We start from the raw sequence: 54,840 nt of genomic DNA, 5'->3' as shown, positions 1-54,840 counted from the left end.
TTTAGTGATGCTATAAATATATTACGAAGTATATGCAAAGATTTGCGATGTTTAAATCCTCCCTTAATGAGTAATTCCTTAAACCTAGTTGCGATCTCACTTATGTTAATTTTATTGTCACGAAATTTAAGTTTACTTTTTTGAAATAGATATGTACGTCTTGTGTCTTTTCCTTTAGATAAAAAATAGTTTTGATGGGCTTGCATTATAGATTTAAATTCAGATTTACTAATGACTACTTCTCTAATACAGATATTGCTACGCTTTTTAGCTACATTAACGCGAATAGAATAAAATACTTCACCATTACTACACGTCTCTTTATATATATCAGTAAGTTTTACATTTTGTATCTCAACACCTCTACAACCAGTAATTGAGAGTAAGTGTACAAACCATCCAGATATTGGGTCTTGTTCTTTAAATCTCTCTATAGCGCGTTTTACAAGTCTAATTGTCTTGTCATTTAGATAAAATCTTAAAGGTGGGGATAATTTTTTAGTATGTCTAGTTTTGCTTTTACTTTTAATTAAAGTTAATTCTTCACTTAAGCGTTGATTTTGCATTTCTAATTCTTTAATTTTTAAGTTAAGATTGCAGTTAATTAAATGTTTTCCTTTCATGTAATTTCAAAGTTAACTAAACATATTAAAAATAGATAAAATTAGTTATAAAAATATTAGCAAATACTTACACGTAGAGTCAATTTTTAAAGGTTTCCATTGCATGGAAAATATGGTGTGTAGAATGCTTGTAATTTAGAGAAAAGTTGTTTTAAGGAGAAGCAGCAATAAATATCTAGAATACTTCTTGCTATCTTTAACAAATACTTATAATTTTACTTTCCATATCCTTTATTTGCCTACTCAGTATCTTTCAATTTTGCAATGATGGGTTATTTGGTACAAAATTTAAATTCTCTATTTCTCTTAACCTCAAGTTAACAAAATGTTTACTTTTTACTTTTACTTAATCCCTTTACTTTTTTCTTTCTTAACTTTTATCTTTTAGCGACATGTTTCTTAAATCTTTCTCTCTTAAATATCCTTATCTTAACTTGCTAGTTGTGAGGGGATATATTTAACCCCCTACGCCTGTTTGACAAGTGCTTACTATTGACTTTTGAAATTTATCTAGTGTTTCAGCATTTATTGTATTTCTTGTATTTTCGTCTACGAAATATTCTCTTATTCTATTACTAAAAGCGTTTTCACTAGCTTCATTTCCATTACATTTCTTAAGTTCAGTATTTATATGATCTAATATAGCCTTTAGTTTTGCATCGTCTTTTAATTCAATCAAGGTTATTGCTACATTGTTCATAATATACTGTATATCCTGTGGAAAAGCACTTTTTAAGAAATTAAAAGCTTGCATTCGTTTATTATCATTTTTTAGCTTTATTTTTATTGTTCTTTCTCCTATTTCTTCTCCTATGAGACCAGCCACATGATTGCTTGGGTTAAGTAATTCCTCTTTAAGATATTCAAATATCTCTTCATTGGTTTTTTCCCTGGAACATATTTCGGATAAAACACCGCGAAAAAACGTACTTATTTGAATATTGTTGTATGTGTTGTTGCATTGGTTTTGAGATTGGCAAGCAATAGTATTGCTTACAAGTTGATTGATGGTTAAATTGTTTAATTTTGGAGGTTTTTTGTCTTTTAAGAAATCATAGACTATAATAAACAAATTAGCTAATTCTTTCTTTTTTGATATGTCTATTAATCGGAGCCAATTTAAGAAGTTTGAACTTTTCTTTACTTCAGGGTTACTATCTATCTTAAAATATGGATCGAGCTCCAGTATTTTATCAAATCCATTTATAAGAACATCGAATTTTTCCTTTTCATTATCAGTTAAAGTAATTACTTCTTTTGGTTTTTCTTCACTATTTCGCTCTGCTTTGTTACCTTCTTGTAGATTAGTAAGATGATCATTTTTAGGATTATTAGTAAATACTGTATGTTTTGGTACCATACTTAGTTTGTGTCCACCACAACAACATAATAGTAGTAAGCTACAAAGTATTGTTAATTTTATATATTTATTCATATAAATATTCTCCTTATTAATTTAATTATTATTATAATAATATATTATTTTAATATTGTTTATATTTTTATAATCTTATTACTTATGTTCCATAGTTTATGTTAAAATAATAATTTTTTATTTGTTTTGTTTTCTTTGCATTATTTAAATTGGAATCTTTAACCTTTTTCCATTGTCTTACATTCTTATTATTAAATCTAGCTTTACTTTGTTTTTTACTTATCTCGGATTTGTTATTTACACAACCATTTGATTTTTTAAATTCATCAAAATTATAATTGTCAATTTCAAATGTGTTTTGTATAGCAATTTTAAGTCTATCTTTACCCTCTTCTAGATCATTATTGTTTTTGCATGTTTCAATTTCACTTTGTATGTGATTAAGTACTTGCTTTATTTCAGATTCGTCAAAATTTAAGAACTTGTCAAAATCACTCTTATTTTTTAATGATTTTTTAAAGAATTCTAGTCCTTTCCTTTGACCTTCATTTAGCTTTTCTTTTAATAGTTCTTCAGGTGTTTTTTCTTCTTCTGTTATCTCTCTTTTGCTTCTACCTCTACTTTTGACATCTTTATCAAAATCAAACCAGTCACAACTATTAATTAGTAGTAAAGCAAGTAAAGTAAATAAAATAAAGTTACTTTTTTTCATATTATCTCTCCTTATAATTAATATTAAAACATTATAGTGAAGTTCTTGAAATGACTTGTAAGCATATTATTTTGATATAAGGTTTATGTTAAAATTAGTTAACAAAAATTAACTTGTTTTAATTTAAACTATGGTTAAAGAAGTATGAGTAGAATAAAGAAATCATTAGATGATTATGTTGTTTATTTTAATGAAGGGAAGCTTAATGACGCAGATATTGCAAAAGAGATGGGGGTCAGTCGTGTTAATGTAGGAAAGATGAGACGCAAATGGGAAGAGATTAAAGATAACCCTGAGTATATTAATGGTACTGCTAAGCTTACTATTTGTGAAGATACTTTAAATAATATATTATTTCATGCATCACAAAGTACAGCCCAGGCGCGTGATCTTAAAAGTCAGTTTAGTATGGCTAAAAGTATGTTGGGACTAGAATTTATAAATTCATTTAGTCGTTATTTAGAGTTAGAACTTAAAACTCATAATTACAAAATAGAAGAACTCGAGTCTCAAATTAGCAATCTTTATAAGAAGACTTTAAGTAAAAAAGTTGCACATTCAGAAGAAGAGAGTCGTGAGCTTGAAGAGTTAAAACTTAAACTCGATGAGCTTAAAAGGGAGAGAGAACTTAAGAAAATGTCACTATGTTACAAGACAATGCTAAAGCTTAAAGCTACTGATACAGATGTGCGCTCTAAATTACAAATTTAAAGGATATGGTAATGGATATATATAAGCTGCCTATATTTAAAGAAATGCAGCGAGAGTACAAGCGTGATTTTGGTATTGATATAATGGATTTTATTAAGCCTAAAGCATTGGAGGTTGATTTTAAAGGGTTTGAAAGTAAATATTTAACTTCAAAACAACTTAAAGTAGTACGTAATATCGAGAAGAATAATCAAAGTAAAATAATCCTCTCAGGTGGGATTGCTAGCGGTAAAACATTTCTAGCATGTTATCTATTCTTAAAAATACTGCTTACAAATAGGAATGTGTATAAAAGAAATACTAATAATTTTATAATAGGAAATTCCCAAAAATCATTAGAAGTTAATGTTATGAGTGAGTTAGAAGATATTGCTAGTATGCTTAAAATACCCTTTAGGCCAAAATTTTCTAATACATCATATTTTGAAATAGACTCACTAAAAGTTAATCTGTATGGTGGTGATAGGGCAAGTGATTTTGAGCGGTTTAGAGGCTCTAATTCAGCGCTTATTTACGTTAATGAAGCAACTACACTGCATAAAGAAACATTAATAGAATGTTTAAAAAGGCTTAGAGTAGGAATGCAGGCAATTATATTTGATACCAATCCTGACAGCCCGGAGCATTTCTTTAAGCTTGATTATATTGATAATACAAAAATTTACTCTACATATAACTTTACAACATATGATAATGAATTAATACCCGAGGAATTTATTAAAACCCAAGAAGAGATTTACAGGGACATTCCAACATATAAAGCAAGGGTTCTACTTGGAGAATGGGTCCCGTCCTGTGATGCGATATTTACTAATGTTAATCTTACAAGTAAGCATGAATTTATATCCCCAATAGCATATTTAGATCCTGCATACAGTATAGGAGGAGATAATACAGCCCTTTGTGTTTTGGAGCGAGTAGATCAAAGTTATTATGCGTTTATTTTTCAAGAAAAGTTACCAGTAGGTGATCCTAAGATGTTAAATACAATTAAAATTATACTTACAAATCTTAATGTACACAAACTATATGTTGAAGATAGGGATAACGTTTCTGGTCATGGGAATGTGACTAAAACGTTTCTTAAACTTAGGTCGGGTATGAGTCATAAGTTTAAAATTGCTCCAATTAAACCTATAAGTAATAAATTTACTAGAATTGCTACGTTAATAGAGCCATTTGCAACATCTAAACTTAGTATTATGGATTATTCAAGTAAGTCAGCTGTATCTGATATTTATAAGTACAAAGGAGATGGTAAGAGTGATGATGATTCATTAGATAGCCTGTCAGCATCATATATGTTATTGACTCTAAGTATGCGTACTCTTAAAGCTCATTTTACTAAAATAAGGTTCCTATAATACTTAAAATATTATATAATAATTACATAAGGAGTGTTTTTATGGGACTTGCGCAGCCTGTTATTACTCAGCAAATGGTTATAGCTGAACTTACCAAGGCCGGTATTAAAAGAGATATTGCTATTGACCTGTCTTATAGGTATTATAAAAATGAACTGACTTATAAAGACATTGAATTCTTAAAAGAAAACTTCGATATAAAACTTGAAAAGGTTGAAGCTCTCTTACAATCTGAGATTCAAAGGGTTGAGACAACCTTAAAATCTGATATTAGAGATCTTGACAATAAAATTGATAACGTTGAGAATAATCTTAACACCAAGATTGATACTAAATTCAATGAACTTGACAATAAGATTGACAATGTTAGAAGTGAATTAAAATCTGATATTAGAGATCTTGACAATAAAATTGATAACGTTGAGAATAATCTTAACACCAAGATTGATACTAAATTCAATGAACTTAACAATAAGATTGACAATGTTAGAAGTGAATTAAAATCTGATATTAAGGATCTTGATAATAAATTTGATACCAAATTTAATGAACTCGATAAAAAAATAGATACCGTTGAGAGTAACTTTAACCTTAAGCTTGAAAAAGTTGAAGCTCTCTTACAATCTGAGATTAAATCTGTCAAAACCGAACTTGATAATAAGATTGATACCAAATTCAATGTACTCGATAATAAACTAAAACTTCATGGTTGGATGTTTGGTACTCTTATTACCCTTAATATAGGAATATTCTTAGCATTAATGTCATTATTAGTAAAGTAAATTTATTTACCTATTCCTTTATTTAATTGACCTTCTTTAAATTATCTTTTTTTAGTCATTTTTTACAAAAATTATTTAAATTTTGTTAGAAATAATTAGTTTTTGTCAATTGTTGCGTTATATTTTCTCCATATGCTTAATTGATGGTGAAAGGTTAAAGAAGCCATGGTTTTAAATAGCAATATAAACGCAAAAGACTTATATAAATATTCAATATTTTTTAGAAACTACATTTCAAATGTAGCAGAAGATACTCTTAAGAATGGAATCACCTTAAATAGTATTAATACTGTTATTAATATTAATGATGCTTTAGAAGCCTTAAAAATAGAGTTAAAGACAGCATTATTGCAGTGCCTAATTAGTTACCGTTTTAATGGTGTTGGATACATTTTAGTTAAAACTGCTGACGCTTTAGAAGATTTACACTTAAGCGTGAACCGAGAACTTCCTACTGGATTTATGTATCTTGACTATAACAGCGTTCGCGATGAGGGGCCTGACTTTACTTATATAACATACAATTTCAAAGTAAATACAGATGAGAAGGTATCTTATAGAGAAGTAAAGATTCATAAGAGTAGGGTAATCATACACTCTAATTATGATTATATACTTAAAGCCTACAGTCCATGTTATACGCAAAGTTTTTTGCTTAATATATATCTTTTTGAAGAAATATATAAAGAAATAGAGCGGCGAATAGGGCAACATAACTTTTTATTCTACAAAGATGAATCATTAGCAACATTACAAGATGCCTTAAGTGATGCTACAAACTCATTAGAGCTTTTAACTAAAGGTGTTAATTATAAGCCAAGCATATTTTCTAACCTGTTTAAAAGAAATGTAGATGAAGAGAAGAGTCATATAAGCGCACTTAAGAGTGTAAATAGAGATTTAGAGCGAGAGCTCTCTAAACTTATATCTAACATAAATAATAATGGTATTTTTTACAGTGGAACACCAGATGCGTCACTTGAAGTTATTAAGTATGACTTAACCTATTTAAAGGAAGCATTAGCCTTAGTAAAGGCAAAGATTGGTGCTGACACAAAAGAGCCATTAACTAGAAGTTTTAATGAACAAACCAAGGGGCTTGGGAATGATGGTAAAGGTGATAGGTCTAATTATTATGACTTTTTAAAAAGTGTTCAAGAAGAGTTAGAGATTAGTTGTAATAGTAAACTTGTTAAACATTATCATTTAGACATGAGATTTAATTCACTTTATGTACTAACTGAAGAAGAAAAGTATGAGAGTGATATGCGACTTATAGAATTAGCCCTTAAATATAAGGAATTGGAGTTAAGTAAAACATTAAGCACAAGAGAACTTAATGTTTTAAAGCATAAATTATTTTTTTATGAAGGTTAATAAGGAGATTTTATGAATCAAAACATACAAGAAAATATAGATAGCACACAAAATGATGGCTTAGCTAAGAGTGTAGAGGATAACTTGGAGGGTAGCAATGGTATTACTTTAAGTTTAAAAGAATATAAGGAATATGAAGAATATAAAGCGTACAAAGCAGCAAAAGAATCTGAAGATAAGAATTTAAGTATTAATGAGATGATATCAAAAGAGCTTGCTGATTCACAAGTGCGCTTGGAAGAAGAAAATAGATTACTCAGTGAAGCTACTCGTATTAATGAGATTGATACTTTAGCACGTAAACATTTAAGTTCACATTTCAATAAAGAGACACTTCTTGCTAGGGGATACTCACTGAAAGATATAATACAAGCACAACGTAGGGAACTTGTTAGGAAATATGTACCGGTTGATGATATTCAAGCTATTGCTAATGTAAGGGAAGTACAACATTTAGATGGAAAAGTACTTGAACAACTTGTAAACCTTGCTAAATCAAATATAAGAAAAAGAACTCGCTCTACTACTAGTTCCAGTCCAAAAGGGGAGATTAAACTTGACTTAATAAATGAGGATATATCCATATTAAATTCTAACTTTAGTCCCCAAAACTTTGATGAATTTAGTATTTCTATTGCAAATGGTTATAAAGACATGAGACATGAGTTTTATAAGCTTAAAAGTCAAAAAGCTGCTTAAAGGAGATAAGTATATATGTCACAGACTATAACACAGATTAGAGAAGAATACTTAAAGAAAGTAGAAGAAATACAAGACCTAATGAAGAACCCAAATAGAGATGCTGGTCTATTTCATGTAGATATAGGTTTTAAAGATAAAGGAATACACTTTGCAAATCAAGGTGGGACTATATCCAGCAGTGTTGATAGGTTAGAAAATCATCCAATTAAGGGATATCCATACAAGAGAGGAGTAAAGTTATCTTTTGAGGATGGTTATGAACCTTGTGTTGAGGCTGGGGGTGGTTCTGACCTTTATGGAATATGCATTGATATTGATGAGTTTACTGGGACCGCAACAGTAATTCCTATTACAAATAATTTTACTGGATATTTAGTAGTAAAGAAGAGTAGTCAATCTTCAATTACACCAGGTGTCAAAGTTAAATTTGATACTAATGGAGAGATTGAAAATGACAGCGGTTCAGGTTCTCGTGTTATTAATGGTATTGCCTTATCAAAGGCATTTAAAATTAATGAAAACCTGTACATAGCACTTGTAAGTATATTTGGGAATCGAGGGATTAATTAATGGTGAGTAGAGAAGATCATCAAGATCCAAACTTAATACCAAATGTTAAGCATGAATCGGTTGATTCTGATATTTATTCTCAAATGGATGATACTGAAGTTATCCAGGTTTTAAAACAACAACTAGAACAAGAACAAGAAGCATCCATGCAAGATGATTCTACAAAAGTTAGGCGAAGAGGTAAGAGACATGCAGCAGTACTAGAGACAGACCAAGGTAAGACACTTAAAGAATATTTGTTAAAATTGCGAAAATACTCTAAAAGTTTTGATGATGAGTCACCTGTTTTTAAAGCCAAGACTGGATTTAGAGATAAAAATTTAACATTTGATGCTATATGTCAATCTGTATCAAGTAGCACAGATAAATTAGAAGAATACCCATCTTTAGGATTTCCATACAAACGTGCTGTTAAATTAAAAATTGAAACAAGTAAATCTGATGAAGTGCAAGTAGAAGTTTCTGATGGCAAGAATATGTATGGAATATGCATTGATATAGATGAGAATACTAATGTGGCAACGGTAATACCAATAACTGATAATTTTGAGGGTTACGTTGTATCTGGAAGCTCAAGTGGGATTGCAATAGGTGATAGATTAGATTTCAATTCAAATGGAGAAGTGATTAAAGCGTCCAGTACCTCATCAGTTTCAATTAACGCAATTGCACTAAGTAACATATTTACATTACACCTTACTGATGAGAATGATAAGCGAGGGCAAGAAGATTATAAATTGTATTTAGTAAAGATATCTCTTTATGGTAATAAGGCAATTTCTTAAAATAGGAGGATTACAGTGTCAAGTGTAACTGAGTTAGTAAATAAATATGAAGAACAAGCTAAAAAACTAAAAAAGCTAATGAAGAATCCTAGCAATGATGGTTGTGTCTTTAGTAACACTACTGATTTTAGAGATAAGAATTTACATTTTAGTAATTCTGGCGGGACTCTAACTAGTAAGCATGACAAGTTAGAGAATTACTTCTTTAAAGGCTATCCATACAAAAGAGGAGTAAAACGTGTTGTAGATCCACACTATGAACCACATGTTGAAGCTGGAGGTGAGGATGACCTTTATGGAATATGCATAGATGTTGATGAATTTACTAGTACCGCAACAGTAATTCCTATTACAAATAGATTTCAAGGGTATCTTGTAGCTAAAGATAATTCTATTAAGGAAAAAGATAAGCTTAAATTTAACTCAAATGGACAGGTTGAAAAGAATACTTCAAGTAATAACAAAATTAATGCAGTAGCATTGTCAAATTCAATCGAAATTGATAGTACGGATAACCTTTACATAGTACATGTGGCTGTTTATGGTAATAAAGGTAAGCCAAGTTAATAAATTAAAGGAGTTTAAAAATGTCAGAATTATATGACCAAAACTATTATGCTAAAGAAATAGCAAATGTATTCCCGGAGATAAAGACACCAGTATTTTACAAATGGTTTTCAAATGAACAAATCGAAGATGTCAATTTAACGATAGGATACTTAAAAACAATAAAATGGGATGCGTTTCTTGATGCAAATCCTACAACATTAGTAAATGAAGTTAATACTATTGCAACGATAGGATTTAAATCAGAATCAATCAAGCTTAATTACCTTAGCTTACAGTACAGGTTTAGACATTTAAAGCAAACCGCTGAGAAGTTTTATAAAAATAATGATTATGCAGGTGATGTAAATAATAATTTACTCCCCTTTAGAGAAGCATATAAGCTTGCAAGCAATGAAATTATTAAACTTATTGACCATTTTATCTTAACAGGTGCTGTTTCAATCCAGAGAGATGGAAAGAATGAAAAACGCATGCTTCCTAATATGTACGGACTTCTTAATATGCCAAAACAAGTTAAAGAAGAAGTTGAGGCTTCAAATAAAGATAAAATGGATAAGATATTTGAAAAGATTGAGTCAGGACTTGCAAAATTAGAGCTAGGAGATGAATTCTCAACACCATTTATGGTATTAGTTGATCCACAAACCAGTTTGAAACTTATCAAACCATATGCAATAACAAATACGTCCTCATCATCTAACACCTATTCTTCTAATGATTCATGGGAAGACTTCCTTATTAAGACCATAAAGGCTGTTAATAATAGAAGAGAAGTATATATACAGACAAGTAACTTACTTCAAAATCAGATACTAATTTATCCATTAAATGCAGAGCTTATTAAATTTAAACCAAGTAAATACATGTTGCCAATTCCAAATGAACAAATTGATAAGGATTCAACTACTATTGCACATTCATACCTTGATTTTGTGCTTGGTGGTCTCTTAGCAACAGCAAATACTATTTTAAGAGTTGATATTAAGGCATAAAGTTAATAATTATTAGGAGAGGAGAAGATATGTCAGGCGAGCTTCAAACACTTCACAGTAAAGTCTTAAGTTTACTTAACTTAAATGAAGACATATTATCATTTACACAGTTTGAAACTTACACAGAATTACTTGAGATGATAATAATTACTGAAAGCATTGATGCTCGTATGCTTAGCTCCTCAAGTCTGATATTACTGCTTTGTTACTATATAGGCTGCAAGCTAAGTCAAGCAGGAGTAATACGTGAATTTGGCCTTGAGAGGATTAAAAATGAAAAGCTAAATGAGCTTGAAATTTCATATCATCCTGCTAGTAATGAGGCTAATACTAATTTAAGTTTTTGTAGACAGTTTGAATCGCTACTTGGTGCTCTAAAAAGCCAAACAAACATGCCCTCTTGTTGTATAGGATTTATAAAGTGATTAGTAACGTTAGAAATGGGTTTTCAAGACTAGCATCAAGAGTAATCTCTTATTTTCAAAATGAAGAGAATTTCAAACTTCACAAAGGTAATTACTCTAAGTGCGAGGAGTTAGCTTCTCATGAGATAACTTATGATAAGGGTAAGTTTAGCAAGTTTACAGGAGTACTCTTTAGTATCAAAGCTGACACGCTTGCAAGCTTGCCTAATATTAATATTTATGATGTTAAGTCACTTCATAAACTCTATACTACCTCTAGTCTAGAGTTTGAACTTAAAGATAGAATTTCAGCTCAAAGTACATTTTATGAAATTTTAAGTATCGACTCTAGTATTGGCTATCTTACTATGATTTTGAAGGAAGTAGAATGGAAGTAGAGATTGGTTGGTTTGATAAACGCAATGCTAAAATTGCAAGTCTTCATCAGATGGGTAGTAGCAAATTGCCTATAAGGTCACATCTTTATTCTGTAGCTGAGGCTTATGAATTTAGAGAGTATATAAATACACCTTATATAAGAACCTGTTTTCTTAAAAGTCCAAAAAAAGGCATGCAAGCAATAGGAGAAGCATTTATTACTTATTACACAAATTATGTCATGTCAAAAAAGGTAAAACCCGCACTATCTAGCAAGACAATTGACTTTAAGAGAGATAAAGGTTCGCATCATCCAGAAGTTACTCTAGTTGATACTGAAGAGATGATAAATTCTATTAGCTATAGGATAAATGAGTGATATTAAGTACAAAAGACATACATAAAAGCTTAATCTCATATTTTAAAAATTTTAAAGAACGTACTTCTAAACTAGCTCTAAATTTAGATTTAATCAATACATACAATCATCCATACATGTCTAAATACACTCTTGAGTGTGCAAACATTATTGCAATTAAATTTGAAAATATGGATGACTTAACATTAGGCTCAAGAGCTGGTGCATTTTATAAGAATGTAAATGAGTTTGTCCTGAATTTTCAAATATTCATCTTAAGTCAGGTTATAAGCTCTAAAGAAAGAGATGCTTATTACACAATGTTTCAAATCTATAGTCTACTTAGTGATTTTATTTATGAGAATACTCATAAGGTAACGCTGCAAAGTGAAGATGAGCGGTACTTAACTGAACTTAATTTTTATATTTATCCTACAACAAATATGCAAAATAGTGGACTTGTTAAAATTGATTCTAATTATAGCAATGCTGCATATTGTTGCAATCAAGCTTTTAAAGCCAGTGTGCAAGTAATCGAACAACTAATTAAGGAGGAGAAGTAAATGCCACAAGATACAATTAGTGTGAATTTGGTACATTCTAAATTAGATATAAACTATGTAAATTACTACACACCTTTACTTGTGTACAAATGTTCCAAAATTAAAGTTAACACCACAACACCTAAGATTAAGATATTAAACTTAAATATAAATACCTTTGAGAGACAAATTGACGCACTTGAGAAGGAAGGTAGTAATAGTGATGATGAATTTGGTAAAGAGAAGGAATACTTAAAGGAAGCAATCCAAGCATTCTTCTCAGCAGGTGATTCTGGACTTAAATCAGCTAAACTACTCATATATAAAGAAGGCACTGAAGCAAAAGCAATAAAATCAGAGCTTAAAGACAATAGATATACATTTATTGTACTTATAAACACTTACGTAAATAACAGTGGTGGTGGTGATGGGCTTGCACTTTACAAAGATGATTATACACATTTTAAAGACGATAAGCACTTTTTTGTATTTGCAACAAAAGAATCTGAAGTAAAAGAGTTGTTTAAAAATGGTGCGAATTCTAAATCTAAAATTATTGTTATCCACTCACAAGGTGATGCACATCTTCACTTAAGATTTATATCTAAATACTTACATGAAGCTAGCATATTTCAAGCTGCTAATCCTTATGGACTCAAATTTAGCAGCTTGGAGCCTATTACTGATAATGATACAATTTCTAAACTTAGGAACGCGAATATTAATTTTTATGCACTGCTTAATGAGACTGGTCTTGATGGTGTTAAAGCTTTTAAAGAAGGAGTCACACTTGAAGGTGCTCCAATTGATGAAATTTTCACTTATCATTATATCAAATATGAACTTACATCACAGCTTATTAGAGTATGGAATTTTAATAACAGACAAAATAGTAAATTATCAGAATTGCAACTCTCAGGTAAACGAGACAATGCTTACAGTGCGGCTGTTGAGTGTATGCTTAAACGTTTCATTGATAGGGGTGTAATTGTTGCGTACTCTAATCTTAAAATCCAAATATCACCAACACGAGAGCTAAAGCTTTTCTTATCAGTAGAGATTACTTATAACTACTCTATGAACGCCGTTCTTCTAAACATTACAGCACAAGATATACAAAATTACTTAAATAGCTTAAAGGAGACTTAAGAAATGACACAATGTTATGATTTAAGAAACATAGTTTTCTCTATTGGCGGCCATGAGATTCAAAGCGGTAAGTTAGAACTTACAAGTGAACCTACAACAAGAGCGGTAGCTAGCAGTGAAGATAGAGGAATGCCTATAGTTAGCTTTAGAGACCCTAGAACCATTGTTTTCATATTCAATATTGAGGTTTCAATTGGTACTTATGATTACAAACTCCTAACAAAGCTTTCAAAAGACCAATTTTATAACATATCCAAAAGTAAAAATGAAAGAATGTTAGATTTAGTATTCAATGACCTAGAAGACATCAAAATCATATCTAACTCTGCATTTTTTGCAGAAGAACCTTCAAGAAGTTACTCTGTTGAAGCTGAAAAAGTTACTTTTGAGATAAGAGCTGTTGGATGCACAGTTGACAATTAAATTTAATAATTAAGGAGGATTTGTGATTACACGTTACAAAATGAATATTTTAACTAAAAGTAAGACGCATACATTTGAAGTTAGAGTACTTCCTGTTTACAAGTGGGACTCTATATTAGGATTTTCACAAAGTGAAGGCATACATAAACTAAATGAAATTAAATACTTAAACGAAATTACTAATTTAATGATTAAACCTGGCTTTTTAGATGAATTTTATCTTATCTTAAATGAAAATAGAGAGTACATTACTTACTATAAAGAATATCTTCAAGCCATACTTTACTCAATTCAGTTTGATACATTCAAATCAGATCCTGACTTTAAGAGACCAAATTTAGTTTACTTAAGTCATTATCTAAATAATACTAGTGGCTTTATACAATTTGATTACATTGATGATAGTTGGAATTATGAAGAGATAATACAAAATATCAAAATATAGAAGGTATTTAAAATTTATGAAAAGCAGTAGTAATGAGTATATACAAGTATTACATGAAACTAAGCTTGAATATTTTAAGCTACTTGAAGAGATAAAACAAAACAAATATTTCTTTCCAATTATCATGGGTGTTTGCACTTTAAATGACGTCAAAACACTAAATTATAAAGATTTAATGGAAGTTAATAAAATATCTGAACTTAAACTTGAAAAGCAAATATTTGAAATGTTCCTTAGTAAAGGTGTATTATGAACACAACAAAATTTACAATTAAATTTAAAGGTGTACTTGATCACGCATCAACTCGCAAATCTTTAGAGAGAGACATTTCTAAACTAGAACGTTTAATTAAACCTAAGCGATCACATCTAAAGAGTACTAAGGATATATTAAAACACAATTTATATGAGAAGAAACGTGAACTATCTAAACAAAACAAATATGAACGTTTAAGGGAGGGTGTAGAAAAGTTTAGACTCAGTGAGACTAAAAAACTCATTAAGCTTGGATACACATTTGAAAACGCTAGGCGAAAAGCATTCAAGCATTCCTTAATGTCAACTAAAGAGCTAAGACTACTAGAATATGAAAATTTGAAACGTGGGCGGCACAAAGAAATAGCACTTAACAAAACCGTTCAAAGTAGTATTCTTAAAGGCGCTAGTATTTTAAAAATCGCTGCTGGGACTGCTCTTGGAAATGCTGTTAGTAGTGGTGCTTCGGGAATATTTAGTTATGCTAAGAAATCTTTAGAAGACAATGCAAAATTAAGTAAAACACATTCAATTACTTCAAAAGTATTTACAGAAGGTGAGAAGAAATCACTAAGTGGTATGCTTAAAGGAATTTCCGGATTTGAAAGGGATTTAGAGAGAGAAGATTTCCTAAACTTGGCTGGGATAATTAGAAAAGAACTTGTATTTTTAGGTCAAAACAATGAAAGTAATCTTAAAAAGGCAGTAGAATTTGCTGCAAAGCTTAAATCTACTGGGGTTGTTGATGATACTAACTCGGCTACCAAAGCAGTAGTAGAATTCTTGCAAGGTAAAAGCGGTCCTCTTTATGACATTATGAGCTCATTTAAAGAGTTTACTGGTAAATATAATGAACGAGCCGCAATGGAATATGACATACTAGCACCAGGCCAGGCCCTTGATTACAGAAGTCATAAACTAAAGGAAGTAATTAACGATTGGAACTCACTTAAATTTCCTACTTACTCAAGCTCGAGCGAAGAGGCTAAAAGTAGCTTAGAAAAGCTTAATGACACAGGTTCAAAACTTACTGCCAAGGTATTAGAACCGTTAGTTACTTCTTTAAACAAAATACTCGATTGGGCTTTAACGTTTAATTTTCAAACACATGTTACCGACCCTTTAATAAAGGGCATTAAAAGTATTTTTTCTCTAGACGCATTAATTGCAAGACTTAAAGCAATACTTCCTAAATTTTTAGGCGGAGATGGTGGTAAGAGTCTTGATAAACTTAAAACAGAAGAAGATTCAAGTATAAGGACACCTTAAATATATGATATCACAATTTACAACTGATTTTACTTATAAATACAAAGACACAGCACCCCTAAAGGCAACCCTAGACCCTTTAAATCTTACACCATCACAAATAACAAATATTCTTAAAGAAACATTTAATGAAATCTCTACCGTGTTTATGGCATATAATTTCTTAAGTTTATGTCCAAGGATGGACTTTAAAGGACTTGGATATGTCCCTCAAGGGTTCTTCATTTTACCTAAAAGTGAACTAATTAGCACAACTTACACCACAACATGTTCAAAACGTCCTGTAATTGACTATTATACACGTAAAGCTGAATATGTAAGCTACAATCCAACTTTTACTGGCGAAGTTATCACACTAAATAATGCTGTATTAACTAGTGCTTATAAGGAACTGCTTAATTTTTCAACCAGTACGGCTTTTGGAAAGTTAATTTTTCCTCATACTAGTAATTTAGCAAAACAACAACTGGTTAACAGAGTGCAAGAGAGTGTACCATTTAGCCTCTACAGCCCAACTCTAGGGTTTAGAAGCATAGTTGCAATTACATCTCTTACCCTTAAAGACACAGTATACCTTGATGAGGTTGAAATTAGTCTCACATTAGAAGTTCTTAAAACATTTAATGTATATAAAGGATAAGGAAATGGATCTCAGGCTTATCAAATACGACTTTAAAATCGAATTTTATAACCTAAGTCAAACTAGCACATCAGAAGAAAAACCTAAAATCATAATTAAAACTGAAGACGGTATACACATTGACATATCAATATCTGATATTTACTCAAGCAATAATTATGTGTGTGCAAAGAGAAGCAAGCTAACTCTTTGGAACTTATCTCTTGATTTTACTCGTAATGTAAATGAAGGAGATATTGTAAAGATATTTTATAAAAAATTTGCTGACTCTAGAGATTATGATTTTATTATGTCAGGGTATTTAGGTGTTCCTATGAGTACTGATTATGATACTGGTGATTTTAGTGTTGATCTTGAAGTTCATCTGTCAACAAAAAGTAATTATTTCAATCGCAAACTTGACATAAATCAATTTCAAGGCATGAGTGTAGAGAATGCCATCTCTATAGCATTTCCTAATAGACATATAATCAATATGAGTTATGCTGATAGAACAAAAATTATAGATGAGAGTTTTTGTGCAAATACTCCTCTTGAGTTTATTGAAAAGATAACTAAAAAGTATGTTCAAAGTGTTAGAACAGATATTATACCTAAAGATCAAAGACAAATTATTAAAGAATCAGCTCTAGGACTTGAGCATGTTGAGTGTAATTATATCTTTACTAACGCAACACCTGAAGCTGGACATACAAATTATTTACTACTTGAAGATTTTGGTCTTCACTTTATCCCGCAACAAGAAATTGCTATCGGAAGTACCCGCAATATAAGACTTATATATTGGAATGCCAAGATTATGTATACACACAAACTAAAAGTTGGTGATAGGGTCAAATTTCTAGACTCTCTGGGGAGTGAAGTTAAGAGTAGCATTATAGAGACTAGTGCTGCTTTAAGCAATACTGGTGAGTGCTCACTTACCTTGAAACTTTATGATGACTCTAATTATTTAAATATCAAAGGAGAAGCTAAATAAATATGAACTTGAATTATGAAATATACAGAATGAACAGCCAAATGAAAGGATCAGCACTAACACAAGAAGAGATCAAACTATGGACTTACAGAAACATCTTTATCTCTAGGCTAGGAATAATTAAATCTTTCAACCCCTCTACACAAGAAGGTGTAGTTTTACTCTCTGGAGAGACAGATTTAGAGATTAAAACACGAAATATATCAAATATGCACTTTAATCTTAGCGAAGGTGAGAGTGTTATCCTTCTTCAAAGTAGTATTAACCTTTTTAATGAGGATGATGATAATTATTTTGATAAAAACTATTTCTATATTCTAAAGCCTATTAATATGCAAAATGCTACTATCAAAGTTAATGACTTTGCAATTGACATACAACACCCAATAGACATTAAAGCTAATAATACAAGTTTAAAGGCAGTACTAGAAGAGATTGTCTCTTGTCTATACAATTTAAGGGTTACTGGACAATCAGTCGTTGATCCTAGTTTTTACAGTAATCTTACAAAAATTACAACTAAGATAAATATGTTACTTAAATAGGTTTTTGTTAAATTAAGCAATATACTTGCTAACTTGAGGGTTAGACATTGGATTTACAAATTGACAATCAATTTAATTCTGTCTTCAATGAGGACTTAGCATTAATTAATGGAATAAACGAACAAAAGCAACGTTTATTTATTTTCCTTAAAACTCCAAAGGGTAGTATTAAAAATGCTCCTAATTGGGGATTTGATTATGATTTAGCTTTAAGATTTGCTAAGGTAAGCTCTTTAACACAAATTAAAACTTACCTTTCAAATATTATACAAGACCTAAAGATTGACGCTATCAACATTGAAACAACGATTATAAATAAAAAATTAAACATTACATTTGAATTTGCAAACAACACCCTAGATATGGAGATTTGCATATGAGTATTCTCTTTGATCCTGACTTTGGAACTTTAAAACAGGATATACAACAAATAATTAATACCAAACGTGAATATTTAAAAGACATGTATGGAATTACAATTAATAATGACCCCACATCAATTTACAATATCATTGCAAGCTCACTTGCAATAAAAGAATATGAACTTATAGGTGAGGTTAACAAATTATTTTCTCTTCTTAAACCAGATGCTCCTTATTGGAGAGAGATACAAAAACATATAAGCATTAAAAGTACTACCTATGATGCTATAAAGAGTGCATTACTAAATCTTAATGGAATTAGTAATGTCAATATTAAAAGCACAGCCGGAAAGGCTAGTATTTACCTAATATTAGATGACTTGATGATGAGTGAAGATAAGAGTCAAATTACAAACTCTAATCTTAAAGCATTAATTTGGGAGACACTTTATCTTACATGTCCTGTTGGTACAGTTTTTGAAGGCGATATTCTCATAGATGGAATTAATAGCCAAAACCAAAAAATTGATTACAAAGTATCAATTGGCAAACGCAAGTACGCATATCTTAAGAGTAAATACAAAGTCAATCTTGAAAATCACATATATTTGAACATTGACTCTAAAATTAGAGAAATTTATACTCGAATTAAAAATAATAACTACACAGATATGGGAATCAGTTTTGAATATCAAGATTTCTTTGCTCCTGTTAATGAAATTAAAGGTGTTCATTGCATTGACATCTCCATTGCTATAAAAGATAACCTGGAGGTAAAAATTACTGATATTAATACAAGTGAGTTCAAGCAAAATGAGAATATTCAAATTCAAGCAAATGAAATTTTAGATCTCAACTTTAATGCTGATCGCTTGCTAATTGATATCTCTTCATAAAAAAAAGGATAGATTATGGTAAATATACCTACATTTCTTAAAGACACCCAAGTTGAAAAAATAATAAATACTGAACTGGTGTTTATAAATAAAATCATAAAAGAAATTAAAGAGCTTATTGCTAATTTTGAAGATACTCATGCTAGCGAGCATTTAAATTCAAGATTCATAGCGTTTTGGTTATCTGATATACTACAAATTATTTACTCAACCAACCAAACACTTGACACACTTGCTAAAAATATTGATAGTGTGCTGTTTGCTCTACGTCATATTGGAACACATGAATCATTTATAAAACTATTTAAGGCTTTTCTTAATGTTGATATTGTGCCTACTACCCTAGAACCTGGTGTTATTAATATCAAACTTAAGAGTCATATTAAAACTAATGTTATCGTATTTATTGTAGGTAGTACTCCAAAAGCCACCCCATATAAAAAAATTATATTCAGGACTAAAGAGAATGGTCAAATCTTAAAAAAAGCTTGGACTATGACCTTGCTTCCTAAAGGATATGAGCATTCAATTTATGCATTTATCAAAAAACTGATTCCTATTGGAAGGGTACTTAAGATACAAAACCATGAGGGTAAATTCGTCAGAGAATTTAAAGGATAATAATTTAAGGAGATTTTATGTCAAGTCAAGCACAAGAGAGTGTTGTAAAACACGATGATACAATTGAGATTAAAAATCTAAATAAAGTAACCAAACTTGAACCTACTAATCTTTTAGTCCTAGATGATGGGTTTTCTAGTTGTCATGCCATTACTCTTGATAACTTCCATAAAGACTTACATACAAAAATATTTATTGATGATGGCGATCGAAAAAATGATTTCAAACAAGTTATCAAAACACTAATTGCCAATGAATTACTAGGTGACTCCAACTTTATAAACCAAGTTTATAGTCAAGTACTTACCAAATTTTTAAATGATGACTCTAGTAGTATTTCAAAGACATATAGTAAAGTTATAGAAAAACTTAAAAATAATGAATCTAGTGTTATGGACAGTATTATAAGTAAAGTTACAAATAAATTTGAATCTAACTTACCTGAAGATAATTTAAGCAAAAGTCATTACCTTATAGGACTTTACTACTCTAGTTTAAAGAAAATTCCGGTACAAGAACATCTAACTGGTATTAGTAACAGCTTTAGTGTAAGTAGTACTACTACAATAAGAGCAACTAGTTATAATAGTAGTGACGAGTATTATAGAAACACTGTTTACATGTCTAGCTTAAAATATGGTCGTTATATTTTTGAACTTGGAGCCACATCCACATCTAACCATGAAGAAATTATTATACAAACAGACAGTTCATATGATGATACTCCCATATATTTAATTGTAAAAGTTACTGCAAGATCTAATTCAACTGCACAATCTAATAAAGTAGTAAGCATAAAATATAGCTATTCATCAAAACGAACCCTATTTAAGCTCTCAAGTGTACATGGTGGTACAAGTTTTGATGCCAATATTTTAGAAGGTTGGTATATGCAAAAGAATGTGAGTGGCTCTCCTTTACTTGTGAAGCTATAATTTTTTATTTGTATTTTTTACCTTAGTTTTTGCTATATTGATATATAGTTGTATCTACCAAATTAAATTAAAGGAGAGACAAATTGAATGAACTTGATAATAATTTATTAAATTTTTTACTTCAACTAATTAACATCAATGAAGTTAAGTTAGTTATTATTGCTGCATTTATCTTAAGTCTTGGGCTGATTTTCAAGCCAGCAATCAAAGACATATTAACTATTTTAGCTAGTAAGATAAAAACACGTGTTAAAGACACAGATAAAGGAGATGACTTATGAAATTAAGCACTGCTAAATTAAGTGTTGATATTTTAAATAACTTTACCGAAATTATTAAAAATAATCATCACGGTAAAAATACTGCTACTTACGTCAATATTTTTACTAAAGTGGTTAATTATTTTTACGCACTATATGAGGCTAGCATATACCAAATGGAAGGGAGGGAGGCTATTAAACTACTTTCTGAAATTGAGGAGATACTAAGGATTAACATTGAAATTATAGAAAATTCTATTGACTCTGATGAGCTTTCAAAATACACATCTCAACTTAGAGCTAAACGTAACAAGATAATGAGTACTTACATCAAAATGTTAAAGGAGGCATAATTTGATCAAATTTATAAAATTGACCCTCTCAACACTTATTCTCTCATGTACATCCATAGCATCACTAACTGAAGAACCAACACCACCTAAAACACACACTATTAAAGAACTTAGTGTCTATGAAGCTAAGTTATCTGATTATGTTATGTACTTACAAGTATTCTTAACTAGAACAAAGAAAAAGGTTAATGACCCAAAGTATCCTAAGTTTACTTATTTTGACGCATCAACACTGAAATATGAGAGTACAATTGATAATTTAATGTTTAACATCAATTTGTTTCAAGAATATATCAGTATAACTAAACCCATTGTCCAAATGGTGTATAGGAAATATTCAAAATTACAAAATTAAATAAAAAAGAGAGGTTTTTATCTTAAGGCCTCTCTTTAAATGGAATAGAGATTATACTTAATTATTACATAGATATCCAAAATTATCATCACTAGCTATATATCCAAATAATTTGAGTGGACTCTGGCCATATTTTGACTCTCTGCAGGCTAAAAATTTAGAAAAACCTTCAATTACTTCTGGATCAGACTTTGTTCTCTTTAAATAACTATTTATAAGATCTCTCCAATAATCTATAGTCTTAAGCTCTGGTTTAGTTTCAAAAAACTCAAGTATACTCGAATCATCAGCATTATTTAATTGCAGTAAAAACTTATCTATTGTTTCTAAACTATCAAAAGGTGTATGATCTAATACCGAATGCATTCTCTTAGATGCTTGAAGTAAATTTTTGTAATAATGATACTTAACGGGTATACGTTTAGGCAGCTTATCAAGACTAGTTACAGATTTGTGACTTACAGGTGGCTGTTTTGTTTCACCTTTAGTTACTCTTTTAGTATTAACAGTTTTATCTCTCTTTAGAGAATTTACAAGTGGAACATTTACACTACTGGCTAATTCCTCATTAGCTCCTTGAATATGCTCCAATGAACTAGCATCGGTGTCAACTTCACTCTCTATTGATAGGTATCCTACAAGAGCATATCTTTTATGATATGTTATGCATGAACCTACAAGTTGCGATAAAGTATTTTGATTCTTTGCCCCTAGAGAAGAAAATTCTTCTGTGTAAATTGGAGTATCAAATGACTCGCTATACCCACTACTTGGACTGTAAAATGTTGTTGTAATAACATTAATTGTATTATTTCCCACAACTTTAAATGTTGGACATTGCAGGAAATCAATATCTAAATTGTTACTCTTTATAACATTCTTTATCTCTCTGATTATCTCATTGAAATTTTGATATTTATACCCATATCCATTAAGATTCTTAGCAACACCACTTAAATTCATACGTAGACTGTATAGAGATTTTAGAAAGTTTACCCTTGCTTGATTCTCATCAGTTACTAAAGCTTGATTATTTACTCTTATATCTGTTACTTTTATCTTTTGTTTACCCAGTTTCTTAACTGATCTGCGCATTTTGGTTTTTGTATTTTTAACTTTATTTTTTGTCATATTTAAACTCCTTTATATTGTTTTTTATATAAATAACTATATATCAAAAAATTATTTTTGACAAAAAAATAATTATAAAAAATGTTAAAATTACCATCAAAAGTTATAATTCATATGTGTTACTAATAAGTTAACTGACTGGTTTAAATGATAAACAAAGAATTACAAAAATTTAGAGCTTAATTAAAAATTCTAAAAGAACTCTTAACTAAGCTCTAAAACTTAAGAATATAACAATATAAAAGAGCTCATTACTACGAATAGAACTCAACAATAATGTACACTATTTTTTTAAGAAAATCAAATCAATATTAACAAATATTAATTATTTTTAATAATTAAAAAAAATCTTTCACCATTATCAATTTATAAAATATTTATTTATTAAAGAAGAAATAATTGGAAAAAAAATCCCTATTCCTATTATCATTAAATATATGATTCTATTGCCCGTATTAAGTTTTTCTAATAGTACTGCATTATTATTCTGTATTTCCTTAAGTAAATTCTTCTCTATATTGTCTATTTTAATATCTAGATTGGCTATGTCTCTTTTAAATTCTACCTTAGTAAATTCAATATCTTTTTTTAAATTATTCTCTACATTAATGATTTGCTGTTCTAATGAATTCATTTTTTCTCTTAAAACTTCAAAATTAGAATTATCATTATGAAGTAAAATGAAATCCACAGCTTCTTCAGTAAATCCCTTATGTAAGAACTCATTCCTTAAATCTTCTGTCCTATATATCTTATATGCTAAATTACCCATAAAAACTCCTTGTACTTAGCCTTTTAATTCTTTATACTTTTTCAAAAGCTTATCAAGCAAATCTCTTTGATGTTCAAAAAGCTCATCCATTAAGAAACTTGTAAATTTAGCATTTTTTTTATAAAAATCATAACTTTCCTGTTTTCTAAGTTGAAATCTTAATGGTTTTATTGGATTTTGTCTTGATTTTTTAATGTTTATTCCTTTTTTATCTTTTAATAAATCTAATATCTGTCTAAATCCATTCTTTAACACATATTGTTCTTCAATAATACCCTCTTCCAAAGCCGTTGCAATTTTCAAATAATTATACGCTTGAGTTTTAGCAACATCATAATCCTTTATAAAAGCATCAAAACTTCTATATCCATCCAATTTATAATATTCATTATCCTTTACTTCTTTTAAAATCTTCATACATTCTATTTTGTTATAAATTCCTTCTCTAAGGTTTACATACAATTTTTTTTTCAATACATTATAACGTTCTATTCCTATGCTATTTTCACAATTATTAGGAGATGTAACGAGTAATGCATTTCCTTCAGAATCGATATTTCTTTTGTTTATTTTTAATTTTTCATAATTTTTCATAATCAACCTCTTCAATTTGAGATATTTTGATATTCGTTCAACACGTTGAACGAATATCAAAAATCAGTATAATTTTGCAAAAAAATTTATTAAAGAATTCTTATATTCTTCTATATAATCTTTTTTACAATCAAAAAAAGCATTATTTGCAATTCTTCTATTTAAATCTTCCCGTTCTGATATCATCCCTAAAAAGTTACCTTTTGAACTTAACATCTCTAATAATTGTTTATGTGTATTATTTTTCTTAAACCTAGTTATAATAAAAAAAATGGGAAGTTCTAGACTTATTTTTTCCATAAAAAACTTTAGAAGATCAAAACTTTCAATTGTCCATTTTTCTGCTGTCAAAGGAACAATAATATAATTACAACACACTAAGGAGCTGGTTAACGTAAAGTCTAAACTTGGTGGTGTATCAATAATAACAAAATCATATGTAATATTTAAATATTTAAGTTCATTTTTTAATTTAAATTCACTAAGAGTATGTTTATATCCAAATGCATTTATACTGTGTAAAGTTAAATAACTAGGTATCAAATCTAAATTACTTTTAACGCTAAGAATCGAACTATTGATATCTAATTTATCTATCAAAACTTCATATACATTATTTTTTCTTAAATCTATATTTTTTTCCTCTATTGTTTCATAAAAATAACTAGTAGTCGATGCCTGTGTATCCATATCTATTAAAAGAACTTTATAATCTTTTGCCAAAAGAGTTGCAAATATTATCGCACTTGTACTTTTTCCAACACCACCTTTAATTGATGCAATTGTTATTACTTTTGTTTTTTTTGTATCCATTTTTCAATCAGACCTCCTTCTGGTAACTTCTTCCCGTAAAATTCATATATTTGACTCTCCAACCTCTTTGTCATATCAATTAAAGTTTGACAGTATTTTGTTTTGAGTCTATCGTTTCTAAATAAATAAGCAAAGGCACTTAAATAGCAAAATACACTCCCTTTTTTAAATCTAAACTCCATGTAATAAACTTTCGAAAACGCAACCGATTTAGTAATTCCATTTTTTTCATATTTCCTAATTACGTTTTTTATAGGTTTTCTATAGCCATAGTAAATACCCAAGAATTTATCTTCATTCTTTATAGAAAACAAATGAAAGTATTCAATCTTATTCTGATTAAAAAGTCCTCGAAAGGAGATAAAAAACTTATGTTTTTGATTTTCATTTACTTTAAATAAATGAAAATCTGTCATAATTTTAGTATGATATATTTTTCGACCCTCAATCTCTTCTATTTTAATAAAAATAGGTTTTTCTTCTTTTGATATTATCTTTACCTTTTCTATTACATCATTCATAACAAGTCCTTTAATTAATAACCTGTTTAAATTCATTATCCTTCAGGTATTTTTGATCATTTTTTATTAAATCTAAAAAATCATAGTAATACTGATTATTAAATACTTTTCCATACTCTAACCTTTCCTGTTTACCCAAATATTCTTTCAGCAACGGTACAAGCATTTCAATTCTTACTTTATGCTTTAATTGATCAATGAGTATGCTAAAGATGTTGTTCCTAATATCTTTTTTATCTTTCTTAGTATTTGATTTAACACGCTCAACTGACTTCTTAAGTTTTCCTATTATATTCTCTAAATCACTGTATTTATTTTTTTCTATGATAAAGTGGGGTTTATTTTTATATTGTTCATATACATTTTGTATTTGGATCTCTAATTGTTTACTGTCATATCCTTCATCCTTTAGACTGGCTTTTGTCTTATCTAGTATTTTTCTTAATTCTTTTTGTTTACTCTCAAGTTTATTGTTATTTGATTTAATCCTGTTTATTTTTTTATACCCAACATTTTCAGCTATTTTAATAGCTTTCAATAATTGAATTTTAAAATTCTTTTTCGCTTCTAAATTCAAAATAGAAAGGAAAGCATTTGATTTAAAATTGCATTTCTTAGCGTATTTATGTATTTGTAATTTTTCTATAGACTCTATGTTGCTTTTACCTTCTTCTTCTTTATTATTATAAGTATTATTAAAACACTCCGCTTTTTCTACACTCTCCTTTTTATTACATCTTTTTTTTAAGTAGCTATTTACGCGGTTTTTGTGTCTTTCTTCTTTTTTATCTCTAAAGTGTTTATTGATTATAAGGTGACATTCTTTTTTAGAGTATTTAAGTTTGTAATGAACTTCAGTACCCATGTTAACGCCCAAGTGTTTGTGATAATTAATTGTTACTTTAAATACTTTTTCTAATTTATAAAGATATTTTTGGAGTGTTTTAAGAGTAGTTTCTTTATGTCCATTGCGTTTTAAGTTTCCATTAAAGTAGTAGAGTAGATTGCTTTGTGTGTATTTTTTATGTTTATTATTGATATAGTCAATTGTTGATATTGTTACTATTAGTTTGTGTTGGTATTTATTGTGGCATTGTGTATCAAGCTTCGTAGCTTGTTTATTCTCCATTATTAAACTCCTTTATATTGTTTATCATTACTAATGATAACTCAATATTTAGCTATAAGTAAATCGGTAATTAGTAAAAATAAAATTTATTTTTAGTTTAGCAAAAATGATAATGTTTATGATATTTTTTGTAAATATTTTTGTTAAAAAATAATTTTTGCTATATATTTATTTGTATAAAAAACAATATAAAGGAGTAGTTATGAATACAAATATGACAAAAATAAATGAACAAAAATCAAAGGAAGGGATGCAACAATTTGATTTGTACAGGCAAATGGTATTTAAGGGTTTTGAATCTTTTGCATATCAGAGTCAAGAAAATCTTAAAGGTAAACAAAAACAGTTAAGTAAAATAAATAAGGTAGGACGTAAGTTACCAAAAATTGGTAAGAATGAGTATTTCAAGTTTAATAGTAAGGTTGACTTTAGTGTGCAAAGAGAATCGTTAAAGCGTATGGGAGCAAGTGAAGTTGGAAGCATGTTTATTGGTGCTGATGCTTTAGAAAAATTAATGCTAGAGCGAGTACTTAAATCAATAGGAAGGGAAATGCCTTTTGAAGAAAATTTGAGTATGAGAAAGGGAAAGGCTTTAGAGAATTTAATAATTGACGAATTTGTAAAAACTTATGATAAGAATATTCATATATTACATAAAAATAAATATTCAAACGGTATTGATAAATATAATTACTTTAAAAAAGTTGGAAAGAGTGATTGTTTAGTTGGTGCTACAATTGATGCTTGGTTTGTTAATGGGGAAGGTGATGCTGAACTTTTAGAGACAAAATGCAGCGATTCATTTCAAATACAATGCGGTGCTTCTGAATATAATAAGAATTGGTAATTTTCTAGATAATAAATATTTCTTTAAGTATTACGTACAAGTACAGATGCAACTCTTATGTACGGGATTGAAAAAAGGAAACTTATTCTTTTTATTTGGTGGAGATACTACAAACTGTGTTATTGAAAGAGACGATGCATTTATAGCAAAGATTATGTTTTATATGGTGGCTTTTAATGTTGAGATTAACAACGCTCTTAAGTATATGAGAAGCTATAATGATATTGAGAGTGCAAGTAATGAAGAGTTGGTTGAGAGAATAAAATCATTTTTAAATAAAAGTGAATTTTATAATACCTTGGCACAATTAGACTTTAGACAAGAATTTCTTAAGTTTGTTAAGTTGACAAATCTAGAAGTTGAGAATGAGCTTGGTTTAAAAAATGATATTTTTATTTTAAATAAAATGGTTGAGCATATCAGTAAAGTTGAATCTGAGAAAGCAAAAGAAGCTGAGGAGATTACCAAAGTAGTTAAATTAAAAGTAAAAGAAAAAATTCAAGATATGATGAGGACTTATTCAATTATTGATAATATCTATTATAATTTTGAAGGAATTTTATTCTCGTTAAACATGAGAAAAAGAGCCATTAAAGATAGGTTTAAGGTGTTTAGTGATAGTTATACACAAGTGAATGGGCTTTCTAATTTTAGTAGTAATTCAAATGAATGGTCTACACCTATTTTAAAAGCTGTTTAAGGGTACCTTTATGAGATTTATGTTTATGGTTTTATTTTTAGTAATTACTTACAAGATTTTAAAATTTTTATGTAAGTTTGGTGTGAGAAGTATAAAGGATCTCGTTCAAGCTTATTATGCAAGACGAGAATTTTTAGAAAATCTTGAGAGACTTGATTGTGATTTAAGACGTATGGAACTTTTAAGTAGGCTTTCTGATGAGGAGAGTTCTGGTGTTTGATATTAACTCATTAAGTATGTCTGGTCGTTTAACAAGAAACTGTGAGGTTATTTATACTAGTAATAGTTTTCCTATATTAAAATTTACACTAGCTAATAATAGAGGTGTAAAGAAGAATAACTGTGTGACAAGACAGGCTCAATTTTTTGACTGTGTGCTTTTTGGAGCTAGAGCTGAGAGTCTTGCTGCTTTACTTAAACGAGGGGTTCAAGTTGTACTTAGTGGAGCCCTATCTTATTCAAGTTGGCATGATAAGCGTACAGGTGAGGGTAAGAGTAAATACAGTATTTTGGTAAATGATATTTGCGTTTTAAACTCATCAATTAAAACACAAGATATTAATGAGAGTAAGCTTGAAGATGAGTTTTATGAGGATATTCCTTTTTAATATCTATATTTAAGTTAAATTAAAAGTTAAGGGGTGGGTAGTTTTAAAAATAAAGATTGTAAGTGAGATTATATATGAAAATAACGCAAAATAATCCAAATTTAGTCTCAGCAGTACGTCAGTGGGGATGTTACTTTTTATCTCTTCATTATTACGTATTAGTTTTTAAAAAGTTGCAGTTTAGTGTTCTTGATATAAATAAGAATTATCATAACTTTGTTAAGTCAGGGTGTATGAGAAGTAATTGTTATATTCTAAATCCATGCGCTGTGCTGAGACGGTTTGATATCAGTGCAAGTGTTAGGTGGGAGGGACCTGCTTACAGATGTTTAGATGGAGAATTTGAGATAAGTGAAGTTAAAATTAAAAATACACCAGGATATCATTTTATAGCAACTAATTTGTCATCTGTGCTTTATGATTCACTGGCACTTAAAGAGCGGGGCGTTGAATATGAGATTACATCAAGGAGAATATTTAAGAAATATTGAAACTACTAAACATGAGAAGGAAGTTAAGTACCTTTGTAGTGCTGATATTATAAGTCTTTTTCCTAAGCATACTCAGTATATTGAAGGATTTTTTGGTACAGGAGCAGTATTTTTTGCAAAACCATTAGCCCATTATAATATACTCAATGATAATTCTAAATTTATATATAAGTTTTTCTATATCTTAAGACAAGATCCTGAGTTGCTTTACAATCGTGTAAGAGATGCGATTATTTATGACAGCATAATTGATGAGAACAGAGACAAAATTGAGTACATGGTGCTTAGATGTTTATATTCACTTTATGGTTCATCTAGTTCAACTATGAAGTTGGATCGAAGTAATGCCAAGAGATTGTTTTTAGAAAACCTTCAAATTTATAAGTCTAGATTTAAAGAGATGCTTGATAATGCAATATTTACATCACGTGGTATTTTTGATTTTTTAGCTGCACTACCTAATCGAGACAAGGTAAGCTCAACATTTGTATATCTTGACCCTTCATATTCAATTTCGCATGGGAATCTTGTTGATAATCGTGGATGGAATTTAGATTCTCTAGAGAGACTTATTATAGAGCTTAAGAGATATAACTGGCAGTTTGCAATAAGTGAATTTGATGATTTAAGAGTAGTTAAGCTTTTCTTAAAGCATAATCTTTTCATAAACTATGTAGCACGCTCAACTGGTGTAGCTAGTATTTTCAAGCAAACTAAACATGAGGTACTAGCTACTTCATACAAAACTAATAGGTCAAGTATGGATTTAAAGAGTACTTGTTATGCTTGAACGGAAATGTTTAAAATGCAAGCGTAAAGAGAAAGGACTCTAGAAAAGTTTAGAGTCCCTGTTCTCTTTTCATAATGAAATTTTGGTTTAAAGAATATATATATTATAAACTAAAGAATTATCAAAAACAAAGGATTAACAAATATTTTTTTTGTAAAATAAATACCTAAATGTCAAATTAGGTATTTACTGGTGCTTGGTAAAAATCTTGAAGTGGGGGGAGTAGTCCTTAAAAATATTAGCAAAATTTAAAAGTTATTTCAAGCTAGTTTTGATATCTTTGTAAGCCTGTATTTTACTTGCACTTGAGAGACCATAAACATTATCAATCTCAGAAGTAGATGAATATTTCATAAGTTCTTTAATTTCAAATGAATTATATCCTCTAGACTTTAGTGATGCTATAAATATATTACGAAGTATATGCAAAGATTTGCGATGTTTAAATCCTCCCTTAATGAGTAATTCCTTAAACTGTTTTGAAATTTCAGTTATGTTAATTTTATTGTCACGAAATTTAAGTTTACTTTTTTGAAATAGATATGTACGTCTTGTGTCTTTTCCTTTAGATAAAAAGTAGTTTTGATGGGCTTGCATTATAGATTTAAATTCAGATTTACTAATGACTACTTCTCTAATACAGATATTGCTACGCTTTTTAGCTACATTAACGCGAATAGAATAAAATACTTCACCATTACTACACGTCTCTTTATATATATCAGTAAGTTTTACATTTTGCATCTCAACACCCCTACAACCAGTAATTGAGAGTAAGTGTACAAACCATCCAGATATTGGGTCTTGTTCTTTAAATCTCTCTATAGAGCGTTTTACAAGTCTAATTGTCCTGTCATTTAGATAAAATCTTAAAGGTGGGGATAATTTTTTAGTATGTCTAGTTTTGCTTTGACTTTTAAGTAGAGTTAATTCTTCACTTAAGCGTTGATTTTGCATTTCTAATTCTTTAATTTTTAAGTTAAGACTGCAGTTAATTAAATGTTTTCCTTTCATGTAATTTCAAAGTTAACTAAACACATTAAAAATAGATAAAATTAGTTATAAAAATATTAGCAAATACTTACACGTAGAGTCAATTTTTAAAGGTCTACATTGCATGGAAAATATGGTGTGTAGAATACTTGTAGTTTAGAGAAAAGTTGTTTTAAGGAGAAGCAGCAATAAATATCTACCATACTTCTTGCTATCTTTAACAAATACTCCAAATTTTGCTTCCCATTTGCTTTATTTGTCTACTCAGTATCTTTCAATTTTGCAATGGACTTGTTACTTCTATGTTTTTTAATCCCACTTTCTCTGTTAACCTCAAGTTAACAAAATGTTTACTTTTTACTTTTATTTAATTACTTTACTTTTTTGTTTGCTTGCTTATTTCTTTATTTCTCATTTTTGTTTTGAATATTTGAATTGCAACTTTATCTTTACTATTAAGATAGTAGACTTACTACTATCTTAGTTTGCTTTTATTACATTCTACTTTTTATTTTTACTTATTTCTTGACTATGGCCAATTTTGTTTCAACATATTTGTTGCATGACCCATTTCTTGTATCATTATGTTAAATAATTCTTCGTTTGAAATTTTTGGAGGGTGAGACGGATCGTATATTAGCTCTGTTATAATGCGTGCAAAGAATGCACCTATAGAATTTTTGCCAACATTGTATGTAGCCCCTAAACCGGAAAATGGGTATATATTTATTGGTCCATATTTATTATTTTGATTGTCACTATCTTCAACAAGAATAGCATTTTCTATATATTCATCAAAATTTTCGTTAGGTGCATATTTTTGTCTTTTTATTTTTAAATAGTTATAAGCCTCAGTAAACGCATTAACTAATTCTTGTTGTTTTTGTGTATTGTTTGATAACCATGTTTTAAAGTTTGTGATCTTTTCTTTATAGTCATTCGGAATTGGTTTGCGACTAGTATGATCATGTGCTAAATCAAATACCTTTATCAAGAAGTTAAATTTTGATCCTTCTATTTCTGTTGTTGGTAGTACTATTGGTGGTGCTATTGGTGAATTTGGATCTGTTATTATAGCTCCTCTATTCACTTGACTGTCACCACAGCCGTATAACATTAATGCTATACATAATATTATCAATTTTATATATTTATTCATGTAAATATTCTCCTTATTAATTCAAGTATTATAATCTATTATTTTGATATTGAGTATATATTTGTAGTCTTATTACTTATGTTATATAGTTTATGTTAAAATTAGTTAACAAAAATTAACTTGTTTTGACTTAATTTAATTTAAATTATGGTTAAAGAAGTATGCGTAGAGAAAAGAAGTCGTTTGATGATTATGTTATGTATTTTAATGAAGGAAAGCTTAATGATACAGGTATTGCAAAAGAGCTTGGAGTGAGTCGTGCTAATGTGTGTAAAATGAGGCGAAAATGGAAAATTAGAGAGGTTAATAATATAGGTAGTACTTCTAAACTAACAATTAGTGAAGATACACTAACTAATGTTTTAATTAGAGCATCGGAAAGTAATGCTGAGGCAAGCAATCTTAAAAGCCAATTTAAGATTGCTAAGAGTACATTGGGAATTAAATTTATTGATTCATTTAGTAGATATTTAGAATTAGAACTTAAACCTTATAAAGATAAAATAGAAATATTAGAAGAAGAAATTAAAAACCTCAGAAAAGAGAATGATAATGAACAGCTTAATGATAAGATATTTAAACTTGATAATGTTAAACGAGAGAAAGAGATACAAGAAATGGATTTGATTTATCAAGTAATGGTTAAATTAAAAGCTACTGATTTTGATTCACAAATTAAATTTAAACTTTAAGGATCATAGTGTGGATATATACAAGCTACCGTTATTTAGAGAGATGCAGAGAGAATATAAACGTTCATTTGGTATTGATATTACGTCTTTTATTAAACTGAAGAAGATAATAATTGATTTTAAAGGATTTGAGAATAAATATTTAACTTCAAAACAACTTAAAGTAATACGTAATATCGAGAAGAATAAGCAAAGTAAAATTATCCTATCAGGTGGGATTGCTAGCGGTAAGACGTTTCTAGCATGTTATTTATATCTAAAGATGCTCATTAAGAATAGACATCTTTACAGGCAAGATACAAATAATTTTATAATAGGAAATTCACAAAAATCATTAAAGATTAATGTTTTAGGGCAGTTTGAAAAGATTGCTAGTATGCTTAAGATACCCTTTAGGCCAAAATTTTCTAATACATCATATTTTGAAATAGACTCACTAAAAGTTAATCTGTATGGTGGTGATAAGGTGAGTGATTTTGAGCGGTTTAGAGGGTCTAATTCGGCGCTTATTTACGTTAATGAAGCTACTACACTGCATAAAGAAACATTAATAGAATGTTTAAAAAGGCTTAGAGTAGGAATGCAGGCAATTATATTTGATACCAATCCAGATAGTCCTGAACATTTCTTTAAAACTGATTATATTGATAATACAAAAATTTACTCTACATATAACTTTACAACATATGATAATGAATTAATTGCTAGAGAATTTATTAAAAACCAAGAAGAGATTTACAGGGACATTCCAACATATAAAGCAAGGGTTCTACTTGGAGAATGGGTTTCGTCCTGTGACTTGATATTTACCAATGTTAATCTTACAAGTAAGCATGAATTTAAAAGTCCTATAGCATATTTAGATCCTGCATACAGTATAGGAGGAGATAATACAGCTCTTTGTGTTTTGGAGCGAGTAGATCAAAGTTATTATGCATTTATTTTTCAAGAAAAGTTACCAGTAGGTGATCCTAAGATGTTAAATACAATTAAAACTATACTTACAAATCTTAATGTACACAAACTATATGTTGAAGATAGGGATGATATTTCTGGGCATGGGAATGTGACTAAAACGTTTCTTAAACTTAGAGCAGGGATGAGTCATAATTTTAAAATTGCTCCAATTAAACCTATAAGTAATAAATTTACTAGAATTGCTACATTAATAGAGCCATTTGCAACATCTAAACTTAGTATTATGGATTATTCAAGTAAGTCAGCTGTATCTGATATTTATAAGTACAAAGGAGATGGGAAGAGTGATGATGATTCATTAGATAGCCTATCAGCATCATATATGTTATTGACTCTAAGTATGCGTACCCTCAGAGCACATTTTACTAAAATAAGGTTCCTATAATACTTAAAATATTATATAATAATTACATAAGGAGTGTTTTTATGGGACTTGCTCAACCTGTTATTACACAGCAAATGGTTATAGCTGAACTTACTAAAGCCGGTATTAAGAGAGATATTGCTATTGATCTGTCTTATAGGTATTATCGTAATGAGCTGACTTACAAAGACATTGAATTCTTAAAAGAAAACTTTGATATAAAATTGAAACACTTAGAAGATGGGATTAGTAGTGTTAAGGATGAGCTTAACACCAAAATAGATACTAAATTTAATGAACTCGATAAAAAAATAGACACCGTTGAGAGTAACTTTAACCTTAAGCTTGAAAAAGTTGAAGCTCTCTTACAATCTGAGATTCAAAGGGTTGAGACAACTTTAAAATCTGATATTAAGGACCTTGATAATAAAATAGATGCAGTTGAGAATAATCTTAATAATAAGATAGATACTAAATTCAATGAACTTGATAACAAGATAGATACTAAATTCAATGAACTTGATAATAAGATAGAGAAATCTACATTAGAATTTAAAAACACATCTAAACTCCATAATTGGATGTTTGGTACTATCATAACTCTTACTTTAGGTATTTTATTAGCATTATTATTGAAATAATTTTAATTAAATAAAAAATAAATTTAAGATTTTTACCATTTTATTTCCCCCACCAATTAGTACAGATACAATAAAATATCTATATTTTATTGTATCTGTATTTGTTTCTTTTATTTTGACAAAAACTATTATTTTTGCTACAATCTATATGCAAACTGAAAATAAAGGAACAAATTTGTATTATTTTGATGAAATAAAGAAACGATCAAATAAGATCTGTCCTTTGGAATTATATAAATATTCGCTTGTTTTTAGGAACTATATAGAGAATCCTGCTGAGGATGCACTGAAGAATGGTATTCATCTTGAAAGTTTAGATAATATTAGTGAATCTGAGATAGCAAGACTTAAAAGAGAGCTTAAAGATGCTCTTTTAAATCTTATAATTAGTTATAGATTTAATGGTGCAGGATATATTTTAGTTCTAACTCGTGATGAACTGACAGAATTAGAAGAAGAAGTAAATTCTGAATTGCCCATTGGATTTAAATATCTAGATTTCAATTTAGTTAAAGACCCGGGCATTTATGACCAGTATATTACTTACACAGTAAAAGAAGGAAATACTTCTTACTCTTTAGTTAAGATACATAAGAGTAGGGTAATAATTTTTGATAATTATGATTATATCTTAAAACGTTACATACCATGTTATAGTGAAAGTTTTTTACTTAATATTTATCTACTTGAGAAAATTTATACACAGATAGATAAGAGAATAGAGACACATAATTTTCTTTTTTATAAAGATGAAGCATTAGTTGGACTTCAAGATGCACTATCAAATGCAACTGCATCATTAAACAGCTTAACACATAGAAATAATAGTAATAATGGATTATTTGCAGGTCTATTTCAAAGACAAAGACAGGATAATAACAGCATATCTGATCTTAAGAGTATTAATGATAGTCTCTCAAGAGAAATAGAGAGATTAAAGTCAAGTTTAAATAATGAAGGAATATTTTACACTTCAACAACAGATGCATCATTAGAGGTAATTAAGTATGATCTTACGTATTTAAAAGAGGCATTGGCATTAGTAAAAGCTAAGATAGGAGCAGATACAAAAGAGCCACTAACTCGAAGTTTTAATGAACAGACTAAAGGTTTGGGAAATGATGGTAAGGGAGATAGATCCAATTATTATGATTTTCTTAAAGGAATACAAGAAGCAGTAGAGATTGCTGTCAATATTAAACTATCTAGGTATTTTGGTTTAGAGATGAAATTTAATTCTCTTGTTATGCTTAGTGAAGAAGAGAGAGTAGATAGAGATCTCAAATTAATAGAATTTTTCGGTAAATACAGTGAACTTATAAATAAAAGTGTTTTAAGCAAAGATGAGATATCAAAGCTAAAAGAAAAATTATTTTCAATTTAGGTTAAGGAGTTTTCATGGAAAAAGAGTCAGATGTAAATACAGAAGAAGTAGTAATACAGATTAATGATAATAGCTCTTCTGATAAGTTTAAACGTATAAGTCAAGAAGAGTTTGAAGAGTATATGCAGCTTAAAGAAAAGGTAAGTCGAGAAGATGAAAGGGTTAATAAATTAAGTATAAATGACCGAATTGCACGTGAGCTTGCAAATGCGGAAGATAGGGAGCGAGTAGAGAAACAGTTACTCTTAGAAGCTGAAAAGATAAATGAAATTGATCAATTAGCTAAAGCACATTTAAGCAAGCATTTTGATAAAGATACTCTTCTTTCTAAGGGTTATTCACTGAAAGAAATAATGCAAGCACAAAGAAGAGAGTTAGTGAGAAAATTTGTTCCTAAAGAACAAATAAAAGCTATTTCCAAGCTAGATAATTTTGAACATTTAGATGGAGAGATATTAGAACAACTTGTATCTTTAGCAAAAGTGAATATAAGCATGAGAAAACGTGCTGCAAGTAATATTGACTCTAAGCATGGTGATATTATCTCTAAAATAGAGAATAGAATATCATTATTAGATTCAGGGTTTTCACCAGTTAACTTTGATGAATTTAATATTTCTGTTGCCAATGCTTATAAAGATAGAATACATGAGTTTTATAACCTTAAAGAGAAAAAAACAGCTTAAGGAGATATATGCATGTCAGAGACTATAACAAAACTTAAAGAAGAATATGATAAAAAGGTAAAAGAGATACAAGACCTAATGAAAAACCCAAATAGGGATCCTGGTCTTTTTAGTAATAAAGTTGATTTTAAAGATAAAAATTTACACTTTGCCAACCAAGGTGGGACTGTAACTAGTAGTAAAGACAAATTAGAAAATTATCCTGTCAAAGGTTATCCATACAAAAGAGGAGTAAAACTAGTTGTAGAAAATCCAAGTACTTCTAATAACAATCCACACTATGAACCACATGTTGAGGTTGGTGGTGAGAATGATCTATATGGAATATGCAGTGATATAGATGAGTTTACTGGCATAGCAACAGTAATACCTATTACAAATAATTTTCAAGGGTATTTAGTAGCCAAACAAAGTAGTGGTATAAAAAGAAAAGATAAAGTTAAATTTGATGCAAATGGAGAGCTTGAAAAAAGTAGTTCAAGTTACAGCAAAATTAATGCCTATGCTTTATCAGATGCAATTTCACTTGATGGTACTACAAACAAAATTTGCATAGTTAATGTAGCTATTTACGGTAATAAAGCCAGACCAAGTTAATTAGTTAAAGGAGGTTAAAGATGTCAGAATTATATGATCAAAATTATTATGCAAAAGAAATAGCGAATATTTTCTCAGAAATTAAATTACCAGTATTTTATAACTGGTTTTCAAAAGAACAAATTGAAGATGTTGATTTAAAGATGGGATATTTAAAAACAATAAAGTGGGATGCATTTCTTAATGCTAATCCTACAACATTAGTAAATGAAGTTAATACTATTGCAACCATTGGATTTCGTTCAGAGTCAGTGAGACTTAATTATTTAAAGTTACAATATAAATTTAGACACTTAAAACAAACTTCTGAAAAATTTTATAAAGGTAATGATTATGCTGGAGATGTAAATAATAATCTACTTCCATTTGGGGAGGCATATAAACTTGCAACAAATGAAATAATAAAACTGATAAATCATTTTGTATTAACAGGTACTGTGTCAATCCAAAAAGATGGAAAGAATCAAAAACGAATGTTACCTAATATGTTTGGACTACTTAATATGCCAGATCAAGTAAAAGAAGAGGTAAGTAGCAGCGACAAAGAAAAAATGGATAAAATATTTGAAAGTATCGAAAAGGGTCTTGCAAAATTAGAGCTAGGAGATGAATTCTCAACTCCTATGATGGTATTAGTTGATCCATTAACTAGTTTAAAGTTAGTTAAACCATATGCAATAACAAATTCTTCTTCATCTTCTGCTACGTATTCATCAAATGATTCTTGGGAGGACTTCCTTATTAAGACAATAAAAGCTGTTAATAATAGAAGAGAAGTCTATATTGAAACAAGTAATTTACTTCAAAATCAAATACTCATTTATCCATTAAATGCTGAACTAATTAAGTTCAAACCAAGTAAATATATGCTACCAATGCCAAATGAGCAAGTGGATAGAGATTCAACTGATATTGCACATTCATATCTTGATTTTGTACTTGGTGGACTCTTAGCAACAGAGAAAACAATTTTACGAGTTGATATTAAACAATCTTAAAGGTTAACCTGGTAATGCAACAGAGAACAGCTCAACAAGAGATAGAGAGACAAGAAGAAGAATTATTTATAAGCAGGCTTCACTCTAATATTATTTCCCTTTTGGGAATAAGCATAGAAGAATTTTCTATTCAAAGCTTTATGATGCAAATTAATCTCTTAGAGTCAATATTATTAGCTAATGGAATACAGTCAGAGAAGCTTACTTATAATGATATCTTCTTGCTTACTTACTATCATATTGGATGTGAACTGAGGAAAAAGGGGATTGTCCGTGAACTTGAATTTGAGAGAATAAAGAGAGAAAAATTCAATGAACTTGAAATTGACTATCACCCTATATCTGATACTAGTCAATCTGACAGTTGTAATAAAAACTTCTGTTTACGATTTGATGCGTATCTAGATAAAGTTAAAAGAGATACTACGTCTCCTTCCTGTATAGGAGTTGTGTAATGAATAATCTTAGAGATAGGTTATCACAAATGTCACAACGTATGATATTTACATACAAAGCCCCTGATCCTTTACGTTTATATAAATTTGAAACTATTACACTTGATGATAATTCTTATCAGAGGGTATTTAATAAAGAAGACTACTTAGAATTGACAGGCATTATTATAGATATAAGTCCCCAAGAATTAAGGATGATTTATGACTCAAATTTATTTGATTTACAAGGACTCTCTAAACTTTATACAAGTGATGATATTATCTTCAATCTTCAAGATAGAATTTCTATAGGTGATAATTATTACGAAATAGTAAGTATTGACTCTTCTATTGGTTACCAAACACTAATATTAAAGGATATTGTATGGAAATAGAGTTAGAGGTTGGTTGGTTTGGGGGCAGAGCTAATGTTGCACGCATGCATGAGATTGGCGCTAATAATTTACCAGTACGTAAACATTTAAGTGAAGTTGCTGCTAGTTGTGAGTTTAGAGAATATATCAGTAATGATTATATAAAAAATGAATTTAAACGTGATCCCAGATCTGGAATGAGTGCCATTGGAGAAGCATTTATAACTTATTATCAAAATTATGTATTGTCAAATAAAATCAAGCCTGAACTTACTCCAAATACAATTAAGCAAAAACGAAAAAAAGGTAGTGGTAATCCAGAAATTACTCTTGTTGATACCTCACGAATGCTAAATGAGATTAGTTATAAGGTGAATTGAGTGCTTATTGGGTTAGAGGTTATACTTATGCATATAATTAAAATACTAAATGACTTTAAAGAATATGCTCATGCTAAAAGTGAAAACATATGTAAGGTTATTAATACATATAATCATCCATATCTACTCTCTAATATAACTACGAGCGAACCTAATATTATTGCATTTAAATTTACATCTGAAGATGGCTTACTTGCTCACAACTCTCATTATGGTACTTTTTATGATAATATTTGTGAGTTTAATATTAACTTCCAAATATTTATTATCTCTCTTGTAATAAATTCAAATGACTATGATGCTTACAATAGAATGTTGACTTTATATAGTTTACTTAAAGAATTTTTACATAACAGAGTAAATAAATACACAGTTAAGGACGCTCATGAACCTGACTACATAAAACATCTCAATATCTATATACGTCCAACATCTAATATGCAAAATACAGGTCTCATTACTTTGGGAACAAAATGTAGTAACACTGCTTATAGCTCATCAGCTAGTTTTAAAGCTGGAATCCAAATATTTGAAAGGAAGGAGTAATACTTTGCCACAAGATACAATTAGTGTAAATCTAATTAATAATAAAGTACATAACACAACAATAAACTATTATTCTCCGTTACTAGTTTATAAAACATTAAAAATTAATGTGAATAAAGATAGTGCAAATTATAAAGTCTTAAATCTTACAATAAATAACTATGAAAAGCAAATAGAAGCATTAGAAAAAGAAAATGGAAATGGACAAGATGAATTTACTAAAGAAAAAGAACTATTAAAGAATGCTATGTCTGATTTCTTTAACTCTCCCAGTGTAGCATTAAAATCTGCTATGCTCTTTATTTATAAAGATAAACCTGAGACTATTAAAACTTATCTTAAAACACACAGACACTCATTTGTTGTTCTAATTAATACTTATGATAAAGATAATAATGGTGATGACGGGCTAGTTGTATACAAAGATGATTACTTGAAATTCAAGATGCCAGATACTTTTTTTGTTTTCTCTACTAAAGAGAGTGAAATAAAAGAAATATTTAAAGATAAAAGCTCCCTAGAGAAAACAAATAATATAGCTATTTATAGTAATAAGCGAGATAATCTACATCTTAAATTTACAGCTAAGTATTTATATGAAGCTTGTATGTTTCACAGTGTAAATCCATATGGCATGAATCTTGCTGCAAGACCACTTGTTGATGATGAAGTAATAACTAAACTTAGAGATGCAAATATTAATTTCTATGCTTATCTTAACGAAACAGGTCTTGAGAGAGTATCAGCATTTAAAGAAGGAGTTGATCTTGCGGGCAATCCTATTGACCAGTTATTTACTTATCAATATATAAAACAAGAAGCAATAATTGAACTTATTAGAGTTTGGAATATTAATAATAGACAAAATAGTAAATTATCTAGGTTGCAATTATCTGGAGCTAAAGATAATGCATATACATCAGCAATTGAATGCTTACTAAAGAGATATATAGAGAGAGGACTTATTGTAAGCTACTCAAACTTAAATATTATCTTATCACCATCACCACAACTTAAATTAGAACTAACTATTGATATTACTTATAACTACAGTATCAACTCTCTCTCTTTCATTATTACAACCAAAGATATAACTGATTACTTAAATAAACTCGAAAATTAAGGAGGAGATATGGGATTATATGATTTAAAGGAAGTTTATCTCTCTATCTCGGGAAGACAAATTAATAGTGAAAAATTAGAACTTACAAGTGAACCTACAACTAGAGCAGTAATTAGTAATGAAGATAGAGGAATGCCTGTTATCAGTCTTCGAGATCCCAAAACCATTACTTATATATTTAGTATTGAAGTAACACTTGGTAGTCATGATTACATATTACTAACTCAAATCTCTGATGACCAATTTTACAACATGAATGTAAGTAAAGAAGATAAAATGATGGATTTGGTATTTAATGATAGGATAACAACAAAAATAATCAGTAACTGTGCTGTATTTACTGAAGAACCATCAAGAAGTTACTCAGCAGAAGCAGAAAAAGTTACTTTTGAAATTAGAGCTATCAATTGCCAAAAAATAACACCTAAAAATTAAAAGACACACAATGATTACAAGATATAAAATGAACATATTAAGCAAAGACAAAACTTATGAATACCAAATAAAAGTATTACCTGTTTATACGTGGGACTCTATACTAGGATTTAATCAAGAAGAAGCTATAAATAAACTTAATGATGTTAAGTATTTGAAAGAAATAACTAATTTAATGATCAAACCCGGGTTTTTAGATGAGTTTTACGTAATACTGGATTACAATAGAGAATTCATAAGTTATTATAAAGATTATCTTATTGCTATTCTTTATTCTATAGAGTTTAATACATTTCATTTAGACTCAGAATTTAAAAAACCAGCCCTCCTTTTTCTTAAAGAATATGAGAATAATGTTGGTGATTTTGTTACTTTTGATTACATTACCGATGAATTTAATTATGAATGTGTAATTTCAAAACTTAAATCAAAGGCTAATAATGAAACATATAGATAAATTTGTTGAGAGTATTAATGCTACTCGTACTCGTTACTTTGCTTTAATTGACGATATAAAAAGACATAAATATTGGCTACCAATAATTACTGGTATTTGTTCTTACAGAGAAATTAAATGTATGACATACGATGAATTTATTGAAGTAAGCAAAATTGCTGAAGCTAAGATAGAGAAGGAAATACTTGAACTGATTTTATCTAAATAAGGACACTTATGGATAATAAATTTACCATTAAATTTAAAGGTATATTAGATCATGCATCAACGAAAAAAACATTAGAGAGAGACATATCAAAATTAGAAGAGAACTTAAAACCCAAACTTTCTTCTCTCAAAAGTACTAAAGATATAATTAAAGCTAATTTAAAAGATAAAAATGCAGAACTTGCAAAACAAAATAAATATGAACGTTTAAGAGAGCGAGTAGAGAAATTTAGACTTACTGAGACTAAAAAGCTAATGAAGCAAGGACACAGCTTCGAAAAAGCTAAACGAGAAGCTTTTAAACGATCTACTATGTCTACTAAAGACTTACGTAATTTAGAATTTAAATCACTTAAAGAAAACTCTAAAATGCAACAAAATTTAATAAAAAAAAACAATTTGACTTCTAAAGTCATAATAGGAAGTGCAATTGGTAATATAATAGCTAGTTCCATTAAAGGTGCTTCCTCTAATATGTTTGCATTTGCAAAATCATCAGTAAAAGATGCTGCAGAAAGAAAACGAATAGGTACCCTAAACTCTAGAATTTTTAACTCAACTGAAAAAGGTAAGCTACTAAGTACTATATCAAGAATTAAAACATTTGAAAGGGGAAGAGAGAAGGAAGAGTTCTTAAATAAAGCTGCTGTTATTAAAAGAACTCTTAAGAATGCTGGACTAGAGAATGAAACTAATTTACTTAAAGCAGTAGAACTTGCAGCTAAACTTAAGGCTAGTGGACTCTTTTCACGATATGGGTTCAAGAATAACTAAACTTGATGACGTGCTAAGTGATTTTAACGAATTAAATCTCACAAATACTACAAGCTCTTATGACTCTGCAACAAGTAGTATGGATAAGATAGATGAAGAATTAAAAAAACTAACTGCTTCCACATTAACACCTTTAATGGATTTTTCTGCTAAAGCACTTAAAAAGATCAATGAATTTAACTTTCATAAAGATATCGTTGATCCTATAATAAACGGAATTAAAAGCATTTTTAGTTTAGATAGACTTATTGCAAGACTTAAATCAATATTGCCCTTATGGATGGGAGGAGATAGTGGTGAGAGCTTATCAAAAATTACTCATGAAGATAAATCTATTACTACTCCTCCCAGTGGTACTTAAAATAGGGAGACATTTATGCAACCTATGGAAATATTTCAAATTATTAAAGATACTGTAACACAAATATTTGCTTTATTTAGCACAGATAATTTTATTGTTCTCTTCCCAAGACCTGATCTTAAGGGACTTGGGTATTTGCCCCAATTATTCTTTATTAAACCTAAATTTGAACTTATAACTCGTACTTATAACACCACATGTTCCAAACGTCCTGTAATTAATTACTACTTAAGGAAAGCTGAATATGTAAGTTATAACCCTGTACTTACAGGAGAAGTTATTGCTTTAAATGGTGGTGTACTTACAAGTCTTTATAAGAATATGTTAGCTCCACTGAAATTAACTCCTTTTGGTAACTCACTACTTGAATTTGATAGTAATTTAGTTAAAGAACAACTGGCTGGTAGACTTCAAGCACAAGTTCCCTTTACTGCTTATAGTCCAACTTTTGGCATTAAAGAATTAGTTGTAATTACTTCCCTAACATTTAAAGATGTGCCTTTCATAGATGAAGTTGAGCTTAATCTTAACATGGAAGTTATTAAAACTTTTGCTTTAGAAAAATACAAAGGATAAGCTTGTGATATTACTTAAATATGATTTTAAGATTGAATTTTACTCTACTATTAGCTCAAATAAAAATATTACTGGTGATGCAACACCAGAATCTTCTCCTAAAATCATTATCAACACACAACATGGCATTTATGTTGATATCTCAATATCTAATGTCTATTCAAGTTACAATTTTGTAAGGGCAAAACAAGCCAAACTTGTTCTTTGGAATTTACACCTCGATTTCAACAATCACATACATGAAGGAGACATTGTAAAGATATACTATAAAAAATTTGCTCATGAAGACTCATTTACATTTATTATGGCAGGTTATCTGGGAGTCCCAATGAGCAGTGACTATCCTAGTGGTGACTTTAGCATAGAGCTTGAACTTCATTTAGCATCAAAGAGTAATTTCTTTAACCGAGAACTTGAAACAAAACAATTTAAAGGAATGACGGTCCAGGACGCTATAAACTTTGCCTTTCCGGGTAGAAATATAATCAATATGAGCACTAATGACAGACTTAAAGTAATTGAAGAGCATATTTATGCTAGAACTCCAAAAGAATTTATAGAAAAATTATCTAAAAAATATATACAAAATGTTATTGCTGATGTTGGTAATGGAGTTGATTTGGTTGAATGTAATTTTATATTCACAAATCATCAATTAACCGGTCCTGATGCTCATTATGAGTCACTTGAAGATTATGGTCTTGAATTTATCCCAAAGCAAGAAATTACTATAGGCACTACTCTTAATATAAGACTTATATATTGGAGAGCAAAGCTTACTTATACTCATAAATTAAAAGTTGGTGACAGAGTATCATTTAGAGATTCTTTGGGGAATATAATAAAGAGCACGATTTGTGAAACTAATGCTTCTCTAAGCAATTCTGGTGAATGTTCACTTAACTTAAAGCTTTATGATGACATTAATCACCTAAAAATAAAGGAGAGGATATGAACTTTAATTATGAAATTTATAGAATGAATCAGAGCATGTCTGGTTCTGCTTTAACTCAAGAAGAGAGCAAAGAATGGATAGCTAACAATATATGCATATCAAAAATAGGAATTATAAAATCATTTAACAGCGATACTCAAGAAGGTATTGTAGACATTGAAGAATATAAAGGACTTGAGATTCACACTCGTAATATATCAAATATTAATCTAAGTCTTCACAAAGATGACAGAGTAGTACTTCTTCAATCAAACATTAATCTATTTAATACAGATGACAATATATATTTTGATAAACATCATTTTTATATATTAAGTGCAATTGACCCTAAGCATCTTAAAATATATGCTAAACATAAGTTGGATATACGTAATGAGATAACTAGTCTTAAAGACATCTTAGAGGCAATAGTAAATGCGATTAATAACTTAAGAATTATAGGAAATTCAAGCATTGATTACTCTTCTCTCTCTTACTATACATCAAAAATAAATAGCAAAATTAATAATTTATTTAATTAGTTTTTTAATATTTTTGTTATACATTTCCTTAAGTTAAAGGTTAAAGATTGATTTACATAGGTTAGTATGGATTTAAAGGTTGATTTGCAGTTTAATTTAGTATCAGGCTCAGACTTACAGATTGCTGATGGAATAGAAGAGCAAAAACAAAGATTATTTATTTTCCTTAAAACCCCTAAAGGAAGTCTTGCTCTAAATCCAACATGGGGATTTGATTATACACATATCCTTAAATTATGTAAGCTTGGCACTCTAGATCAAATTAAATATTATCTCTACTCTGTTGCCCAAGAACTGGAAATTGATCTTACTGGAGTTAACATTAATATAAACTCAAAACTGCTGCAAATTACTCTCTATTTTCCTGGTGATTCTCTTCAAACGGAGATTTGCATATGAGTATTGCTTTTGATAATAATTTCGGTATTCTAAAACAAAATATCTCACAAATAATTAACACAAAGAGAGAATATTTAAAACAAACACATGGTATTGTGATAAAAGATGACCCATCATCCATTTACAACATCATAGCTGCTTCTCTTGCTACAGTTGAGGAACAAATAATTAATGAACTTAACCTTTTTATGGATAAACTTAAACCACAAGGTGAGTATTGGAAGGCTATAGAGTCTCATATAAGTGTTAAAAGCACCACTCATGAAGCATTAAGAAATGCTATACTGGACTTACCAGATGTAAAATACGTTAACATTGTAAGCACAGCAGGAAAAGCTAATATTTATCTTATTGTTAATGATACCATCTTAAACGACTCTAAGAACACAATTAAAGATTCTACATTCAAAGCAAACCTTTGGGAAGTACTTTATAGCACTATTCCTAGTGGAACTATCTTAGAAGGTGATATTGATATTGATGGAATAAATAGCCACAACCAAGTTAAATCTTATAAAGTTTCTCTAGGAAAGACTAAATATATCTATCTTAAAGTAAAATACAAACTTGACCTTAAAAATCACATTTATCTCAATATCGACATGCAAATAAGAGAAATATACAGGAGAATTATCAATAATAATTACTCTGACATGGGAATAAGTTTTGAATATCAAGATTTTACTGCTCCGGTTAATGAGATAAAAGGCATTCAAGGACTTAAAATTAATGCCTGCATTAAAGACAATCCTGAGACAAGTATAAGTAACATTAGCACAAGTGATTTTAAAGAGAATCAAGATATTGAAATCAGTCCATCAGAAATACTTAACTTCAGTCTCACTGATAGATTACTTATTGATATTCAAACTTAAGGAGATATATTGAGCATACCAGGTTTTCTTCATAAAACACAAATAGAAAAATTTATACGTTCAGAATTAGATTATGCAAATAAAATACTTGCTGAAATTAAGAGCTTAAATTCTAATTTCTCTGGTATTATTGCTAGTAACTATCTATCTTCTCATTTTATTGCTGTCTGGTTATCAAACGTATTTAAAACTTTTCACTACAAAAGTCGCCCATTAAAAGAGCTTGCAAGCAATATTGACAGCGTCATTTTTGCCTTAAGACATATTGGTACTGATGAGTCATTTATTAGATTATTTAAAGCTTTTCTTAATGTTGATATTGAAATTACAACACCAGAAGCTGGAGTTATTAGTATTAAATTACTTGGAAGTATAAAAACTAATTTTATATCATATATTACTCCTAGTACTGCTGTTGGAGTAAAACCCAAACGTATACGCTTACGTCAATCAAAACAAGGATATGAAAATAAGTATAAAATACTAGCATTTAATTTTATTCCTAAAGGATATTCTCATTCAATTTATGCTTTTATTAAAGGCATGATTCCTATAGGAAGAAAACTTAAAATTATTGACAATCAAAATATAGAAGTTGTTTCTTTTAACTAATGGAGGTATCATTTGTCAACAGATGAGAGACTTTTAATGGACGAGAATGAATTTATACAAATTAAAGATTTAAATAGGGTAAATGATATAAAAAATAGTGATTTACTTTTATTAGATGATGGTGTTGCAAGTTGTAATGCAATTACTTATGAAAACTTCCTTCAAAAGACTAAAGATAAAACGTTTAAAGGAGAAGGATTATCTTATTTTAAGGAAGTAATTAAAGACACTATTGCAACAGAACTTGCTGAGAATAGTGAATTTACAGATAAACTTTACTCTAAACTACTAAGCAAACTTATGAATAATGACTCAAGTTATAAGAGTAATTTATCTAGCTATATCAGAAGTGATCTTACAAGTAATATGAGTTCTTATTCGCATTTCTCTAGTTCAGACAAATTTGTTACTATATCAAGTTATAACTCGCTACAAAAAACTACAATACCAGAATATTTAACAGGCATTCCTTCAAGTTTTAGCTCATCAAGAACATCAACTACAAGTACGCGCATTTATGAATCTTCTCTTAGAGATAGGGCTTATAGACTTAATATGACACAAAACACATCAAGTCAAGATGTTACACTTGTTTTTTATAAATTTGAAGATGGTAAACCCATTTATCTAGATGTTTATGTTGATATTGAAATCAATAGTTATCATGATGTTACAAAAAGAGTATATCTTCAATACACTGATGAATCAAGTAGATCAATTGTATATGAGAGAATAGGAAAAAATCTAAGATTAAATGATTATTCTCCTCTATTTAGAGGGTGGTATATGCAAAAACGTTCATATACAAGTGGTACAGTCCCCTCTTTAGTAAAGTTATAATTTTACTTTACTAAATATAAAAAATTATTAGTTTTTGGTACTTTTTGTAATATACTTTATTTATCTTTTTTATGTGAGGTTACAAGGTTAATGGATCATTTCACTTTAACTAAATTGTCTGAAATATCAGAACTTTTAATTAATATCAATGAAATTAAATTAATTGTCATTGCCACTTTTATTTTAGGTATAGGACTTATCTTTAAACCGGTAATTAAAGATATCATAAGTTTATTAGCAACTAAATTTAAAAGAAAACATAAAGGAAAGGATTAATCAATGACTCTTGACATTAGTTCATTAAATACTGCTTTAAATGCAATAGAAACATTATTTAGTACACTGTCTAATTTTGAAGATGGCTCTTTTAACGTGAATGCTCATAAAATATTTATGCTACTTAATGAAGCTTACACAGAATACAGAATTATTTTCACTAAAAACATGGAAAGATTAGAGAATGCATTAACGCCCCAAATCCAAGAAGCATTAACTCCTATTAATAACAAAATACAAGAATTTATAGAAAAGGTTAATAATAATCCTGAAAACATGAGATTGCCAAAATGGGAAGGAACAAAAGAATCATATTCAAAGGAGTTATAAATTGAATTTAACTACTGCAAAATTAAGTATAGATATACTAAACAAATTTACAGAACTGCTAAAGCAAGACTCAAATACCAACACACAAAAATACATTAATATCTTTAGCAGAGTAATAAATTACTTTTATTCTATGTACAGGGATAATTTAATTAAAAGGGAACAAGCTGAAAGCATGAAAATACTCTCACAATTTGATGACATTTTAAGAATTAATTTAGAGATAATAGATAGTTTTAATGAAGATTTAAGTAAAGAGAATACAAAACGCATTGCTTCACTACGTTTAAAGAGAAATAAGCTTATGGAAGCTTATATTAATAAGCTTAAAGAAGAGGACAGAAATAATGAATAGACTATTTAAAGTTATTTTCATTTGTGCTATTACTCTAATTATGAATTGCACAACCATTGCTTCCTTAACTAAAGAACCAACTATGCCAGATGATTCTAATTTAGAATCAATAAGTAAATACGAATCTGAACTCTCAAAATACGTACTTTATTTACAAGGATTTTTAGTTGATGCTAAGAAAAAAATGAAAAACAAAGATTTTCCCAAATTTTCTTTTTTTGATGCAAGCAAATTAAAATCAGAACATACAATCAAAGCATTAAACTTTAATATCTCCCTACTGCAAGAATATATATCTCAAACAAAACCTATTGCTGAAGATGTATATAAAAGATATACAAAATTAAAGTAATTTTAATGAGTAAGCCCCTATTGGGGCTTACCTTTTATGCAGATCTAAACAAACAATCAAATTCCTTATCAGTAGATAAATGCCCAAATAATTTTAGTGGACTATTTCCAAGCTTATCTAAATCAAAAGCTAAAAATACATCAAACTTTTCTATCTTTTCTGGGTCTCTACTACTTTTACTAAAATACTCTTTTATCAAATTACACCAATACTGTATACTCTTTAATGTTTTATTTTTATTAAAGTATTCAAGTATACTCGAATCATCTCCAACTTGAATAGATTTAAGATATGAATTTATCTCTTCTAAACTGTTAAATGGTTTATTAAGAACAAATTTATGCATATTACGTGCTGCTATGAGTAGATTTCTATAATACTTAAATTTATTTGTCTCTACATTGCTCTTAGATTTAGATTGGTCAGTATGAACAGTGTTTTTATCCTCTACATTATTTCCTGATATATTTACTTGTGTATTCCCATCATTGTTTTTGGCAATAGCTTTAACTCTCTCTCTATTATTTTCTAGCTCGGGTAATAATGAACTAGCATCAGTGTCAACTTCACTCTCTATTGATAGGTATCCTACAAGAGCATATCTTTTATGATATGTTATGCATGAACCTACAAGTTGCGATAAAGTATTTTGATTCTTTGCCCCTAGAGAAGAAAATTCTTCTGTGTAAATTGGAGTATCAAATGACTCACAGTACCCACTACTTGGACTGTAAAATGTTGTTGTAATAACATTAATTGTATTATTTCCCACAACTTTAAATGTTGGACATTGCAGGAAATCAATATCTAAATTGTTACTCTTTATAACATTCTTTATCTCTCTGATTATCTCATTAAAATTTTGATATTTATACCCATATCCATTAAGATTCTTAGCAACACCACTTAAATTCATACGTAGATTGTATAGAGATTTTAGAAAGTTTACCCTTGCTTGATTCTCATCAGTTACTAAAGCTTGATTATTTACTCTTATATCTGTGACTTTTATCTTTTGTTTACCCAGCTTCTTAACTGATCTGCGCACTTTGGTTTTTGTATGTTGATTTTTAGTTTTTGTCATATTTAATCTCCTGTTTTTTGTATTTATACAAATAAATATATAGCAAATATTATTTTTTAACAATATAAAAATAATATTTATACTATAAATTATGATTTATACGATATTAATGAATTGATAACTTTACTATTAAATAAACAGAAATTAGAGCTTACTTAAAAAATCTTAGTTTAGAATCCTTAAGTAAGCTCTAGCTATAAAAAACCGATACAAAAAACAGGCGATTGTTAATAAACAATACCTAACAATAATGTACACTTATTTTCTAATAAAATCAAATCAATATTAACAAATATTGATCATTTTTTGATATATTGCAAATATTTCAATCATTATCAAGTTATTATCAAGTTATAAAGAATTTACTTATTAGAGACATAACAATAGATATAATTATTGGTAATCCTACTGCCATAATAATAATTAACGTTATATTTCCTACACTAAGCTTTTCTAACAAAACTTTATTTGACATATCAAGCTTTTCTAATAGTACTGCATTATTATTCTGTATTTCCTTAAGTAAATTCTTCTCTACATTGTCTATTTTAACATCTAGACTGGCTATATCCTTTTGCAAATTCTTCTCTACATTGTCTATTTTAACATCTAGATTGGTTATATCCTTTTGCAAATTCCTCTCTACATTGTCTATTTTGATATCCAAATTAGATATATCCCGTTTAAATTCTACCTTAGTAAATTCAATATCTTTTTTTAAGTTACTCTCTACATTAATGATTTGCTGTTCTAATGAATTCATTTTTTCTCTTAAAACTTCAAAATTAGAATTATCATTATGAAGTAAAATGAAATCCACAGCTTCTTCAGTAAATCCCTTATGTAAGAACTCATTTCTTAAATCTTCTGTCCTATATATCTTATATGCTAAATTACCCATAAAAACTCCTTACTATTCACCTTTTAAACTTTTAAATTCCTTCATAAATTCTTCAATTAGATCCTTTTTACTTGAAAAAAGCCTATCCATTAAAAAACTTGTAAATTTGGTATTACTTTTATAAAAATCATAACTATCTTGACTTTTAAGTTGAAATCTTAATGGCTTTATTGGATTTCGTTTCGATTTCTTAATATTAATTCCTTCTTTATTCCTTAAAAATAAAATAGCATCATTAATTCCATTTTCTATAACAAATTGCTCCTCTAACAATCCTTCTTCTATAGCATTTCCTATTCTAAGATATTCGTATACTTGAGTCCTTGCTATTCTAAAATTCTTTGCAAATGAATTAAAACTTTTATATCCATCCAATTCATAATATTTGTTATCTTTTATTTCTTTTAATGCTTTTATAACTTCTATCTTGTGAAAAATTTCTTTTTTAAAATTATTTACTATTTTTTCCTTTAATTTATTATAACGTCCCAATACATCATCATTGTTAATGATCTCCAAATTTCTATTATCTATTTTTAAATTTCCTTTTAATTTCATAATACCCTCCAATTTATCTTGATTTGTATAACTTGTCCGTTTTACGGATAAGTTATTATCCTAACAAACAACAGTCATTTCACTTGTTAGAAGCTATTTAAAAAATTATTCACAGCATTTTCATACTCTTTCATATAATCTCTTTTTGTAGAAAAAATAGAATTGCTTGCTATATTTTTATTTAAATCTTCTCTCTCTGATATAATTCCCAAAAAATTGTCTCTATTTCTTAGTAAATTAACGTATTCCTTATGTGTATTATTATTCTTAAATCTCGTTGCAAGTACAAAAACAGGAATATTCAATTCTAGATTATGAAAAAAGTAATAAAATAAATCTAAACATTCGATTGCCCACTTCTCAGGAACAATTGGAACAATCACGTGACTACTACTTAACAATGAATTTTTATATGTAATGTCAAAACTAGGAGTTGTATCTAATATAATATATTCATAATTATTGCAAAAACAATCTAAATTAGATTTAAGCAAAAGTTCTTTAGAATCTATTCTACTGTCATTAATTTTATGTAAAGTTAAGTAACTAGGAATTAAATCAAGATTATTGTCAACATTTATAATTGCTTTTTCAATATCCAAATTATTGATCAAAACCTCATATATATTTATTGTTCTTAAATCTATATTATATTCTCTTACTTTATCTTTATAATAACTAGTAATTGAAGCTTGTGTATCCGTATCTATAAGCAAAACTCGATTTTTTCTTGACAACAAATATGAGAACGCTAAGCTGGTTGCACTTTTTCCAACTCCACCTTTCATGTTCGCAACACTGATTATTTTCGGTTTTTTGTTACCCATCTAATTATATTACCTCCTTCTGGTAATTTTTTACCATAAAAATGGTATACTTCTTTTTCTAAACAAGAAATTTTTTCGACTAAAGATTCATAATATTTAGTGTCAATCTTTTCTTTTTTAACCAAACGAGACATTCCTTTAAGATAACAATAAATACTTCCTTTTTTGAATCTAAATTCAACATAATATGTTTTGGAAAAACTATGTGCTTTCTCAATTCCATTTTCTTCATATTTCCTAATTACGTTTTTTATAGGTTTTCTGTAGCCGTAATAAATACCCAAGAATTTATCTCCTTCTTTTATAGGAAATAATCTAAAGTATTCTGCTTTTTCTTGATTAAACAACCCTCTGAATGTAATAAGAAATTTGTCTTTTTGATTTTTATCAATACCAAATATATGTAAATCCATCATAATTTTAGTGTGATATATTTTTCGACCTTCAATCTCTTCTATCTTAATAAAAAGAAGTTTTTCTTCTTTTGGAATTAACCTTATTTTTTTCTTCTCTACATTTTCTATTACATCATTCATAACAAGTCCTTTAATTAATAACCTGTTTAAATTCATTATCCTTCAGGTATTTTTGATCATTCTTTATTAAATCTAAAAAATCATAGTAATACTGATTATTAAATACTTTTCCATAATCTAACCTTTCCTGTTTATTCAAATATTCTTTCAGCAACGGTACAAACATTTCAATCCTTACTTTATGCTTTAATTGATCAATGAGTATGCTAAAGATGTTATTCCTGATATCTTTTTTATCTTCCTTAGTATTTGCTTTAACATGCTCAACTGACTTTTTAAGTTTTCCTATTATCTTTTTTAAATCACCGTATTTATCTTTTTCTATAATAAAGTGGGGTTTGTTCTTATATTGTTCATATACGTTTTGTATTTGTGTTTCTAATTGTTTACTACTATATCCCTCACTTTTTAGATTATCTTTTGTCTCATCTAGTATCTTACTTAATTCTTTTTGTTTACTTTCAAGTTTACTGTTATTTGATTTAATCCTGTCTATATGTTTATACACATTATTTTCAGCTATTTTAATGGCTTTCAATAATTGAATTTTAAAATTCTTTTTCGCTTCTAAATTCAAAATAGAAAGGAAAGCATTTGATTTAAAATTGCATTTCTTAGCGTACTTTTCTACTTGTGATTTCTCTATAGATTTTATTTTGTTTTTATCTTCTTCTTTTTTATTATTATAAATATTATTAAAACACTCCGCTTTTTCTACACTCCCCTTTTTATTACATCTTTTTTTAAAGTAGCTATTTACACGGTTTTTGTGTCTTTCTTCTTTTTTATCTCTAAAGTGTTTATTGATTATAAGGTGACATTCTTTTTTAGAGTATTTAAGTTTGTAATGAACTTCAGTACCCATGTTAACACCCAAGTGTCTGTGATAATTAATTGTTACTTTAAATACTTTTTCTAATTTATAAAGATATTTTTGAAGTGTTTTAAGAGTAGTTTCTTTATGACCATTGCGTTTTAAGTTTCCATTAAAGTAGTAGAGTAGATTGCTTTGTGTGTATTTTTTATGTTTATTATTGATATAGTCAATTGTTGATATTGCTACTATTAATTTGTGTTGGTATTTATTGTGGCATTGTGTGTCATGCCCTTTTCTAACTTTTATATTCTTCAT

The 54,840-nt window shown here is 28.7% G+C and carries 79 protein-coding genes (1 of these 79 only partly in view); 62 read left to right on the top strand and 17 right to left on the bottom strand.

Annotated elements, in window-relative coordinates; translation table 11 throughout:
- The 3 genes from bpuSUM_RS05980 to bpuSUM_RS05970 form a co-directional block, all read right to left on the bottom strand.
- Window positions 1–623, bottom strand: partial view of a tyrosine-type recombinase/integrase gene (locus bpuSUM_RS05980; RefSeq protein WP_247066967.1) — the 5' portion only. The gene continues 136 nt to the left of window position 1, outside the view; 623 of the gene's 759 nt are visible here — the first part of the coding sequence; the start codon lies at window positions 621–623; its stop codon lies off the left edge, out of view.
- A gap of 457 nt (window positions 624–1,080) precedes the next feature.
- Window positions 1,081–2,058, bottom strand: coding sequence for an Mlp family lipoprotein (locus bpuSUM_RS05975; protein ID WP_247066966.1), 978 nt, complete (start codon window positions 2,056–2,058; stop codon window positions 1,081–1,083).
- Between the two features lie 82 nt (window positions 2,059–2,140).
- Window positions 2,141–2,710, bottom strand: a complete 570-nt coding sequence (locus bpuSUM_RS05970) for an Mlp family lipoprotein (RefSeq protein WP_247066964.1) — start codon at window positions 2,708–2,710, stop codon at window positions 2,141–2,143.
- Between the two features lie 144 nt (window positions 2,711–2,854).
- Between bpuSUM_RS05970 and bpuSUM_RS05965 the strand changes: the two genes are divergently transcribed.
- The 28 genes from bpuSUM_RS05965 to bpuSUM_RS05830 all read left to right on the top strand — a co-directional run bounded on the left by bpuSUM_RS05965 (window position 2,855) and on the right by bpuSUM_RS05830 (window position 21,732).
- Window positions 2,855–3,421 (top strand): DUF603 domain-containing protein, encoded by a 567-nt coding sequence (locus bpuSUM_RS05965; RefSeq protein WP_247066962.1) that lies wholly within the window; start codon window positions 2,855–2,857, stop codon window positions 3,419–3,421.
- Between the two features lie 11 nt (window positions 3,422–3,432).
- Window positions 3,433–4,785, top strand: a complete 1,353-nt coding sequence (locus bpuSUM_RS05960) for a PBSX family phage terminase large subunit (RefSeq protein WP_247067052.1) — start codon at window positions 3,433–3,435, stop codon at window positions 4,783–4,785.
- Between the two features lie 41 nt (window positions 4,786–4,826).
- On the top strand, window positions 4,827–5,567 hold the full coding sequence (bdr, locus tag bpuSUM_RS05955; RefSeq protein WP_247066960.1) for a Bdr family repetitive protein: 741 nt from the start codon (window positions 4,827–4,829) through the stop codon (window positions 5,565–5,567).
- A 165-nt stretch (window positions 5,568–5,732) separates the two neighbouring features.
- A complete protein-coding gene (locus tag bpuSUM_RS05950) occupies window positions 5,733–6,944 on the top strand; it encodes an anti-CBASS protein Acb1 family protein (protein WP_247066958.1) in 1,212 nt (403 codons plus the stop codon).
- A 12-nt stretch (window positions 6,945–6,956) separates the two neighbouring features.
- Window positions 6,957–7,643 carry a DUF1357 family protein gene (locus bpuSUM_RS05945; protein WP_247066949.1) on the top strand — a complete coding sequence of 229 codons (687 nt, stop codon included), beginning with the start codon at window positions 6,957–6,959 and terminating at the stop codon, window positions 7,641–7,643.
- A 15-nt stretch (window positions 7,644–7,658) separates the two neighbouring features.
- The gene (locus bpuSUM_RS05940) at window positions 7,659–8,216 is read left to right on the top strand and encodes a DUF228 domain-containing protein (protein WP_247066947.1); all 558 of its coding nucleotides are present in this window, start codon (window positions 7,659–7,661) and stop codon (window positions 8,214–8,216) included.
- Complete coding sequence (locus bpuSUM_RS05935) at window positions 8,216–9,001, top strand: DUF228 domain-containing protein (protein ID WP_247066945.1); 786 nt, start codon at window positions 8,216–8,218, stop codon at window positions 8,999–9,001. Before bpuSUM_RS05940 ends, bpuSUM_RS05935 begins: the two co-directional genes overlap by 1 nt.
- A gap of 15 nt (window positions 9,002–9,016) precedes the next feature.
- Window positions 9,017–9,568, top strand: a complete 552-nt coding sequence (locus bpuSUM_RS05930) for a DUF228 domain-containing protein (RefSeq protein WP_247066943.1) — start codon at window positions 9,017–9,019, stop codon at window positions 9,566–9,568.
- Between the two features lie 20 nt (window positions 9,569–9,588).
- Window positions 9,589–10,563, top strand: coding sequence for a hypothetical protein (locus bpuSUM_RS05925; RefSeq protein WP_247066940.1), 975 nt, complete (start codon window positions 9,589–9,591; stop codon window positions 10,561–10,563).
- Window positions 10,564–10,592: 29 nt separating this feature from the next.
- The gene (locus tag bpuSUM_RS05920) at window positions 10,593–10,988 is read left to right on the top strand and encodes a DUF3890 domain-containing protein (RefSeq protein ID WP_247066938.1); all 396 of its coding nucleotides are present in this window, start codon (window positions 10,593–10,595) and stop codon (window positions 10,986–10,988) included.
- Entirely contained in the window at window positions 10,985–11,365 is a 381-nt protein-coding gene (locus tag bpuSUM_RS05915; RefSeq protein WP_247066936.1) for a DUF1506 family protein, read from the top strand. The genes bpuSUM_RS05920 and bpuSUM_RS05915 overlap by 4 nt, the downstream gene beginning before the upstream one ends.
- On the top strand, window positions 11,356–11,724 hold the full coding sequence (locus bpuSUM_RS05910) for a hypothetical protein (protein WP_247066873.1): 369 nt from the start codon (window positions 11,356–11,358) through the stop codon (window positions 11,722–11,724). The genes bpuSUM_RS05915 and bpuSUM_RS05910 overlap by 10 nt, the downstream gene beginning before the upstream one ends.
- Entirely contained in the window at window positions 11,721–12,266 is a 546-nt protein-coding gene (locus bpuSUM_RS05905) for a DUF764 family protein (protein ID WP_247066934.1), read from the top strand. Before bpuSUM_RS05910 ends, bpuSUM_RS05905 begins: the two co-directional genes overlap by 4 nt.
- Window positions 12,267–13,394 (top strand): DUF787 family protein, encoded by a 1,128-nt coding sequence (locus bpuSUM_RS05900; RefSeq protein ID WP_247066932.1) that lies wholly within the window; start codon window positions 12,267–12,269, stop codon window positions 13,392–13,394.
- 3 nt (window positions 13,395–13,397) lie between these two features.
- Complete coding sequence (locus bpuSUM_RS05895; protein ID WP_247066930.1) at window positions 13,398–13,817, top strand: DUF1463 family protein; 420 nt, start codon at window positions 13,398–13,400, stop codon at window positions 13,815–13,817.
- 22 nt (window positions 13,818–13,839) lie between these two features.
- Window positions 13,840–14,262, top strand: a complete 423-nt coding sequence (locus tag bpuSUM_RS05890; RefSeq protein WP_247066929.1) for a DUF1473 family protein — start codon at window positions 13,840–13,842, stop codon at window positions 14,260–14,262.
- Between the two features lie 16 nt (window positions 14,263–14,278).
- Window positions 14,279–14,515: a DUF1322 family protein gene (locus bpuSUM_RS05885; RefSeq protein ID WP_025407617.1), complete on the top strand. Its 237-nt coding sequence runs from the start codon at window positions 14,279–14,281 to the stop codon at window positions 14,513–14,515.
- Window positions 14,512–15,786 (top strand): DUF759 family protein, encoded by a 1,275-nt coding sequence (locus bpuSUM_RS05880; RefSeq protein WP_247066927.1) that lies wholly within the window; start codon window positions 14,512–14,514, stop codon window positions 15,784–15,786. The genes bpuSUM_RS05885 and bpuSUM_RS05880 overlap by 4 nt, the downstream gene beginning before the upstream one ends.
- 4 nt (window positions 15,787–15,790) lie before the next feature.
- Complete coding sequence (locus bpuSUM_RS05875; protein ID WP_247066855.1) at window positions 15,791–16,426, top strand: DUF792 family protein; 636 nt, start codon at window positions 15,791–15,793, stop codon at window positions 16,424–16,426.
- A gap of 4 nt (window positions 16,427–16,430) precedes the next feature.
- Window positions 16,431–17,405, top strand: a complete 975-nt coding sequence (locus bpuSUM_RS05870; protein ID WP_247066925.1) for a DUF693 family protein — start codon at window positions 16,431–16,433, stop codon at window positions 17,403–17,405.
- A gap of 2 nt (window positions 17,406–17,407) precedes the next feature.
- Window positions 17,408–17,950, top strand: a complete 543-nt coding sequence (locus tag bpuSUM_RS05865) for a DUF777 family protein (protein WP_247066923.1) — start codon at window positions 17,408–17,410, stop codon at window positions 17,948–17,950.
- A gap of 47 nt (window positions 17,951–17,997) precedes the next feature.
- The gene (locus tag bpuSUM_RS05860) at window positions 17,998–18,330 is read left to right on the top strand and encodes a contractile injection system sheath initiator (RefSeq protein WP_247066921.1); all 333 of its coding nucleotides are present in this window, start codon (window positions 17,998–18,000) and stop codon (window positions 18,328–18,330) included.
- Window positions 18,327–19,208 carry a DUF276 domain-containing protein gene (locus tag bpuSUM_RS05855; protein WP_247066919.1) on the top strand — a complete coding sequence of 294 codons (882 nt, stop codon included), beginning with the start codon at window positions 18,327–18,329 and terminating at the stop codon, window positions 19,206–19,208. The genes bpuSUM_RS05860 and bpuSUM_RS05855 overlap by 4 nt, the downstream gene beginning before the upstream one ends.
- A gap of 15 nt (window positions 19,209–19,223) precedes the next feature.
- Entirely contained in the window at window positions 19,224–19,829 is a 606-nt protein-coding gene (locus bpuSUM_RS05850) for a DUF735 family protein (RefSeq protein ID WP_247066917.1), read from the top strand.
- 17 nt (window positions 19,830–19,846) lie between these two features.
- Window positions 19,847–20,764, top strand: a complete 918-nt coding sequence (locus bpuSUM_RS05845) for a DUF685 domain-containing protein (RefSeq protein ID WP_247066915.1) — start codon at window positions 19,847–19,849, stop codon at window positions 20,762–20,764.
- Window positions 20,765–20,847: 83 nt separating this feature from the next.
- Entirely contained in the window at window positions 20,848–21,045 is a 198-nt protein-coding gene (locus bpuSUM_RS05840) for a BlyA family holin (RefSeq protein WP_247066913.1), read from the top strand.
- On the top strand, window positions 21,042–21,377 hold the full coding sequence (locus bpuSUM_RS05835) for a BlyB family putative holin accessory protein (RefSeq protein ID WP_247066838.1): 336 nt from the start codon (window positions 21,042–21,044) through the stop codon (window positions 21,375–21,377). Before bpuSUM_RS05840 ends, bpuSUM_RS05835 begins: the two co-directional genes overlap by 4 nt.
- Window position 21,378: 1 nt before the next feature.
- Window positions 21,379–21,732, top strand: coding sequence for a BBA14 family lipoprotein (locus tag bpuSUM_RS05830; RefSeq protein WP_247066898.1), 354 nt, complete (start codon window positions 21,379–21,381; stop codon window positions 21,730–21,732).
- Window positions 21,733–21,789: 57 nt separating this feature from the next.
- Here bpuSUM_RS05830 and bpuSUM_RS05825 read toward each other — a convergent pair whose 3' ends face one another.
- The 6 genes from bpuSUM_RS05825 to bpuSUM_RS05800 form a co-directional block, all read right to left on the bottom strand.
- Window positions 21,790–22,863, bottom strand: a complete 1,074-nt coding sequence (locus tag bpuSUM_RS05825; RefSeq protein ID WP_247066896.1) for an ERF family protein — start codon at window positions 22,861–22,863, stop codon at window positions 21,790–21,792.
- Window positions 22,864–23,224: 361 nt separating this feature from the next.
- Window positions 23,225–23,635 (bottom strand): Bdr family repetitive protein, encoded by a 411-nt coding sequence (gene bdr / locus bpuSUM_RS05820; protein WP_247066894.1) that lies wholly within the window; start codon window positions 23,633–23,635, stop codon window positions 23,225–23,227.
- A 15-nt stretch (window positions 23,636–23,650) separates the two neighbouring features.
- Window positions 23,651–24,229 carry a chromosome replication/partitioning protein gene (locus bpuSUM_RS05815; protein WP_247066886.1) on the bottom strand — a complete coding sequence of 193 codons (579 nt, stop codon included), beginning with the start codon at window positions 24,227–24,229 and terminating at the stop codon, window positions 23,651–23,653.
- Between the two features lie 63 nt (window positions 24,230–24,292).
- Window positions 24,293–25,042 carry a ParA family protein gene (locus tag bpuSUM_RS05810; protein ID WP_247066885.1) on the bottom strand — a complete coding sequence of 250 codons (750 nt, stop codon included), beginning with the start codon at window positions 25,040–25,042 and terminating at the stop codon, window positions 24,293–24,295.
- Entirely contained in the window at window positions 25,018–25,563 is a 546-nt protein-coding gene (locus bpuSUM_RS05805; RefSeq protein ID WP_247067050.1) for a DUF226 domain-containing protein, read from the bottom strand. The genes bpuSUM_RS05810 and bpuSUM_RS05805 overlap by 25 nt, the downstream gene beginning before the upstream one ends.
- A 10-nt stretch (window positions 25,564–25,573) precedes the next feature.
- The gene (locus tag bpuSUM_RS05800) at window positions 25,574–26,692 is read right to left on the bottom strand and encodes a plasmid maintenance protein (RefSeq protein WP_247067048.1); all 1,119 of its coding nucleotides are present in this window, start codon (window positions 26,690–26,692) and stop codon (window positions 25,574–25,576) included.
- 202 nt (window positions 26,693–26,894) lie between these two features.
- Here bpuSUM_RS05800 and bpuSUM_RS05795 point away from each other — a divergent pair, with 202 nt between their 5' ends.
- The 6 genes from bpuSUM_RS05795 to bpuSUM_RS05770 all read left to right on the top strand — a co-directional run bounded on the left by bpuSUM_RS05795 (window position 26,895) and on the right by bpuSUM_RS05770 (window position 30,128).
- The gene (locus bpuSUM_RS05795) at window positions 26,895–27,539 is read left to right on the top strand and encodes a YqaJ viral recombinase family protein (RefSeq protein ID WP_247067046.1); all 645 of its coding nucleotides are present in this window, start codon (window positions 26,895–26,897) and stop codon (window positions 27,537–27,539) included.
- Window positions 27,540–27,585: 46 nt separating this feature from the next.
- Window positions 27,586–28,239 (top strand): DUF244 domain-containing protein, encoded by a 654-nt coding sequence (locus tag bpuSUM_RS05790; protein ID WP_247067044.1) that lies wholly within the window; start codon window positions 27,586–27,588, stop codon window positions 28,237–28,239.
- Between the two features lie 10 nt (window positions 28,240–28,249).
- Window positions 28,250–28,459 (top strand): hypothetical protein, encoded by a 210-nt coding sequence (locus bpuSUM_RS05785; protein ID WP_247067042.1) that lies wholly within the window; start codon window positions 28,250–28,252, stop codon window positions 28,457–28,459.
- 16 nt (window positions 28,460–28,475) lie between these two features.
- The gene (locus tag bpuSUM_RS05780; protein ID WP_247067040.1) at window positions 28,476–28,847 is read left to right on the top strand and encodes a single-stranded DNA-binding protein; all 372 of its coding nucleotides are present in this window, start codon (window positions 28,476–28,478) and stop codon (window positions 28,845–28,847) included.
- A 74-nt stretch (window positions 28,848–28,921) separates the two neighbouring features.
- Window positions 28,922–29,338: a DUF261 family protein gene (locus bpuSUM_RS05775; RefSeq protein ID WP_247067039.1), complete on the top strand. Its 417-nt coding sequence runs from the start codon at window positions 28,922–28,924 to the stop codon at window positions 29,336–29,338.
- Complete coding sequence (locus bpuSUM_RS05770) at window positions 29,301–30,128, top strand: DNA adenine methylase (RefSeq protein ID WP_247067036.1); 828 nt, start codon at window positions 29,301–29,303, stop codon at window positions 30,126–30,128. Before bpuSUM_RS05775 ends, bpuSUM_RS05770 begins: the two co-directional genes overlap by 38 nt.
- A gap of 255 nt (window positions 30,129–30,383) precedes the next feature.
- Here bpuSUM_RS05770 and bpuSUM_RS05765 read toward each other — a convergent pair whose 3' ends face one another.
- Together bpuSUM_RS05765 and bpuSUM_RS05760 are read right to left on the bottom strand one after the other, a co-directional pair.
- Window positions 30,384–31,142, bottom strand: coding sequence for a tyrosine-type recombinase/integrase (locus bpuSUM_RS05765; protein WP_247067034.1), 759 nt, complete (start codon window positions 31,140–31,142; stop codon window positions 30,384–30,386).
- Between the two features lie 508 nt (window positions 31,143–31,650).
- A complete protein-coding gene (locus bpuSUM_RS05760) occupies window positions 31,651–32,280 on the bottom strand; it encodes an Mlp family lipoprotein (RefSeq protein WP_247067032.1) in 630 nt (209 codons plus the stop codon).
- 161 nt (window positions 32,281–32,441) lie between these two features.
- Here bpuSUM_RS05760 and bpuSUM_RS05755 point away from each other — a divergent pair, with 161 nt between their 5' ends.
- The 28 genes from bpuSUM_RS05755 to bpuSUM_RS05625 all read left to right on the top strand — a co-directional run bounded on the left by bpuSUM_RS05755 (window position 32,442) and on the right by bpuSUM_RS05625 (window position 49,802).
- A complete protein-coding gene (locus bpuSUM_RS05755) occupies window positions 32,442–32,972 on the top strand; it encodes a DUF603 domain-containing protein (RefSeq protein ID WP_247067030.1) in 531 nt (176 codons plus the stop codon).
- Between the two features lie 10 nt (window positions 32,973–32,982).
- The gene (locus tag bpuSUM_RS05750; RefSeq protein ID WP_247067028.1) at window positions 32,983–34,335 is read left to right on the top strand and encodes a PBSX family phage terminase large subunit; all 1,353 of its coding nucleotides are present in this window, start codon (window positions 32,983–32,985) and stop codon (window positions 34,333–34,335) included.
- A 41-nt stretch (window positions 34,336–34,376) separates the two neighbouring features.
- Window positions 34,377–34,955 (top strand): Bdr family repetitive protein, encoded by a 579-nt coding sequence (gene bdr / locus bpuSUM_RS05745; protein WP_247067020.1) that lies wholly within the window; start codon window positions 34,377–34,379, stop codon window positions 34,953–34,955.
- A gap of 148 nt (window positions 34,956–35,103) precedes the next feature.
- Complete coding sequence (locus bpuSUM_RS05740) at window positions 35,104–36,339, top strand: anti-CBASS protein Acb1 family protein (protein WP_247067018.1); 1,236 nt, start codon at window positions 35,104–35,106, stop codon at window positions 36,337–36,339.
- 14 nt (window positions 36,340–36,353) lie between these two features.
- Window positions 36,354–37,025, top strand: a complete 672-nt coding sequence (locus bpuSUM_RS05735) for a DUF1357 family protein (RefSeq protein WP_247067016.1) — start codon at window positions 36,354–36,356, stop codon at window positions 37,023–37,025.
- A 12-nt stretch (window positions 37,026–37,037) separates the two neighbouring features.
- Window positions 37,038–37,622 carry a DUF228 domain-containing protein gene (locus tag bpuSUM_RS05730; RefSeq protein ID WP_247067015.1) on the top strand — a complete coding sequence of 195 codons (585 nt, stop codon included), beginning with the start codon at window positions 37,038–37,040 and terminating at the stop codon, window positions 37,620–37,622.
- Window positions 37,623–37,642: 20 nt separating this feature from the next.
- The gene (locus bpuSUM_RS05725) at window positions 37,643–38,620 is read left to right on the top strand and encodes a hypothetical protein (protein ID WP_247067013.1); all 978 of its coding nucleotides are present in this window, start codon (window positions 37,643–37,645) and stop codon (window positions 38,618–38,620) included.
- A gap of 14 nt (window positions 38,621–38,634) precedes the next feature.
- The gene (locus tag bpuSUM_RS05720) at window positions 38,635–39,075 is read left to right on the top strand and encodes a DUF3890 domain-containing protein (protein ID WP_247066362.1); all 441 of its coding nucleotides are present in this window, start codon (window positions 38,635–38,637) and stop codon (window positions 39,073–39,075) included.
- Window positions 39,075–39,449 carry a DUF1506 family protein gene (locus bpuSUM_RS05715; RefSeq protein WP_247066360.1) on the top strand — a complete coding sequence of 125 codons (375 nt, stop codon included), beginning with the start codon at window positions 39,075–39,077 and terminating at the stop codon, window positions 39,447–39,449. Before bpuSUM_RS05720 ends, bpuSUM_RS05715 begins: the two co-directional genes overlap by 1 nt.
- Entirely contained in the window at window positions 39,440–39,808 is a 369-nt protein-coding gene (locus bpuSUM_RS05710) for a hypothetical protein (RefSeq protein ID WP_247067010.1), read from the top strand. Before bpuSUM_RS05715 ends, bpuSUM_RS05710 begins: the two co-directional genes overlap by 10 nt.
- Window positions 39,809–39,835: 27 nt before the next feature.
- Window positions 39,836–40,354 carry a DUF764 family protein gene (locus bpuSUM_RS05705; protein ID WP_430644658.1) on the top strand — a complete coding sequence of 173 codons (519 nt, stop codon included), beginning with the start codon at window positions 39,836–39,838 and terminating at the stop codon, window positions 40,352–40,354.
- A gap of 4 nt (window positions 40,355–40,358) precedes the next feature.
- Window positions 40,359–41,477: a DUF787 family protein gene (locus bpuSUM_RS05700; protein ID WP_247067008.1), complete on the top strand. Its 1,119-nt coding sequence runs from the start codon at window positions 40,359–40,361 to the stop codon at window positions 41,475–41,477.
- A 9-nt stretch (window positions 41,478–41,486) separates the two neighbouring features.
- Window positions 41,487–41,912 carry a DUF1463 family protein gene (locus tag bpuSUM_RS05695; RefSeq protein ID WP_247067006.1) on the top strand — a complete coding sequence of 142 codons (426 nt, stop codon included), beginning with the start codon at window positions 41,487–41,489 and terminating at the stop codon, window positions 41,910–41,912.
- A gap of 10 nt (window positions 41,913–41,922) precedes the next feature.
- Window positions 41,923–42,369, top strand: coding sequence for a DUF1473 family protein (locus bpuSUM_RS05690; RefSeq protein WP_247066454.1), 447 nt, complete (start codon window positions 41,923–41,925; stop codon window positions 42,367–42,369).
- A complete protein-coding gene (locus bpuSUM_RS05685) occupies window positions 42,353–42,577 on the top strand; it encodes a DUF1322 family protein (protein WP_247066447.1) in 225 nt (74 codons plus the stop codon). Before bpuSUM_RS05690 ends, bpuSUM_RS05685 begins: the two co-directional genes overlap by 17 nt.
- Window positions 42,578–42,585: 8 nt before the next feature.
- Window positions 42,586–43,350 carry a DUF759 family protein gene (locus bpuSUM_RS05680; RefSeq protein WP_283848859.1) on the top strand — a complete coding sequence of 255 codons (765 nt, stop codon included), beginning with the start codon at window positions 42,586–42,588 and terminating at the stop codon, window positions 43,348–43,350.
- On the top strand, window positions 43,331–43,711 hold the full coding sequence (locus bpuSUM_RS09895) for a DUF759 family protein (RefSeq protein ID WP_283848858.1): 381 nt from the start codon (window positions 43,331–43,333) through the stop codon (window positions 43,709–43,711). The genes bpuSUM_RS05680 and bpuSUM_RS09895 overlap by 20 nt, the downstream gene beginning before the upstream one ends.
- A gap of 15 nt (window positions 43,712–43,726) precedes the next feature.
- Window positions 43,727–44,287: a DUF792 family protein gene (locus bpuSUM_RS05675; protein ID WP_247067004.1), complete on the top strand. Its 561-nt coding sequence runs from the start codon at window positions 43,727–43,729 to the stop codon at window positions 44,285–44,287.
- A 4-nt stretch (window positions 44,288–44,291) separates the two neighbouring features.
- The gene (locus bpuSUM_RS05670; RefSeq protein WP_247067002.1) at window positions 44,292–45,242 is read left to right on the top strand and encodes a DUF693 family protein; all 951 of its coding nucleotides are present in this window, start codon (window positions 44,292–44,294) and stop codon (window positions 45,240–45,242) included.
- The gene (locus bpuSUM_RS05665) at window positions 45,239–45,763 is read left to right on the top strand and encodes a DUF777 family protein (protein ID WP_247067000.1); all 525 of its coding nucleotides are present in this window, start codon (window positions 45,239–45,241) and stop codon (window positions 45,761–45,763) included. The genes bpuSUM_RS05670 and bpuSUM_RS05665 overlap by 4 nt, the downstream gene beginning before the upstream one ends.
- A 66-nt stretch (window positions 45,764–45,829) precedes the next feature.
- On the top strand, window positions 45,830–46,162 hold the full coding sequence (locus bpuSUM_RS05660) for a DUF2634 domain-containing protein (RefSeq protein ID WP_247066998.1): 333 nt from the start codon (window positions 45,830–45,832) through the stop codon (window positions 46,160–46,162).
- On the top strand, window positions 46,159–47,037 hold the full coding sequence (locus tag bpuSUM_RS05655; protein ID WP_247066996.1) for a DUF276 domain-containing protein: 879 nt from the start codon (window positions 46,159–46,161) through the stop codon (window positions 47,035–47,037). Before bpuSUM_RS05660 ends, bpuSUM_RS05655 begins: the two co-directional genes overlap by 4 nt.
- Before the next feature lie 9 nt (window positions 47,038–47,046).
- A complete protein-coding gene (locus bpuSUM_RS05650; RefSeq protein ID WP_247066994.1) occupies window positions 47,047–47,649 on the top strand; it encodes a DUF735 family protein in 603 nt (200 codons plus the stop codon).
- Window positions 47,650–47,661: 12 nt separating this feature from the next.
- On the top strand, window positions 47,662–48,489 hold the full coding sequence (locus bpuSUM_RS05645; protein ID WP_247066991.1) for a DUF685 domain-containing protein: 828 nt from the start codon (window positions 47,662–47,664) through the stop codon (window positions 48,487–48,489).
- A gap of 90 nt (window positions 48,490–48,579) precedes the next feature.
- Window positions 48,580–48,765 carry a BlyA family holin gene (locus bpuSUM_RS05640; protein WP_247066419.1) on the top strand — a complete coding sequence of 62 codons (186 nt, stop codon included), beginning with the start codon at window positions 48,580–48,582 and terminating at the stop codon, window positions 48,763–48,765.
- Between the two features lie 3 nt (window positions 48,766–48,768).
- The gene (locus bpuSUM_RS05635; protein WP_247066417.1) at window positions 48,769–49,095 is read left to right on the top strand and encodes a BlyB family putative holin accessory protein; all 327 of its coding nucleotides are present in this window, start codon (window positions 48,769–48,771) and stop codon (window positions 49,093–49,095) included.
- A gap of 1 nt (window position 49,096) precedes the next feature.
- Window positions 49,097–49,450 (top strand): BlyB family putative holin accessory protein, encoded by a 354-nt coding sequence (locus tag bpuSUM_RS05630; protein ID WP_247066989.1) that lies wholly within the window; start codon window positions 49,097–49,099, stop codon window positions 49,448–49,450.
- Window positions 49,451–49,490: 40 nt separating this feature from the next.
- The gene (locus bpuSUM_RS05625; protein WP_247066604.1) at window positions 49,491–49,802 is read left to right on the top strand and encodes a BBA14 family lipoprotein; all 312 of its coding nucleotides are present in this window, start codon (window positions 49,491–49,493) and stop codon (window positions 49,800–49,802) included.
- A 34-nt stretch (window positions 49,803–49,836) separates the two neighbouring features.
- Here bpuSUM_RS05625 and bpuSUM_RS05620 read toward each other — a convergent pair whose 3' ends face one another.
- From bpuSUM_RS05620 to bpuSUM_RS05595, 6 genes are all read right to left on the bottom strand, one after another.
- The gene (locus tag bpuSUM_RS05620) at window positions 49,837–50,886 is read right to left on the bottom strand and encodes an ERF family protein (RefSeq protein WP_247066987.1); all 1,050 of its coding nucleotides are present in this window, start codon (window positions 50,884–50,886) and stop codon (window positions 49,837–49,839) included.
- Window positions 50,887–51,232: 346 nt separating this feature from the next.
- On the bottom strand, window positions 51,233–51,787 hold the full coding sequence (gene bdr / locus bpuSUM_RS05615) for a Bdr family repetitive protein (RefSeq protein ID WP_247066985.1): 555 nt from the start codon (window positions 51,785–51,787) through the stop codon (window positions 51,233–51,235).
- Between the two features lie 12 nt (window positions 51,788–51,799).
- A complete protein-coding gene (locus tag bpuSUM_RS05610) occupies window positions 51,800–52,345 on the bottom strand; it encodes a chromosome replication/partitioning protein (protein WP_247066983.1) in 546 nt (181 codons plus the stop codon).
- 86 nt (window positions 52,346–52,431) lie between these two features.
- The gene (locus tag bpuSUM_RS05605) at window positions 52,432–53,172 is read right to left on the bottom strand and encodes a ParA family protein (RefSeq protein WP_247066981.1); all 741 of its coding nucleotides are present in this window, start codon (window positions 53,170–53,172) and stop codon (window positions 52,432–52,434) included.
- The gene (locus bpuSUM_RS05600; protein WP_247067054.1) at window positions 53,148–53,708 is read right to left on the bottom strand and encodes a DUF226 domain-containing protein; all 561 of its coding nucleotides are present in this window, start codon (window positions 53,706–53,708) and stop codon (window positions 53,148–53,150) included. The genes bpuSUM_RS05605 and bpuSUM_RS05600 overlap by 25 nt, the downstream gene beginning before the upstream one ends.
- Before the next feature lie 10 nt (window positions 53,709–53,718).
- Window positions 53,719–54,840 (bottom strand): plasmid maintenance protein, encoded by a 1,122-nt coding sequence (locus tag bpuSUM_RS05595; protein WP_247066979.1) that lies wholly within the window; start codon window positions 54,838–54,840, stop codon window positions 53,719–53,721.

It is taken from the genome of Borrelia puertoricensis (genome assembly GCF_023035875.1).
GTDB lineage: Bacteria > Spirochaetota > Spirochaetia > Borreliales > Borreliaceae > Borrelia > Borrelia puertoricensis.
The sequence above is the reverse complement of the archived record's forward strand: the minus strand, read 5'-3'. Positions and strand labels throughout refer to the sequence as shown.

What these genes read in the sequence shown, in the direction of transcription:
- bpuSUM_RS05975 (WP_247066966.1), bottom strand. Translation starts at nt 2,058, where the DNA reads ATGAATAAATATATAAAATTAACAATACTTTGTAGCTTACTACTATTA.
- bpuSUM_RS05970 (WP_247066964.1), bottom strand. Translation starts at nt 2,710, where the DNA reads ATGAAAAAAAGTAACTTTATTTTATTTACTTTACTTGCTTTACTACTA.
- bpuSUM_RS05965 (WP_247066962.1), top strand. Translation starts at nt 2,855, where the DNA reads ATGAGTAGAATAAAGAAATCATTAGATGATTATGTTGTTTATTTTAAT.
- bpuSUM_RS05960 (WP_247067052.1), top strand. Translation starts at nt 3,433, where the DNA reads ATGGATATATATAAGCTGCCTATATTTAAAGAAATGCAGCGAGAGTAC.
- bdr (WP_247066960.1), top strand. Translation starts at nt 4,827, where the DNA reads ATGGGACTTGCGCAGCCTGTTATTACTCAGCAAATGGTTATAGCTGAA.
- bpuSUM_RS05950 (WP_247066958.1), top strand. Translation starts at nt 5,733, where the DNA reads ATGGTTTTAAATAGCAATATAAACGCAAAAGACTTATATAAATATTCA.
- bpuSUM_RS05945 (WP_247066949.1), top strand. Translation starts at nt 6,957, where the DNA reads ATGAATCAAAACATACAAGAAAATATAGATAGCACACAAAATGATGGC.
- bpuSUM_RS05940 (WP_247066947.1), top strand. Translation starts at nt 7,659, where the DNA reads ATGTCACAGACTATAACACAGATTAGAGAAGAATACTTAAAGAAAGTA.
- bpuSUM_RS05935 (WP_247066945.1), top strand. Translation starts at nt 8,216, where the DNA reads ATGGTGAGTAGAGAAGATCATCAAGATCCAAACTTAATACCAAATGTT.
- bpuSUM_RS05925 (WP_247066940.1), top strand. Translation starts at nt 9,589, where the DNA reads ATGTCAGAATTATATGACCAAAACTATTATGCTAAAGAAATAGCAAAT.
- bpuSUM_RS05920 (WP_247066938.1), top strand. Translation starts at nt 10,593, where the DNA reads ATGTCAGGCGAGCTTCAAACACTTCACAGTAAAGTCTTAAGTTTACTT.
- bpuSUM_RS05910 (WP_247066873.1), top strand. Translation starts at nt 11,356, where the DNA reads ATGGAAGTAGAGATTGGTTGGTTTGATAAACGCAATGCTAAAATTGCA.
- bpuSUM_RS05900 (WP_247066932.1), top strand. Translation starts at nt 12,267, where the DNA reads ATGCCACAAGATACAATTAGTGTGAATTTGGTACATTCTAAATTAGAT.
- bpuSUM_RS05895 (WP_247066930.1), top strand. Translation starts at nt 13,398, where the DNA reads ATGACACAATGTTATGATTTAAGAAACATAGTTTTCTCTATTGGCGGC.
- bpuSUM_RS05885 (WP_025407617.1), top strand. Translation starts at nt 14,279, where the DNA reads ATGAAAAGCAGTAGTAATGAGTATATACAAGTATTACATGAAACTAAG.
- bpuSUM_RS05880 (WP_247066927.1), top strand. Translation starts at nt 14,512, where the DNA reads ATGAACACAACAAAATTTACAATTAAATTTAAAGGTGTACTTGATCAC.
- bpuSUM_RS05875 (WP_247066855.1), top strand. Translation starts at nt 15,791, where the DNA reads ATGATATCACAATTTACAACTGATTTTACTTATAAATACAAAGACACA.
- bpuSUM_RS05870 (WP_247066925.1), top strand. Translation starts at nt 16,431, where the DNA reads ATGGATCTCAGGCTTATCAAATACGACTTTAAAATCGAATTTTATAAC.
- bpuSUM_RS05865 (WP_247066923.1), top strand. Translation starts at nt 17,408, where the DNA reads ATGAACTTGAATTATGAAATATACAGAATGAACAGCCAAATGAAAGGA.
- bpuSUM_RS05855 (WP_247066919.1), top strand. Translation starts at nt 18,327, where the DNA reads ATGAGTATTCTCTTTGATCCTGACTTTGGAACTTTAAAACAGGATATA.
- bpuSUM_RS05850 (WP_247066917.1), top strand. Translation starts at nt 19,224, where the DNA reads ATGGTAAATATACCTACATTTCTTAAAGACACCCAAGTTGAAAAAATA.
- bpuSUM_RS05845 (WP_247066915.1), top strand. Translation starts at nt 19,847, where the DNA reads ATGTCAAGTCAAGCACAAGAGAGTGTTGTAAAACACGATGATACAATT.
- bpuSUM_RS05835 (WP_247066838.1), top strand. Translation starts at nt 21,042, where the DNA reads ATGAAATTAAGCACTGCTAAATTAAGTGTTGATATTTTAAATAACTTT.
- bpuSUM_RS05825 (WP_247066896.1), bottom strand. Translation starts at nt 22,863, where the DNA reads ATGACAAAAAATAAAGTTAAAAATACAAAAACCAAAATGCGCAGATCA.
- bdr (WP_247066894.1), bottom strand. Translation starts at nt 23,635, where the DNA reads ATGGGTAATTTAGCATATAAGATATATAGGACAGAAGATTTAAGGAAT.
- bpuSUM_RS05815 (WP_247066886.1), bottom strand. Translation starts at nt 24,229, where the DNA reads ATGAAAAATTATGAAAAATTAAAAATAAACAAAAGAAATATCGATTCT.
- bpuSUM_RS05810 (WP_247066885.1), bottom strand. Translation starts at nt 25,042, where the DNA reads ATGGATACAAAAAAAACAAAAGTAATAACAATTGCATCAATTAAAGGT.
- bpuSUM_RS05805 (WP_247067050.1), bottom strand. Translation starts at nt 25,563, where the DNA reads ATGAATGATGTAATAGAAAAGGTAAAGATAATATCAAAAGAAGAAAAA.
- bpuSUM_RS05800 (WP_247067048.1), bottom strand. Translation starts at nt 26,692, where the DNA reads ATGGAGAATAAACAAGCTACGAAGCTTGATACACAATGCCACAATAAA.
- bpuSUM_RS05795 (WP_247067046.1), top strand. Translation starts at nt 26,895, where the DNA reads ATGAATACAAATATGACAAAAATAAATGAACAAAAATCAAAGGAAGGG.
- bpuSUM_RS05790 (WP_247067044.1), top strand. Translation starts at nt 27,586, where the DNA reads ATGCAACTCTTATGTACGGGATTGAAAAAAGGAAACTTATTCTTTTTA.
- bpuSUM_RS05785 (WP_247067042.1), top strand. Translation starts at nt 28,250, where the DNA reads ATGAGATTTATGTTTATGGTTTTATTTTTAGTAATTACTTACAAGATT.
- bpuSUM_RS05780 (WP_247067040.1), top strand. Translation starts at nt 28,476, where the DNA reads ATGTCTGGTCGTTTAACAAGAAACTGTGAGGTTATTTATACTAGTAAT.
- bpuSUM_RS05775 (WP_247067039.1), top strand. Translation starts at nt 28,922, where the DNA reads ATGAAAATAACGCAAAATAATCCAAATTTAGTCTCAGCAGTACGTCAG.
- bpuSUM_RS05770 (WP_247067036.1), top strand. Translation starts at nt 29,301, where the DNA reads ATGAGATTACATCAAGGAGAATATTTAAGAAATATTGAAACTACTAAA.
- bpuSUM_RS05765 (WP_247067034.1), bottom strand. Translation starts at nt 31,142, where the DNA reads ATGAAAGGAAAACATTTAATTAACTGCAGTCTTAACTTAAAAATTAAA.
- bpuSUM_RS05760 (WP_247067032.1), bottom strand. Translation starts at nt 32,280, where the DNA reads ATGAATAAATATATAAAATTGATAATATTATGTATAGCATTAATGTTA.
- bpuSUM_RS05755 (WP_247067030.1), top strand. Translation starts at nt 32,442, where the DNA reads ATGCGTAGAGAAAAGAAGTCGTTTGATGATTATGTTATGTATTTTAAT.
- bdr (WP_247067020.1), top strand. Translation starts at nt 34,377, where the DNA reads ATGGGACTTGCTCAACCTGTTATTACACAGCAAATGGTTATAGCTGAA.
- bpuSUM_RS05740 (WP_247067018.1), top strand. Translation starts at nt 35,104, where the DNA reads ATGCAAACTGAAAATAAAGGAACAAATTTGTATTATTTTGATGAAATA.
- bpuSUM_RS05735 (WP_247067016.1), top strand. Translation starts at nt 36,354, where the DNA reads ATGGAAAAAGAGTCAGATGTAAATACAGAAGAAGTAGTAATACAGATT.
- bpuSUM_RS05730 (WP_247067015.1), top strand. Translation starts at nt 37,038, where the DNA reads ATGTCAGAGACTATAACAAAACTTAAAGAAGAATATGATAAAAAGGTA.
- bpuSUM_RS05725 (WP_247067013.1), top strand. Translation starts at nt 37,643, where the DNA reads ATGTCAGAATTATATGATCAAAATTATTATGCAAAAGAAATAGCGAAT.
- bpuSUM_RS05720 (WP_247066362.1), top strand. Translation starts at nt 38,635, where the DNA reads ATGCAACAGAGAACAGCTCAACAAGAGATAGAGAGACAAGAAGAAGAA.
- bpuSUM_RS05715 (WP_247066360.1), top strand. Translation starts at nt 39,075, where the DNA reads ATGAATAATCTTAGAGATAGGTTATCACAAATGTCACAACGTATGATA.
- bpuSUM_RS05710 (WP_247067010.1), top strand. Translation starts at nt 39,440, where the DNA reads ATGGAAATAGAGTTAGAGGTTGGTTGGTTTGGGGGCAGAGCTAATGTT.
- bpuSUM_RS05705 (WP_430644658.1), top strand. Translation starts at nt 39,836, where the DNA reads ATGCATATAATTAAAATACTAAATGACTTTAAAGAATATGCTCATGCT.
- bpuSUM_RS05695 (WP_247067006.1), top strand. Translation starts at nt 41,487, where the DNA reads ATGGGATTATATGATTTAAAGGAAGTTTATCTCTCTATCTCGGGAAGA.
- bpuSUM_RS05690 (WP_247066454.1), top strand. Translation starts at nt 41,923, where the DNA reads ATGATTACAAGATATAAAATGAACATATTAAGCAAAGACAAAACTTAT.
- bpuSUM_RS05685 (WP_247066447.1), top strand. Translation starts at nt 42,353, where the DNA reads ATGAAACATATAGATAAATTTGTTGAGAGTATTAATGCTACTCGTACT.
- bpuSUM_RS05680 (WP_283848859.1), top strand. Translation starts at nt 42,586, where the DNA reads ATGGATAATAAATTTACCATTAAATTTAAAGGTATATTAGATCATGCA.
- bpuSUM_RS09895 (WP_283848858.1), top strand. Translation starts at nt 43,331, where the DNA reads ATGGGTTCAAGAATAACTAAACTTGATGACGTGCTAAGTGATTTTAAC.
- bpuSUM_RS05675 (WP_247067004.1), top strand. Translation starts at nt 43,727, where the DNA reads ATGCAACCTATGGAAATATTTCAAATTATTAAAGATACTGTAACACAA.
- bpuSUM_RS05665 (WP_247067000.1), top strand. Translation starts at nt 45,239, where the DNA reads ATGAACTTTAATTATGAAATTTATAGAATGAATCAGAGCATGTCTGGT.
- bpuSUM_RS05660 (WP_247066998.1), top strand. Translation starts at nt 45,830, where the DNA reads ATGGATTTAAAGGTTGATTTGCAGTTTAATTTAGTATCAGGCTCAGAC.
- bpuSUM_RS05655 (WP_247066996.1), top strand. Translation starts at nt 46,159, where the DNA reads ATGAGTATTGCTTTTGATAATAATTTCGGTATTCTAAAACAAAATATC.
- bpuSUM_RS05640 (WP_247066419.1), top strand. Translation starts at nt 48,580, where the DNA reads ATGGATCATTTCACTTTAACTAAATTGTCTGAAATATCAGAACTTTTA.
- bpuSUM_RS05635 (WP_247066417.1), top strand. Translation starts at nt 48,769, where the DNA reads ATGACTCTTGACATTAGTTCATTAAATACTGCTTTAAATGCAATAGAA.
- bpuSUM_RS05625 (WP_247066604.1), top strand. Translation starts at nt 49,491, where the DNA reads ATGAATTGCACAACCATTGCTTCCTTAACTAAAGAACCAACTATGCCA.
- bpuSUM_RS05620 (WP_247066987.1), bottom strand. Translation starts at nt 50,886, where the DNA reads ATGACAAAAACTAAAAATCAACATACAAAAACCAAAGTGCGCAGATCA.
- bdr (WP_247066985.1), bottom strand. Translation starts at nt 51,787, where the DNA reads ATGGGTAATTTAGCATATAAGATATATAGGACAGAAGATTTAAGAAAT.
- bpuSUM_RS05610 (WP_247066983.1), bottom strand. Translation starts at nt 52,345, where the DNA reads ATGAAATTAAAAGGAAATTTAAAAATAGATAATAGAAATTTGGAGATC.
- bpuSUM_RS05605 (WP_247066981.1), bottom strand. Translation starts at nt 53,172, where the DNA reads ATGGGTAACAAAAAACCGAAAATAATCAGTGTTGCGAACATGAAAGGT.
- bpuSUM_RS05600 (WP_247067054.1), bottom strand. Translation starts at nt 53,708, where the DNA reads ATGAATGATGTAATAGAAAATGTAGAGAAGAAAAAAATAAGGTTAATT.
- bpuSUM_RS05595 (WP_247066979.1), bottom strand. Translation starts at nt 54,840, where the DNA reads ATGAAGAATATAAAAGTTAGAAAAGGGCATGACACACAATGCCACAAT.